This window comes from Stutzerimonas sp. LR2 (genome assembly GCF_055755175.1).
Genome location: NZ_JBVTRR010000004.1, coordinates 57,672 through 114,424, shown reverse-complemented (window position 1 = coordinate 114,424; position 56,753 = coordinate 57,672). Strand labels below are relative to the sequence as shown.

53 protein-coding genes (2 of these 53 cut by a window edge) are annotated in these 56,753 nt (G+C 63.5%); 32 read left to right on the top strand and 21 right to left on the bottom strand.

The genetic code is table 11. From position 1 onward, the window contains the following. Positions 1–273 carry the beginning of an undecaprenyl-diphosphate phosphatase gene (locus ACVRRC_RS15040; protein WP_013982872.1) on the bottom strand. Its footprint begins 558 nt before the window's first position, so 273 of the gene's 831 nt are visible here — the first part of the coding sequence; it begins with the start codon at positions 271–273; its stop codon lies beyond the left edge, outside the window. 259 nt (positions 274–532) lie between these two features. On the opposite strand from ACVRRC_RS15040, the gene ACVRRC_RS15035 reads away from it, so the two are divergent. The 6 genes from ACVRRC_RS15035 to ACVRRC_RS15010 all read left to right on the top strand — a co-directional run bounded on the left by ACVRRC_RS15035 (position 533) and on the right by ACVRRC_RS15010 (position 5,469). Beyond that, on the top strand, positions 533–2,167 hold the full coding sequence (locus tag ACVRRC_RS15035) for a methyl-accepting chemotaxis protein (protein WP_014596765.1): 1,635 nt from the start codon (positions 533–535) through the stop codon (positions 2,165–2,167). 400 nt (positions 2,168–2,567) lie between these two features. Then, entirely contained in the window at positions 2,568–2,837 is a 270-nt protein-coding gene (locus ACVRRC_RS15030; protein WP_011913340.1) for a hypothetical protein, read from the top strand. Positions 2,838–2,979: 142 nt separating this feature from the next. After that, positions 2,980–3,261, top strand: a complete 282-nt coding sequence (locus tag ACVRRC_RS15025; RefSeq protein WP_013982874.1) for a hypothetical protein — start codon at positions 2,980–2,982, stop codon at positions 3,259–3,261. Between the two features lie 93 nt (positions 3,262–3,354). After that, entirely contained in the window at positions 3,355–4,047 is a 693-nt protein-coding gene (locus tag ACVRRC_RS15020) for a DUF421 domain-containing protein (protein WP_011913342.1), read from the top strand. Positions 4,048–4,105: 58 nt separating this feature from the next. Then, complete coding sequence (locus ACVRRC_RS15015) at positions 4,106–4,315, top strand: hypothetical protein (RefSeq protein ID WP_014596767.1); 210 nt, start codon at positions 4,106–4,108, stop codon at positions 4,313–4,315. A 56-nt stretch (positions 4,316–4,371) separates the two neighbouring features. After that, complete coding sequence (locus ACVRRC_RS15010; RefSeq protein WP_014596768.1) at positions 4,372–5,469, top strand: DNA topoisomerase IB; 1,098 nt, start codon at positions 4,372–4,374, stop codon at positions 5,467–5,469. An 18-nt stretch (positions 5,470–5,487) separates the two neighbouring features. Here ACVRRC_RS15010 and ACVRRC_RS15005 read toward each other — a convergent pair whose 3' ends face one another. The 4 genes from ACVRRC_RS15005 to ACVRRC_RS14990 all read right to left on the bottom strand — a co-directional run bounded on the left by ACVRRC_RS15005 (position 5,488) and on the right by ACVRRC_RS14990 (position 10,562). Next, positions 5,488–6,444, bottom strand: a complete 957-nt coding sequence (locus ACVRRC_RS15005) for a sensor domain-containing diguanylate cyclase (RefSeq protein WP_017246111.1) — start codon at positions 6,442–6,444, stop codon at positions 5,488–5,490. A 2-nt stretch (positions 6,445–6,446) separates the two neighbouring features. Next, the gene (locus ACVRRC_RS15000; protein ID WP_013982878.1) at positions 6,447–7,430 is read right to left on the bottom strand and encodes a response regulator; all 984 of its coding nucleotides are present in this window, start codon (positions 7,428–7,430) and stop codon (positions 6,447–6,449) included. Between the two features lie 147 nt (positions 7,431–7,577). Further along, positions 7,578–8,162, bottom strand: a complete 585-nt coding sequence (gene nfuA, locus ACVRRC_RS14995) for a Fe-S biogenesis protein NfuA (RefSeq protein WP_011913347.1) — start codon at positions 8,160–8,162, stop codon at positions 7,578–7,580. A gap of 123 nt (positions 8,163–8,285) precedes the next feature. Further along, on the bottom strand, positions 8,286–10,562 hold the full coding sequence (locus ACVRRC_RS14990; RefSeq protein ID WP_472997171.1) for a fatty acid cis/trans isomerase: 2,277 nt from the start codon (positions 10,560–10,562) through the stop codon (positions 8,286–8,288). Between the two features lie 163 nt (positions 10,563–10,725). Here ACVRRC_RS14990 and metH point away from each other — a divergent pair, with 163 nt between their 5' ends. Together metH and ACVRRC_RS14980 are read left to right on the top strand one after the other, a co-directional pair. After that, the gene (gene metH, locus ACVRRC_RS14985) at positions 10,726–14,418 is read left to right on the top strand and encodes a methionine synthase (RefSeq protein WP_472997170.1); all 3,693 of its coding nucleotides are present in this window, start codon (positions 10,726–10,728) and stop codon (positions 14,416–14,418) included. Positions 14,419–14,472: 54 nt separating this feature from the next. Next, positions 14,473–14,799 (top strand): DUF5629 family protein, encoded by a 327-nt coding sequence (locus ACVRRC_RS14980; RefSeq protein WP_037000814.1) that lies wholly within the window; start codon positions 14,473–14,475, stop codon positions 14,797–14,799. 98 nt (positions 14,800–14,897) lie between these two features. On the opposite strand, the gene ACVRRC_RS14975 is transcribed toward ACVRRC_RS14980, so the two are convergent. Continuing rightward, positions 14,898–15,995, bottom strand: a complete 1,098-nt coding sequence (locus ACVRRC_RS14975) for an acyltransferase family protein (RefSeq protein ID WP_230485781.1) — start codon at positions 15,993–15,995, stop codon at positions 14,898–14,900. Between the two features lie 230 nt (positions 15,996–16,225). Between ACVRRC_RS14975 and pnuC the strand changes: the two genes are divergently transcribed. Together pnuC and ACVRRC_RS14965 are read left to right on the top strand one after the other, a co-directional pair. Further along, entirely contained in the window at positions 16,226–16,786 is a 561-nt protein-coding gene (gene pnuC, locus ACVRRC_RS14970; protein WP_045159134.1) for a nicotinamide riboside transporter PnuC, read from the top strand. Further along, positions 16,783–17,307: an AAA family ATPase gene (locus tag ACVRRC_RS14965; RefSeq protein WP_049339790.1), complete on the top strand. Its 525-nt coding sequence runs from the start codon at positions 16,783–16,785 to the stop codon at positions 17,305–17,307. The genes pnuC and ACVRRC_RS14965 overlap by 4 nt, the downstream gene beginning before the upstream one ends. A 5-nt stretch (positions 17,308–17,312) precedes the next feature. Here ACVRRC_RS14965 and ACVRRC_RS14960 read toward each other — a convergent pair whose 3' ends face one another. Then, positions 17,313–18,302 (bottom strand): DMT family transporter, encoded by a 990-nt coding sequence (locus ACVRRC_RS14960; RefSeq protein ID WP_125912746.1) that lies wholly within the window; start codon positions 18,300–18,302, stop codon positions 17,313–17,315. A 40-nt stretch (positions 18,303–18,342) separates the two neighbouring features. Beyond that, on the bottom strand, positions 18,343–18,642 hold the full coding sequence (locus tag ACVRRC_RS14955; protein ID WP_013982886.1) for a DUF1883 domain-containing protein: 300 nt from the start codon (positions 18,640–18,642) through the stop codon (positions 18,343–18,345). A gap of 439 nt (positions 18,643–19,081) precedes the next feature. Here ACVRRC_RS14955 and ACVRRC_RS14950 point away from each other — a divergent pair, with 439 nt between their 5' ends. From ACVRRC_RS14950 to ACVRRC_RS14915, 8 genes are all read left to right on the top strand, one after another. Continuing rightward, a complete protein-coding gene (locus tag ACVRRC_RS14950) occupies positions 19,082–20,230 on the top strand; it encodes an MFS transporter (protein ID WP_013982888.1) in 1,149 nt (382 codons plus the stop codon). A gap of 22 nt (positions 20,231–20,252) precedes the next feature. Further along, complete coding sequence (locus ACVRRC_RS14945) at positions 20,253–21,281, top strand: RNA methyltransferase (RefSeq protein ID WP_013982889.1); 1,029 nt, start codon at positions 20,253–20,255, stop codon at positions 21,279–21,281. A gap of 91 nt (positions 21,282–21,372) precedes the next feature. After that, positions 21,373–22,683 carry a leucine-rich repeat-containing protein kinase family protein gene (locus ACVRRC_RS14940; RefSeq protein ID WP_472997169.1) on the top strand — a complete coding sequence of 437 codons (1,311 nt, stop codon included), beginning with the start codon at positions 21,373–21,375 and terminating at the stop codon, positions 22,681–22,683. Between the two features lie 28 nt (positions 22,684–22,711). Next, a complete protein-coding gene (locus ACVRRC_RS14935; RefSeq protein WP_011913359.1) occupies positions 22,712–23,161 on the top strand; it encodes a hypothetical protein in 450 nt (149 codons plus the stop codon). Positions 23,162–23,311: 150 nt separating this feature from the next. Then, positions 23,312–23,842, top strand: coding sequence for an Hsp20/alpha crystallin family protein (locus tag ACVRRC_RS14930; protein WP_013982892.1), 531 nt, complete (start codon positions 23,312–23,314; stop codon positions 23,840–23,842). Between the two features lie 128 nt (positions 23,843–23,970). Continuing rightward, positions 23,971–24,186: a DUF2970 domain-containing protein gene (locus tag ACVRRC_RS14925; protein ID WP_011913361.1), complete on the top strand. Its 216-nt coding sequence runs from the start codon at positions 23,971–23,973 to the stop codon at positions 24,184–24,186. Positions 24,187–24,522: 336 nt separating this feature from the next. After that, entirely contained in the window at positions 24,523–26,181 is a 1,659-nt protein-coding gene (locus tag ACVRRC_RS14920; RefSeq protein WP_048329101.1) for a nitrite/sulfite reductase, read from the top strand. Continuing rightward, the gene (locus tag ACVRRC_RS14915) at positions 26,165–26,665 is read left to right on the top strand and encodes a DUF934 domain-containing protein (protein ID WP_011913363.1); all 501 of its coding nucleotides are present in this window, start codon (positions 26,165–26,167) and stop codon (positions 26,663–26,665) included. The genes ACVRRC_RS14920 and ACVRRC_RS14915 overlap by 17 nt, the downstream gene beginning before the upstream one ends. A 267-nt stretch (positions 26,666–26,932) precedes the next feature. On the opposite strand, the gene ACVRRC_RS14910 is transcribed toward ACVRRC_RS14915, so the two are convergent. Next, entirely contained in the window at positions 26,933–27,925 is a 993-nt protein-coding gene (locus ACVRRC_RS14910) for a YhdH/YhfP family quinone oxidoreductase (protein ID WP_061373649.1), read from the bottom strand. Between the two features lie 14 nt (positions 27,926–27,939). Next, positions 27,940–28,962 carry a protease SohB gene (sohB, locus tag ACVRRC_RS14905; protein WP_011913366.1) on the bottom strand — a complete coding sequence of 341 codons (1,023 nt, stop codon included), beginning with the start codon at positions 28,960–28,962 and terminating at the stop codon, positions 27,940–27,942. A 179-nt stretch (positions 28,963–29,141) separates the two neighbouring features. Between sohB and ACVRRC_RS14900 the strand changes: the two genes are divergently transcribed. From ACVRRC_RS14900 to ACVRRC_RS14885, 4 genes are all read left to right on the top strand, one after another. Then, the gene (locus ACVRRC_RS14900; protein ID WP_472997168.1) at positions 29,142–29,840 is read left to right on the top strand and encodes a histidine phosphatase family protein; all 699 of its coding nucleotides are present in this window, start codon (positions 29,142–29,144) and stop codon (positions 29,838–29,840) included. A gap of 59 nt (positions 29,841–29,899) precedes the next feature. Then, entirely contained in the window at positions 29,900–30,214 is a 315-nt protein-coding gene (locus ACVRRC_RS14895; protein ID WP_013982897.1) for an SCP2 sterol-binding domain-containing protein, read from the top strand. A gap of 207 nt (positions 30,215–30,421) precedes the next feature. Then, positions 30,422–31,489, top strand: a complete 1,068-nt coding sequence (locus ACVRRC_RS14890; protein ID WP_014596784.1) for a phosphotransferase family protein — start codon at positions 30,422–30,424, stop codon at positions 31,487–31,489. A gap of 56 nt (positions 31,490–31,545) precedes the next feature. Continuing rightward, entirely contained in the window at positions 31,546–32,313 is a 768-nt protein-coding gene (locus ACVRRC_RS14885) for an SDR family oxidoreductase (protein ID WP_068505981.1), read from the top strand. A gap of 57 nt (positions 32,314–32,370) precedes the next feature. On the opposite strand, the gene ACVRRC_RS14880 is transcribed toward ACVRRC_RS14885, so the two are convergent. After that, positions 32,371–33,021 carry a hypothetical protein gene (locus tag ACVRRC_RS14880; protein ID WP_111481965.1) on the bottom strand — a complete coding sequence of 217 codons (651 nt, stop codon included), beginning with the start codon at positions 33,019–33,021 and terminating at the stop codon, positions 32,371–32,373. A gap of 194 nt (positions 33,022–33,215) precedes the next feature. On the opposite strand from ACVRRC_RS14880, the gene ACVRRC_RS14875 reads away from it, so the two are divergent. Beyond that, complete coding sequence (locus ACVRRC_RS14875; RefSeq protein ID WP_011913372.1) at positions 33,216–34,001, top strand: TSUP family transporter; 786 nt, start codon at positions 33,216–33,218, stop codon at positions 33,999–34,001. On the opposite strand, the gene nudC is transcribed toward ACVRRC_RS14875, so the two are convergent. The 7 genes from nudC to ACVRRC_RS14840 form a co-directional block, all read right to left on the bottom strand. Continuing rightward, positions 33,969–34,799, bottom strand: a complete 831-nt coding sequence (gene nudC, locus ACVRRC_RS14870; RefSeq protein ID WP_013982900.1) for an NAD(+) diphosphatase — start codon at positions 34,797–34,799, stop codon at positions 33,969–33,971. The two genes, ACVRRC_RS14875 and nudC, sit on opposite strands and share 33 nt — an antisense overlap. Continuing rightward, on the bottom strand, positions 34,799–36,481 hold the full coding sequence (locus tag ACVRRC_RS14865; protein WP_061373653.1) for a FimL-related protein: 1,683 nt from the start codon (positions 36,479–36,481) through the stop codon (positions 34,799–34,801). Before ACVRRC_RS14865 ends, nudC begins: the two co-directional genes overlap by 1 nt. 37 nt (positions 36,482–36,518) lie before the next feature. Continuing rightward, positions 36,519–37,331, bottom strand: a complete 813-nt coding sequence (locus tag ACVRRC_RS14860) for a crotonase/enoyl-CoA hydratase family protein (protein WP_472997167.1) — start codon at positions 37,329–37,331, stop codon at positions 36,519–36,521. Between the two features lie 177 nt (positions 37,332–37,508). After that, the gene (locus ACVRRC_RS14855; protein WP_472997166.1) at positions 37,509–39,761 is read right to left on the bottom strand and encodes an Orn/Lys/Arg family decarboxylase; all 2,253 of its coding nucleotides are present in this window, start codon (positions 39,759–39,761) and stop codon (positions 37,509–37,511) included. A 94-nt stretch (positions 39,762–39,855) separates the two neighbouring features. Next, entirely contained in the window at positions 39,856–40,581 is a 726-nt protein-coding gene (gene dnaQ / locus ACVRRC_RS14850; protein ID WP_011913377.1) for a DNA polymerase III subunit epsilon, read from the bottom strand. Positions 40,582–40,595: 14 nt separating this feature from the next. Then, positions 40,596–41,051, bottom strand: a complete 456-nt coding sequence (gene rnhA, locus ACVRRC_RS14845; protein WP_011913378.1) for a ribonuclease HI — start codon at positions 41,049–41,051, stop codon at positions 40,596–40,598. Between the two features lie 34 nt (positions 41,052–41,085). Then, positions 41,086–41,856 carry a class I SAM-dependent methyltransferase gene (locus ACVRRC_RS14840; RefSeq protein WP_013982905.1) on the bottom strand — a complete coding sequence of 257 codons (771 nt, stop codon included), beginning with the start codon at positions 41,854–41,856 and terminating at the stop codon, positions 41,086–41,088. A 161-nt stretch (positions 41,857–42,017) separates the two neighbouring features. Between ACVRRC_RS14840 and gloB the strand changes: the two genes are divergently transcribed. Both gloB and ACVRRC_RS14830 read left to right on the top strand, forming a co-directional pair. Then, the gene (gloB, locus tag ACVRRC_RS14835; RefSeq protein ID WP_135265943.1) at positions 42,018–42,797 is read left to right on the top strand and encodes a hydroxyacylglutathione hydrolase; all 780 of its coding nucleotides are present in this window, start codon (positions 42,018–42,020) and stop codon (positions 42,795–42,797) included. 100 nt (positions 42,798–42,897) lie between these two features. Continuing rightward, entirely contained in the window at positions 42,898–44,451 is a 1,554-nt protein-coding gene (locus tag ACVRRC_RS14830; protein ID WP_196304884.1) for a LysM peptidoglycan-binding domain-containing protein, read from the top strand. Between the two features lie 5 nt (positions 44,452–44,456). On the opposite strand, the gene ACVRRC_RS14825 is transcribed toward ACVRRC_RS14830, so the two are convergent. Continuing rightward, complete coding sequence (locus tag ACVRRC_RS14825; protein ID WP_014596792.1) at positions 44,457–45,908, bottom strand: HDOD domain-containing protein; 1,452 nt, start codon at positions 45,906–45,908, stop codon at positions 44,457–44,459. A 139-nt stretch (positions 45,909–46,047) separates the two neighbouring features. On the opposite strand from ACVRRC_RS14825, the gene ACVRRC_RS14820 reads away from it, so the two are divergent. The 6 genes from ACVRRC_RS14820 to fabI are packed head-to-tail and all read left to right on the top strand — an operon-like array spanning position 46,048 to position 54,334. Continuing rightward, complete coding sequence (locus ACVRRC_RS14820) at positions 46,048–47,877, top strand: extracellular solute-binding protein (protein WP_423566700.1); 1,830 nt, start codon at positions 46,048–46,050, stop codon at positions 47,875–47,877. Beyond that, positions 47,874–49,799 carry an extracellular solute-binding protein gene (locus ACVRRC_RS14815; RefSeq protein WP_011913384.1) on the top strand — a complete coding sequence of 642 codons (1,926 nt, stop codon included), beginning with the start codon at positions 47,874–47,876 and terminating at the stop codon, positions 49,797–49,799. Before ACVRRC_RS14820 ends, ACVRRC_RS14815 begins: the two co-directional genes overlap by 4 nt. A 2-nt stretch (positions 49,800–49,801) precedes the next feature. Then, positions 49,802–50,875: a microcin C ABC transporter permease YejB gene (locus ACVRRC_RS14810; RefSeq protein ID WP_011913385.1), complete on the top strand. Its 1,074-nt coding sequence runs from the start codon at positions 49,802–49,804 to the stop codon at positions 50,873–50,875. A 1-nt stretch (position 50,876) separates the two neighbouring features. Further along, entirely contained in the window at positions 50,877–51,896 is a 1,020-nt protein-coding gene (locus tag ACVRRC_RS14805; RefSeq protein WP_011913386.1) for an ABC transporter permease, read from the top strand. A 1-nt stretch (position 51,897) separates the two neighbouring features. Continuing rightward, on the top strand, positions 51,898–53,559 hold the full coding sequence (locus tag ACVRRC_RS14800) for an ABC transporter ATP-binding protein (protein ID WP_049339103.1): 1,662 nt from the start codon (positions 51,898–51,900) through the stop codon (positions 53,557–53,559). Then, positions 53,540–54,334: an enoyl-ACP reductase FabI gene (gene fabI, locus ACVRRC_RS14795; RefSeq protein WP_011913388.1), complete on the top strand. Its 795-nt coding sequence runs from the start codon at positions 53,540–53,542 to the stop codon at positions 54,332–54,334. Before ACVRRC_RS14800 ends, fabI begins: the two co-directional genes overlap by 20 nt. 67 nt (positions 54,335–54,401) lie before the next feature. Here fabI and ACVRRC_RS14790 read toward each other — a convergent pair whose 3' ends face one another. Next, positions 54,402–55,166: an SDR family NAD(P)-dependent oxidoreductase gene (locus tag ACVRRC_RS14790; protein ID WP_013982912.1), complete on the bottom strand. Its 765-nt coding sequence runs from the start codon at positions 55,164–55,166 to the stop codon at positions 54,402–54,404. Positions 55,167–55,499: 333 nt separating this feature from the next. Between ACVRRC_RS14790 and ACVRRC_RS14785 the strand changes: the two genes are divergently transcribed. Further along, positions 55,500–56,369 carry a helix-turn-helix domain-containing protein gene (locus tag ACVRRC_RS14785; RefSeq protein ID WP_125853418.1) on the top strand — a complete coding sequence of 290 codons (870 nt, stop codon included), beginning with the start codon at positions 55,500–55,502 and terminating at the stop codon, positions 56,367–56,369. A gap of 101 nt (positions 56,370–56,470) precedes the next feature. On the opposite strand, the gene ACVRRC_RS14780 is transcribed toward ACVRRC_RS14785, so the two are convergent. Continuing rightward, positions 56,471–56,753 carry the 3' portion of a PQQ-dependent methanol/ethanol family dehydrogenase gene (locus tag ACVRRC_RS14780; protein ID WP_013982914.1) on the bottom strand. 1,493 nt of this gene lie beyond the right edge of the window, so only the last 283 of its 1,776 coding nucleotides appear in the window; the start codon falls outside the window, past its right edge; it ends in the stop codon at positions 56,471–56,473.

Genomic DNA, 56,753 nt, shown 5'->3' with positions numbered 1-56,753 from the left:
GAAGGCAATCAGCAGGTTGACGGTGAACTTCTGTGCCTGACGCTCCTTGGGCAGGCCGACCACCACGTCGATGATCTTGCGCCGATATTCCCAGATCACCGCGAGGATCGCGCCCAGCTGGATGATGATATTGAAGGCCAGCGCGCGTTCGCCGCCGAAGCCGATCAGATCCGCCACGATGATCTGGTGACCGGTGCTGGAGACCGGAAGAAATTCGGTAATCCCCTCGACGACACCCAAGATCAGCGCCTGAATCGCAACCCAAAGATCCATCTATTCCCCTACAGCGATGCAGTCCATCGCGACTCAATGCAACCAAGGTATATGTCAGAAAGCCATCTGGCCGGCTGTTCTGACTCGTCCGGGAGAATTAAATTCCTCGACGGACGACAAAAGGGGGCTCATTTTTAGCCACGCGCGGCCGAAAAGCTACTCAGAGTGCCGCGGCACGACCGCTATGAGAGGTCGGAGCGATGCGCTAGCACCGACCCGTCAGATACAACGATAAGAAAGAAACCTCAGGAGCCTATTCATGAATCTGCTGCGCAATGTCCCCATCAGCAAGCGCCTCTGGCTGATCCCCGTGGTCGCCGTGGTCATGCTGTTCATTCTCGGCATGCTGATGATTCAGCAAGTCCGCTCCGACCTGTACCGCGGCAAGCAGGAAGCGACCCGCAATGTCGTGGAAGCAGCCGCCGGTGTGTTCGAGCACTACCACAAGCTCGAAACCAGCGGAGCCATGACCACGGCCGACGCTCAGCAGGCCGCCATCGAGCAGATTCGCCTGCTCCGCTACGACGGTCAGGACTACTTCTGGATCAACGATCTCGGCCCGAAGATGATCATGCATCCGATGCAGCCGAAGCTCGACGGTCAGGATCTGTCGAAGATCAAGGACCCGGAAGGCAAGGAGCTGTTCAACGAGATGGTCGCCATTGCCCGGCGTGACGGCGCCGGACTGGTTGACTACATGTGGGCCAAGCCCGGTGAAGAGAACCCGGTTCCGAAGATCTCCTACGTGCAGCTGTTCAAACCCTGGGGCTGGATCATCGGTTCCGGCATCTATGTGGACGACGTCGAGCAGGAGTTCTGGAACTACCTGACGCGCTTCTCGCTGATCGGCCTGCTGATCTCGGCAATCATGGCGGTTCTGGTCGCCATCCTGATTCGCAGCATCGTCCGACCGCTGCGCCATACCATGGCGGCCATGGCCAATATTGCCAGCGGCGAAGCCGACCTGACCCGCACGCTGGACGTCTCCGGCAACGATGAGCTGACCACCCTGGGGCGCGACTTCAATCGCTTCACCCAGAAGCTGCGCACCGTCGTCGGCCAGCTGTTCGAGACTTCCGGCGCGCTGGACCAGTCGTCCCGCGCGCTGAGCGAACTGTCCAGCCAGGCCCATGAGCAAAGTCAGCAGCAGATGCTGCAGATGGAACAGGTCGCCACCGCGGTCAACGAAGTCACTTACGCGGTGCAGGAAGTGGCGAAGAATGCCGAACACGCGTCCACCGAAGTGGGCAGCGCGGAAAACCAGGCTGGCCAGGGACAACGCAACATCGAAACGAGCCTGCAGCAGATCGACGCGCTGTCGGCAACCATCGGCCAGGCGGTGGATGTGATCCAGTCGCTGGCCGACGAAACCACCAAGATCGGTTCGGTGCTCGAGGTGATCGGCTCTATTGCCGAGCAGACCAACCTGCTCGCACTCAACGCCGCGATCGAGGCTGCCCGTGCCGGCGAACAAGGCCGTGGCTTCGCCGTGGTGGCCGACGAGGTCCGCCTGCTGGCACAGCGCACCCAGCAGTCGACTGCCGAGATTCACAGCATGATCGAACGCCTGCAGAAGAACTCCGGCGCCGCGGTGAACGTCATCATGGAAAGCAATCGCGCCTCCCAGCTCACCGTCGAGCAGGCCAGTCAGGCCGGCGAAAGTCTCGGTGAGATCGCCCAGGCGCTGCGCAACCTTTCCGGCCTGAACGCCTCCATTGCCAGCGCAACGCTGCAGCAGTCCCACGTGGTGGAAGACATCAACCAGAACGTGACCCAGGCCGCCGGACTCGCGCAGGAAAGCACCTTGGCCGCCGAGCAGTCCAGCGAAGCCGGCAAGCGACTCGGCGAACTCGCCGGTCAGCTGAATCGCCTGCTGAGCCAGTTCCGCGTCTGACCGCCTCTGCGGCTCGCCCAGCGTGGGCGAGCCGCACGGCACCATCCTCTGGCACACCCCCTCCTCTCGGCACCATGGTGAGGCCGAAACACACAAGCTGAACGACCGCGCCATTCGCGACAGGTTGTCGCAGCCGGATTTTTCCGTGACCTGGCGAGAACAACCGCATTCGTTCTGCCGAAAATGGTTTTTCCCGTATTTCCAGCGACTTAAGTCCGCTTACCGAACGACTGCCGGAGAACCGCCAGCCTTATACCTTTGGCTAATTGCAAAGGCCTTCAAATTTTTTCGAACTCGCATGTGACTCGCCAGTCCTCTGGGTACATCAACTGCAATGTAAGGCCAACGCCAACGAGCTTGGCTGCAGGTATTTTGGGTATCACACAGAGAGACATGCCCCATGCACACCCCGCTGCGTATCAACGAAGCCCTTTTGATCACCGACCGTGCGTTCAAGCCTTTCCAGTGCGTCGCCTGGACGCTGCCCGAAGGTAACGGTGAAGTCAGCATCACCGTCGTCGATCGCGACGAAGCCCGACTGCTCGGCCGCTGCAAGATGTCCAGCAGCGTATTCACCGACCCGGTGAAACTGGGCGAAACCCTGGAAAAGACCCGCGCGCAGCTGAGCCGCGACGGTGCTCATTTCTCGCCCTGGCACATGCCTGAATAACGATGGGCAGCACGAATCAAGGCCTGCAGCCAACGCTCCAGGCCTTTTTTCATGCCCAGCGCTTGGCGGCACGCACCGTTCGCGACTGACCCATTCGCCCGTTTGGCGGTCTCAACACCAACGAGCGAAACAGGAGAAAACCATGAAAGGTGCAGAAGCGTACGTGAACGATCAGTGGCAGAGCTGCGGGCTCGCTGACCTGCCTCAGGGCTCCAGCGCCCAAGCGGTCAAGCTGCACTTCATTGTCCCGCGCGACGTCCAGATGCCCGGGCTGATCGATCACATCAGCGAGATCGCTCAGCGCCATCTGAGCGAGGCCTACGAAGGGCGCAAGGTCACACGCAAGCCCGCCGTCGGTTCGGTGGTCGGAGATGGCACTGGCGATGGCATCGATCTGGAATTCGAGGTAGCGGCGGCGGAGTGACTGCGGCCTGCATTCGTCGACGCTGACGTTTCAGAATAGGTCGAATGCTATGCCTGCCGGCCATGCGCCGGCTTCTCGGAAGGACGATCCCAGATGACCCCCTTTGATCTGCAGCGCATGCTTCTGCATGAGTTTCCGCTGATGTTCGTTGCGGAAGTGGCGCTACGGGCGCTGCTTGCCTTTATCGCGGTATTCGTCTTCCTCAAGGTGAGCGGACGCCGAGGCATACGGCAGCTGTCGGTGTTCGAGCTGGTGATCATCCTGACCCTCGGCTCGGCGGCGGGAGACGTCTCCTTTTACGACGATGTTCCGCTGCTGCCGGTTGCGGCCGTATTCGCCACGCTGCTGGCGCTGTACCGCCTGACCGTGTTTCTGATGAGCCGCAGCCCGCGGTTCGGTGTGTGGCTGGAAGGAAAACCCGTCACCATCATTCGCGACGGAATCTACGAACTACGCAGCCTCGACAGCATGAACATCTCGGCGGACGAGTTCTTCATGGAGCTGCGCCAGCAGGGCGTGGAGCATCTCGGCCAGGTCAGACTCGGCATACTGGAAAACGACGGCAACGTGAGCCTGTTCTTTCATGAGCCGGAAGCGGTACGCCCCGGGCTCTCGGTTTTACCGCCCGAGTACCGGCCGGTCTTCCGGCAGATCCCGGCATCGGGCATGTATGCCTGCAACCGCTGCGGCTTTCCGCAGGCGCTGGAAAGCCAGCAAGCGCTGCGATGCCCGCGGTGCTCCAATCCGACCTGGTCGAAGGCGCTTTCCACCCGCCGCTCGCGCTGATGCACGGTACGAACCGCCAGTGCTCCTGCCGGTCAGTTGATAGAGGCGGTTCGCGTCCATGCGCGACGCCGGCTACCTTCCCGATCAACAGCAGGAGCAGACCATGCTTGGCGACTACTCATCGATCAACGATCACCTCGAAACCGCGCGCAAGCACGCCGACCAGGCGGAGACCGAAGCGAAGCCCGAACTCTATCGCGAGGCCGTCGACGAACTTGTCGCGGCAATTCGCCTGTTGATGCGCAACAGTACAGAAAAGGACAACTGAGCCCATTCCATCGCCTCGCCAGCTCCCTGGCGAGGCCTAGCGGGGACCCGCCATCCATGCGCCACGACACTGCGACGGAACCGCCACCCCTGGCCGAGGGCACCCGCCCTGTCCCGCTGGACGAAACCGCCGACACCGGCACGCTGCTTTGCCCTACCCTGCCACCCGACCTGCATTATGTGGACGATGCGCAGCCAGGCATCCGCCGCCGACAGCTGCGTGGAAAGTTCGCCTATTTCGCTCCGAGCGGCGAGCGCATCCGTGACGAAGAAGAGATTCGCCGGATCAACAAACTGGCGATCCCCCCGGCCTATCGGGACGTCTGGATCTGCCCCGACCCGCAAGGGCATCTCCAGGCCACGGGACGCGATGCCCGCGGACGCAAGCAGTATCGTTACCATCCGCGCTGGCGGGAAATCCGCGACAGCGACAAGTACGAGCGCATGCTGGAGTTCGGCGAAGCCCTGCCCAAGCTGCGCCGCGATCTGGAAAAGCACCTGGCCCTGCCCGGCATGCCGCGCGACAAGGTCATGGCGCTGGTGGTCACGTTGCTCGAATCGACCCTGATTCGCATCGGCAATTCCCGCTACGCCAGGGACAACCGGTCCTACGGGCTGACCACACTGCGCACGCGCCACGTGAACGTTAGCAGCACCGCGGTCCGCTTCCATTTCCGCGGCAAGAGTGGCGTGGAGCACGAGGTGACGCTGCGCGACCGGCGCCTGGCCAGGCTCATGCGCCGCTGCATGGAGCTACCGGGCCAGCAGTTGTTCCAGTATCTGGATGAGGATGGCCAACGCCGTGCAGTCAGCTCCAACGACGTGAATCTCTATTTACGGGAAATGACCGGCCGCGATTTCACCGCCAAGGACTATCGGACCTGGGCCGGCAGCGCGTTGGCGCTGGAACGGTTGCGCAAGCTCGACGCATCCTCGGCAAGCGTCGCGCGGCAGAACCTGGTGGAAACCGTCAAGCAGGTCGCGAGCCAGCTGGGCAATACCCCGGCGGTCTGTCGCCAGTGCTATATCCATCCGGCGATTCTGCAAGCCTTCAGCGATGGGGAGCTGGTCAAGCTACGGGCAGCGCGCAAGCGCAAATGGCTGAGCGCCGAGGAAGTCGCCCTGCTTGCCTTTCTGCGCAAAGCGGCCGATTGAGCGTCAGCTTCGACGCGGTCAGTGCTGATGCAGGGTGACGCGATTGCGCCCTGCCGCCTTGGAGGCATAGAGCGCGGAGTCCGCCCACTCGATCAGCTGTGCATGACTGCTGCTGGGCACGCTGAGGTCGGCCACGCCGAGGCTGATGGTGAAGCGAATGCGATGCTGCTCATGCTGCACCTCATGGCTCTCCACCGCATGCCGCAGTCGCTCTGCAAAGGTCAGCGCACCCTGCTTGTCGGTGTCCGGCAATAGCACGACGAACTCTTCACCGCCATAACGGCCCGCCACATCGGAATCGCGCAGGTTCTCGCGGATCAGCTCCGCGACCTGCTGAATCACCGCGTCGCCGACCTGATGCCCGTAGGTATCGTTGATCGACTTGAAATGGTCGATATCGAACATGACCAGCGCGGCCTGGCTGTCGTAGCGGCGATGACGGGCGTAGTCCAGGCGCAGCATTTCTTCCCAGTGCCCGCGGTTGTACAGACCTGTCAGGCGATCGGTGCTGGACAGACGCTGCAGTTCGGCGTTTGCCGCCTGCAACTGGCGGCGGTTGACCGCGACATCGGTGACGTCATAGATGATCAGGCACACCTGGTCGATGCTGCCATTGATGCCCTTGAGCGGCAGGAGCGTGGTGTTCTGGTACATGAAGTCTTCCAGCCCGGTGATCGGCTGGTAGTTCTTGAAGCGCAACAGGTACGGCCGTTGTTCCCAGATGGTGAACGACGGCGTGCCGAGGGTCATGACGCTTTCCACCTTGCGCCGGAACCAGTCCTCATCCACTTCGGGAAAAAGGTTGAAGAACGTCTGGCCGCGGGCCTTTTCGGGGTGCAGACCGGAGCGATTCTCCATGAAGGTGTTCCAGACCTCGACGCGATAGTCGCGGTCCAGTACCACGACACCCACGTCGATGCTCTGGACGATGGCCAGCAGCCAGTGAAGTTCGTTCAACTCGGCGGAATTGCTCATGCTCATTCCATCAGGTGGGCGAGCTTGCGGGTCAGCAGCTCGACCGAATCTTCGGTGAACAACAACAGCAGGTCAAAGTGGATGTCATGCCCTTCCAGGCTGTAGCTGATCTCCACCGCCAGGGTTTTCTTCCAGCGTGCGCTGTTGAGCCGGATCAGCTCGTCGATGGACGCATGCTGCCCCAGCACCTGCGGGTGCCCCTGGGAGAACACCACCTCGATCTGCTCGGCGATGCCACTCAGACAGGCGCTGATCAGCAGGCTCGACAGATCCAGCAGCATCTCCATCTCCAGGTAGTCCTGCCGGCGCATGAGGCGTGCCATGTCGGCGACTTCCGAGTCATGGAACAGCAGCAGTGCCTCACCGGCGATGCCACCCCCGATGTAGCCTTGGCATACCGCCGTAAGCTTGTCGCCACGGGCCGCATCGGCCAGCGCCATGTGCAGCTCGCCGACCTCGAGAATGTTCACGTTGGGTATCGGCAACTGGATGAATACGCCCAGCACCCTCGCCAGCAGCGCAGCGGCGCGACCCATGGCGACGTTGACCACTTCGCGGAAGGTGTCGCGGAAGCTGATCCGGCCGCCCTCGACGCGACCGATGAATGACGACACATCGTCCAGCAGGCCGAGGCTCGCCAGCGTCTGATGGAGATGCACCGGATCGGCGGGTTTCTTGATGAAGGCCAGCGCGCCGAGTGCCAGCACGCGGCGCACGGCCTCATCCTGGATATCCGCGGAGATGACGATGGTCTTGCACTGGAGCTGTTCTTCGCGCAGCTGCGCAAGCACCTGATAGCCGTCCAGCTCCGGCATCGTGAGGTCGAGCAGCATCACGTCGACGCCACCCTGGCGGATCCGCTCCAGCGCTTCCAAGCCAGTCGCCGCCTGACAGACGGTTACCGGCCAGCCGGCCGGCAGCGCTTGCAGCAGCTGCTTGCGCGCGAGGGCTGAGTCATCGCAGATCAACAGGGAAATGGCAGACATGGTACGAGCTCTCGTTGCCCGGACAACCTAGGCGCAAGAGCTTATCGCAGGACAAGGACGCTGTGTGCCCCATGAAGGCAAAATAGTGGCATTTTGCCTGGAAACCTGCCGAACGGCCCGGCGGACGCCGCCGCCGGGCCGCCGCCATCAGTAATAGGCGTTCTCGCGGTTGGTGTGATCGGTCACGTCGCGCACGCCCTTGAGCTCGGGAATCCGGGCCAGCAGGGTTTTCTCGATACCCTCTTTCAGGGTCACGTCTGCCTGGCCGCAGCCCTGGCAACCGCCGCCGAACTGCAGCACGGCGATGCCTTCCTCGACCACATCGATCAACGTTACCTGGCCGCCGTGGCTGGCCAGCCCCGGATTGATCTCGGTCTGCAGGTAGTAGTTGATGCGCTCGTTCATCGGGCTGTCTTCGTTGACCATCGGCACCTTGGCGTTCGGCGCCTTGATCGTCAGCTGGCCACCCATGCGGTCGGTGGCGTAGTCGACCAGTGCGTCTTCCAGAAAGGGCTCGCTGGTACCGTCGATCCAGGCAGTGAAGCTCTTGAGTGCCAGGGCGATGTCGTCCGGCTTTTCTTCACCGGGCTTGCAGTAGGCGATGCAGGTTTCCGCGTAGGGCGTGCCGGGCTGGGTGATGAAGATGCGAATTCCGATGCCGGTGGTGTTCTGCTTCGCGAGCAGGTCGGCCAGATAATCGTGTGCAGCTTCGGTAATGGTGATCGCGCTCATGGGAACTCCTCGCAGACATGCGCGGCAGTGTACGTCAAACCACTGCCACGGTTAAGTCCTAGTATTTTAGTCGGACTATCGGATTTCAAGTTCCACGTTCCGTGGATCGCCCTGGAACGCCTGCTAGAGGTTTTCATAACGGTTCATGTCCAGAACGCCGGCCTCTACCGGCTCGGTCTCCTCGAGATAGCGCGTCAGATCGTTGAAGTAGTGCCAGAACTGCGGATGGCTGCGGCGGATGCCCCAGCGCTCGACCAGCCGCTCGAGATCGGCGACCGCCTTCACCTGCTCCATCGCCGCAACGAAGATCGGGACGTCCGCCGCCGGCAGGTTGAAGATGAAGTTCGGGTAGCTGCTGAGGATGCCCGGATAGACTGTCAGGGTATCCAGGCGAGGCTGCCAGCGCAGCGACTCGCCAAACATGAACGCCACGTTGCTGTGAGCCCGGTTGCGCAGCAGGCTGTAGATTTCCCGACGGCCCCCGGCGTACTCGACCCGCACCAGGGTCGCCTCGGGCAGATGCAGGATGGCAGGCATACCGGCCGCCATCCGGTTGGTCAGCCGACTGAGCGCCTGTTCGACACGCTGCAGCTCGGCCGGCTGGTGGTCGCGATAGCAGTGCGTGCCCTGGCAGCGGTTGATCGGGTCGGGAGCGGCGTTGATACCCGCGTGCCGCGCCAGCAGCTGCCGGGCGAACACGCGCTTGGGATCGCCACTTTCCAGCGCAAGCTGTGTGGGTGTCGCGCGGTCGACCGATGTGTAGGCCAGCAGCAGCTTGAGCTGACCGCTTTTCTCGTACCAATCATCCAGGATGGCCTGACGCGATGCAGGTGGCAGCAGCCGCAGGAAGTTGAGCTCGGCGCCGTTGCGGATCAGGTCGAAATACAGCCGCGTCTGGCCCTGGTGGGACACATTGCCGAACACGTCGAAGTTGACCACCAACTGGTAATAGGTGCGCTCCAGCAGCGGATAGTCCATCCACCAGAGCGTCTGCGGAATTTCGCCAATCAGCCCTTTGCGCACCGAGGCGCTGTCATGCTGGCGGAACACGCTGAGCAAGGCGTTCTCGTTACCTGCCCAGATCTGCGGCCAATCGGCCGGTGCATTGGCGTAAGCCTTGGTGCGCAGCTGCTCGTACTGGTTGCGCTTCACGCGATAGGTCTTCCAGAACGCCAGCAGGTCGCCCATTTCGTCGAACTGCCCCGGCATGGCCAGCAGCGGTGTGGCCTGCTCACGAAAGCGCCGATCGGTGACATAGAGATCGTGCTGCGGGTCCTGGAAGAACACCCAGAAGTTGTCGCGGATGACATCAGTGGCGATCTGGCCTCGGCAGACCGGGCCGCGAATGAAGGTGCGCACGAAGTACTCAGCGTTATCCAGCATGAACTGGTATCGCGCCTCGGCAGGAATCGCCTGGAAGGTCTTGAACGGATTGGCCCGGTGATTCGCGCCATAACCGGGTAGCGATTCGACGGTCCAGTCGCCTGCGAAGAACAGCGCTCTGACCCGCGCCAGCTTCGTCGCACTCAAGGGATAGGTGATATGCGTCTTGTGCACGATCACGTCGCTGATGGGCCGCAGGCGGTAGCTGAAACGGGTACCCGGATCGTCATTCGGCCGTCGCGTGGCGATCGCATCGACCGGCTCGCCGCTGGGCGTACGCGAACGCACCAACTGATAGAAGTGACCGGGTTCGCCTCCCTCGAAATACAGATGGGCAATAAAGAGGTGCTCATAGAGCCAGCGCGCGACCAGGCTGCCGCGCGGGCCTGGCGTATTGAGCAGGCGTTCCCACTGTTCGATCTGCGTCGCTTCCCGGGCCGAGGGCTGCAGCTGTCGAGGCTCGACCGCGCCGCCCTGCTCCAGCCAGCGTTGCACCGTGGCGTATTCCTGATCGCTCAGGCCCGTCACGGCGAAAGGCATGCCGCCGTGCCGGGTCTTGCGAGCATAGCCATCGAACTCGTCGGGCAACGGGCAGTTGTTCTCCCGGTCGATGCCGATATTCAGCTCCGCAGGCAGCTTGGCATTGGGCGTCAGCGGCTGGCTGCGACCCAGATCCAGCATGCGCGCCATCAGCGCCGCCTGACCGCCCTGGGCGTCGAGCACCGAATGGAAGCCCTTGCGTCGCCAGGCCTGCTCGCCTTCGGCGTCGAAAAACAGACGAGTCGGGGCCTGGGCCTTGGAGCGTACGCCGTTGTACACCGGCAATTTGTTCGCACCACGCTCGGCGCCCTCGCCGCTGCCCAGATTGAGCTGGCACGGCGAGTCATAGCAGGCATGGCAGGCCACGCACTTGGCGGTGAAGATCGGTTGGATATCGCGCTGATAGGAGAGGACTTCGGCCTGTGCAGCGCTGCCGATGAGCAGGAACAGACAGCCGAGCCAGAAACGGTAGGACATGAAACGAACGCCTGAAAGTGACCCTGCATTCTAATGCGTGCACGACAAACGCCGCTTGCCTGCCCAACCTGAATAATCTTCATGCAAATGCGCGACAGCTAAAAAAGCATGCAGCTTTGCTATCATTCGCGCTCTTTTCGTTCCCGCTTTTCAGGTAGTTCCCATGTCCGCTCGCAACGCCCGACTTCAGGCCCTCCAGCACGCGCTCAGCCAGCGCATCCTGATTCTCGACGGTGGTATGGGAACCATGATCCAGAGCTACAAGCTGGAGGAGTCCGACTACCGGGGCGAGCGATTCGCCGATTGGCCGAGCGACGTGAAGGGCAATAACGACCTGTTGCTGCTCTCCCGCCCCGACGTCATCCAGGCCATCGAGAAGGCCTATCTCGATGCCGGCGCCGACATTCTGGAAACCAACACCTTCAATGCCACCCGGGTCTCCCAGGCCGACTACGGCATGGAAGAACTGGTCTACGAGCTGAACGTCGAAGGCGCGCGCCTGGCCCGTGAAGTGGCGGACGCCAAGACTGCCGAAACACCGGACCGTCCGCGCTTCGTCGCCGGCGTACTCGGCCCGACCAGCCGCACCTGCTCGATCTCCCCGGACGTCAACAACCCCGGCTATCGCAACGTCACCTTCGACCTGCTGGTGGAAAACTACGTCGAGGCCACCCGCGGCCTGATCGAGGGCGGCGCCGACCTGATCCTGATCGAAACGATTTTCGACACGCTCAATGCCAAGGCGGCCATCTTCGCCGTACAGCAGGTGTTCGAAGACGAAGGCGTCGAACTGCCGATCATGATCTCCGGCACCATCACCGATGCCTCCGGCCGCACGCTATCCGGCCAGACCACCGAGGCGTTCTGGAACTCGGTGCGCCATGCAAAGCCGATCTCCGTAGGCCTGAACTGCGCTCTGGGCGCCAAGGATCTGCGTCCGTACCTGGAAGAGCTTTCCAGCAAGGCCGACACCTTCGTTTCCGCGCACCCCAACGCCGGCCTGCCGAACGCCTTCGGCGAGTACGACGAGAGCCCGGCGGAAATGGCTGCAGTGGTCGAAGAGTTCGCCGCCTCCGGCTTTCTCAACATTATCGGCGGCTGCTGCGGCACCACGCCGGCGCACATCCAGGCAATTGCCGAGGCTGTCAGCAAATACCCGCCGCGCGTGATCCCGGACATTCCCAAGGCCTGCCGCCTGTCGGGCCTGGAGCCCTTCACCATCGACCGCAGCTCGCTGTTCGTGAACGTCGGCGAGCGCACCAATATCACCGGTTCGGCCAAGTTCGCCCGTCTGATCCGCGAGGAGAACTACACCGAGGCGCTGGAAGTGGCCCTGCAGCAGGTGGAAGCCGGCGCCCAGGTGATCGACATCAACATGGACGAGGGCATGCTGGATTCGAAGGCGGCCATGGTCACCTTCCTCAACCTGATCGCCGGCGAGCCGGACATCTCCCGCGTGCCGATCATGATCGACTCCTCCAAGTGGGAAGTGATCGAGGCGGGCCTCAAGTGCATCCAGGGCAAGGGCATCGTCAACTCCATCTCCATGAAGGAAGGCGTCGAGCAGTTCAAGCACCACGCCCACCTGTGCAAGCGCTACGGCGCTGCGGTGGTGGTGATGGCCTTCGACGAAGCCGGCCAGGCCGATACAGCTGCACGCAAACGCGAAATCTGCCAGCGCAGCTACGACATCCTGGTCAACGAGGTGGGCTTCCCGCCCGAAGACATCATCTTCGACCCGAACATCTTCGCCATCGCCACCGGCATCGAAGAGCACAACAACTACGCCGTCGACTTCATCGAAGCCTGCGCCTTCATTCGCGACAACCTGCCCTATGCCCTGACCTCGGGCGGCGTGTCCAACGTGTCGTTCTCGTTCCGCGGCAACAACCCGGTGCGCGAAGCGATCCACTCGGTGTTCCTGTTCCATGCGATCAAGGCGGGCCTGACCATGGGCATCGTCAACGCCGGCCAATTGGAGATCTACGACGAGATCCCGAAGGAGCTGCGCGACGCGGTCGAGGACGTGGTGCTCAACCGCAGCGCCGGCGGCACCGAGGCGCTGCTGGAGATCGCCGACAAGTACAAGGGCGATGGCTCGGTCAAGGAAGCCGAGACCGAGGAATGGCGCAATCTGCCGGTGGACAAGCGCCTCGAGCACGCGCTGGTCAAGGGCATCACCGCCTTCATCGTGGAGGACACCGAGGAGTGCCGCCAGCAGTGCGCACGCCCCATCGAGGTGATCGAAGGCCCGCTGATGAGCGGCATGAACGTGGTGGGCGATCTGTTCGGCGCGGGCAAGATGTTCCTGCCCCAGGTGGTCAAGTCCGCTCGCGTGATGAAGCAGGCCGTGGCACACCTGATCCCCTTCATCGAGGCGGAAAAGGGCGACAAGCCGGAAGCCAAGGGCAAGATCCTCATGGCGACCGTCAAGGGCGACGTGCACGACATCGGCAAGAACATCGTCGGCGTGGTACTGGGCTGCAACGGCTACGACGTGGTGGACATGGGCGTGATGGTGCCGGCGGAAAAGATCCTGCAGACCGCCATCGCCGAGAAGTGCGACATCATCGGCCTCTCCGGGCTGATCACCCCCTCCTTGGACGAAATGGTTCATGTGGCCAAGGAAATGCAGCGCCAGGGCTTCAGCCTGCCGCTGATGATCGGCGGCGCCACCACCTCCAAGGCGCACACCGCGGTGAAGATCGACCCGCAGTACAGCAACGATGCAGTGGTCTATGTCACCGATGCCTCGCGTGCAGTCGGCGTGGCCACCACTCTGCTGTCCAAGGAACTCAAGCCCGCGTTCGTCGACAAGACCCGCGAAGAGTACGCGATGATCCGCGAGCGCACCGCCAACCGCAGTGCGCGCACCGAACGGCTGAGCTACCTCGATGCCATCGCCAACAAGCCGCCGTTCGACTGGAGCGGCTACGCCCCGGTCAAACCGAGCTTCACCGGCCGCCAGGTGCTGGAAGACATCGATCTGCGCACCCTGGTCGACTACATCGACTGGACGCCTTTCTTCATCGCCTGGGACCTGGCCGGCAAGTACCCGCGCATCCTCGAGGACGAGGTGGTTGGCGAAGCGGCCACCTCGCTGTTCAACGATGCCCAGGCCATGCTGAAAAAGCTGGTCGACGAGAAGCTGATCCGCGCACGTGCGGTGTTCGGCTTCTGGCCGGCCAACCAGGTCCAGGACGATGACCTGGAAGTGTACGGTGACAACGGCGAGAAGCTGGCCACCCTGCATCACCTGCGCCAGCAGACCATCAAGCCGGACGCCAAGCCGAACCTGTCGCTGGCCGACTTCGTGGCACCCAAGAGCACCGGCATCACCGACTACGTGGGCGGTTTCATCTGCACCGCTGGCATCGGTGCCGAGGAACTGGCCAAGGCCTATCAGGACAAGGGCGACGACTACAACTCGATCATGGTCAAGGCATTGGCCGACCGCCTCGCCGAGGCCTGTGCCGAATGGCTGCACGAGCAGGTGCGCAAGCACTACTGGGGCTATGCGCCTGACGAGCGGCTGAGTAACGAGGAACTGATCCGCGAGCAGTACAAGGGCATCCGCCCTGCCCCCGGTTACCCGGCCTGCCCGGACCACACCGAGAAGGGCACGCTGTTCCAGCTGCTGGATGCCGACGGCATCAGCCAGGTCACCCTCACCGAGCACTACGCCATGCTGCCCACCGCGGCGGTCAGCGGCTGGTACTTCGCCCATCCCGAGGCGCAGTATTTCGCCGTCGGCAAGATCGACAAGGATCAGGTGGAAAGCTACAGCCAGCGCAAGGGCCAGGAATTGGCCATCAGTGAGCGCTGGCTGATGCCGAACCTGGGCTACGACAACTGATCTCGACGCGGGCGTCTCCCGACGCCTGCGTTCGATCCACGGAGCAAGTGCACCATGTCATCGGAAACACCCTGGCTGATCGACGAACTCGAAAATGCCGACATGCTGATCATCGACGGCCTGCACGCGTGGCAGTTCGCGCTCGACGAAGCCGTGCTGGATCAGGCCGACGCAGCCGCAGAAGCCAACCAGCCGTTCGCCAGCGAGGCCACCTTGCTGACCATCGACCTGGTGGACGGCCGGACCCGCCGCCAGTGGCAGTTCAGCTACAACCAGATCATGGAGGCGCAGCGCGACGCCGAAGATGAAAGCTGGCTGCTGGAAGGCCCGCACCGCCTGCAATGCCTCAGCGCCATTGGCGGCGAGGACGAGGACGAGTAGTCCACTGCACCTCAGCCGCACCCCGTTGAGGCGCCCCCATCGGGCGCCCTCCATCCAGGCACGCCAGAAAGGCGCCCCCAGCTAGGCGCCCCCATCCGTCAACGGCTGCGGACGGCTGCGCGGGTGCCCACCTCGTCAATCGCCGGTTCACGCGATACCGCCCCTTCGGTCAGCGGGCGCTCGATATACCGGTAGCTGAGCCCGGCGACGATCAGCGAGACCGTCACGCAGAGCGCAACGCGCGGTAGCACCGGCTGATCGTCCAGCCAGTGCATGCACAGCAGCCAGACCGGGATATGGCAGAGGTACAGCGAGAAGGAAACCTGGCCTATGGCTTCCAGCGGGCGCGAGAGGCTGCCGAAGATGGCTTCGCCGGAACAGGCCGCGAGCATGAAAGGAACGGCCAGCACCAGCGTCGTCGCCGCCCAGCGGAACGACGCGAACGGCTCCAGCGCGATGGCCAGCACGCTGGCCGCCAGCACCGACAGGCCCATCACCAGCACCTTGCTCACAGGCGACATCGCCTCGATGTCCCGTTCGACCAGCCGAAACGATTCCAGGGACGACAGCTTCCACAGCAACAGGCCGAGAAACAGCCCGTTGGCTCGGAACAGCCACTCGGGCGCAAACGGATTGGCAAAACTGAACCACAGCACGATGCCGATCACCGCCGGCCAGAACGCCCTGCCCAGCAGGAGCAGCAGCGGGAAAAGCAGGTAGAACTGTACTTCCAGGGCAATCGACCAGAAGTAGCCGAAATCCGTCTCGTGCAGCGCGTTGAACACATTGGCGAGGAAGAACGCCGCGCTCGCGGTCACGCCCAGCAGGGTGTCCAGCGAATAGCTGGGTGCGCCGCGTGGCGGCTCGAGCACGGCGAACAGCAATACCACCGCGGACCAGAACCAGGTCGGCAGCAGCACGCGGCGAATGCGTTTCTTGTAGAACCCGTACACCGCCGCCGCGTCGAATTGCCTGTGCTTGCGCAGGAAGGTTGCCCCCATCAGGAAGCCGGATATCAGGAAGAACAGGTCGACTCCGACACCCGGCAGAAAGCGTTGCAGCGCCCCATCCCACCAGACAGCCTCGGCATCTATCAGCATGACCGAGCCGTGGGCCAGCAGCACCAGCACGATTGCCAGGCCACGAAGAAATTGAATGTTGCGATTCTTGCCGTGCCGCGCACCGGCATCACTCATAAGCCATCCGTTGTTCGCCAGCCGCCGCGACTACCAGCCATTGCCTGGGTCATTCAGGATCGATTCCATCGCCTCGCGGCCTCGTTCGACATCAGGCCAGCCTCCCGCTGCGCCTTTGCATTGTCCAAGACAGGTCGATGTCGGGGTCGTTCAATCTCGCCGGCCGCGATCCGGACGAGGCCCGGCTCCGTTATGATCGCGCCCCTCGTTCTTCGCCACCGGTCACCGCCATGTCGCTTCTCGAACTGATCGCCTCGCTGCTGGGCGTTATCGCCGTCTGGCTGACCGTGCGGCAGAACAGCTGGTGCTGGCCCATCGGGCTGGGCATGGTGTCGCTGTATGCGTGGTTTTTCTTCGATGCCAAGCTGTACTCCCAGGTGCTGTTGCACGGCGTCTTCGCGGCGATGCAGCTGTATGGCTGGTGGGCCTGGACCCGCGGCGCCGATGGACACGGCCGGCGCGTGAGCCTGGCCAGCGGGCCGGAAGTGCTGGTCGGCATCGGCATGGCGGTGCTAGGCAGCCTGCTGCTCGGCAGCGCAATGGCTCGCTTCACCGAGGCGGCGTTTCCCTGGATCGATGCCAGCCTGACCGCCTTCAGCCTGCTCGCGCAGCTGTGGATGGCACTCAAGCGCCTGCAGTGCTGGCCGCTGTGGATCGTGGTCGATGCCTTGTTTGTCGGCTTCTTCAGCTTCCAGGGCTATTGGTTGACGGCCGGGCTCTACGCGCTGTTCACCGCGCTGGCGGTGATGGGGCTGCGTGAATGGCGTGCGACCCTGGTGGCCGCCCGATGAAGGTCGTCGTGCTCACCGGACCGGAATCCACCGGCAAGAGCTGGCTGGCCGATCGCTTGCGACGCCGCTTTGGCGGTCTATTGGTCGACGAGTACGTGCGTCACTACATCGAGCGGACGCAACGCGACACGACGCTGGCCGACATCCCGGCCATTGCCCGCGGCCAACTGGCCCGGGAAGACGCCGCACGGGCCGCCGCACCGCATCTGCTGATCCTCGACACCCATCTGCTGAGCAACGTGCTCTGGAGCCGCACGCTGTTCGGCGACTGCCCCGATTGGCTGGAAGCCGAACTGCAGGCGCGTGAATACCACCAGCACCTGTTGCTCTCGCCCACAGGCGCCGAGTGGCATGCGGACGGACAGCGCTGCCAGCCGGATCTAGACGACAGGCAGCGCTTCTATGAGCAATGCCGTGACTGGCTTCGGCAGCATCGGCAGCCGTTCGTTGAAATCGCTGGTGACTGGGCCGAGCGCGAACGTCAGGCAATTGCCTGGACACGAGCGCTGCTGGATGGCTGACCGCCTCAGCGGCTTGGCTGCCCGTCCCGGCGCAGCAGCAGGCCGATGGCGAGGATGACCAGCAGGCTGCCCGGCAGCCAGTGCCATCCCATGCGCGCGGGCTGATCGAAGAACAGCAACAGCATCGAGACGAAGGGCACCAGGTAGCTGTAGGCCGTTACCGCCCCGGGGGTCAGTGCGCTGGTGGCGCGCTGCTGCAGGAAGAAGGTCATCGCGCTGGAGAACACGCCCAGGTAGGTCACCAGTAGCAGGTCCAGCAGATTCATGTGTAGCAGCGCCGCCGGTCGCTCCCATATCGCCCCCATCAGGCCGATCAGCACAGCGCCCGCCACCAGGCTCCAGAAGGTGCGCAGGCCCGCCTGGGTCGGCAACGATCCGTTGGCCAGCCCCCATTTGCTGAGCACCGGATAGAGCGCCGAGGCGACGCAGCCGAAGAAGAAACCCAGCTCGCCGAAGCCCAGCTGCATCCCGGAGAAGTCGCCGCCATTTTCGGCCCAGGCCAGCCCCAGCGCCCCGCTCGCCCCGAGCGCGAGAATGGCGAGCAGCCTGCCCGCGCGCTGTTCGACGCCCAGCCCCCGGCCGAGGCAGTACGCCAGCAGCGGCACGCTGACGAACAGGGTCGCCATGGACAGTGCACTGACCCTATGCGCCGCCCAGAACATGGTGCCGAAGAAGCCCGCCAGGCAGAGCCCCATGGCCGCGTAGAGCAAGAGGGTTCGCCAGCCCGGGCGCCCATCGCTCTGGCGCCACGCCAGCGGCGCGAGTACCAGCGCGGCGATGCCGAAGCGCATCGCCGTCAGCAGCAACGGGGGCAGCCCGTCACTGAGCAGCCCGACCGCGGGAAAGGAAAGCCCGACGAACAGCGCCCAGAGCAGCATGCCTAGATGGGCCTGGGTGACACGCTTGCGCTCATGGCCGCGCGTCGTCGCGCCTGCGCGCGGATCGTCTCGGCTGATGGTGGGCGTATGGCTGGGCTCTTGATAGCGACGACTCAAATCTTCGCTCCGGCGGGATGGTTTCGGGCTGGCGCGGCGTCTATGAACGCGACGCCGACCGTCGAATGACCTTGATGGAATAGGTGAGGTTCGGTTTGCGCGTCACGCTGATCGGCCGCCGAGTGACGGTGTCCAGAGTGATGTTCCAGAAACCCGAGCTTGGCGCGACGATCTTCGCTGGAAAACGGTCGAACGCACCGCCGTGGTAAGTGTGCCGGCCGCCATTCTTGAAGCTGCGAAAGTTCGCGTCGTTCATCAGACGTATATTGCAGGTCTGCGAACACTGGATAACGACGATGTCACCTTCTTCAAGGTGCTCGCGCTGGTGTATGAACTTCATCGACTGCTCCGACACGGTTTGTGGCAAAGCGCAGAACGATAGCATGCATACCGCTGGAACCGGCCTGCCGACGATCCCGGACCGCACAAGGCATGCAGCCCAAGTGGCTGACCCAGGGCATCCTGCTTGGCCTGGCCATCGACATGTGGACGGGCGACATCGGCGCTCGTATCGGTATCGCCCCGGGCCTGATGCGCCGAGGTTGACCGCGCTCGCCGCGAGCGGGTTGTCCTACGGACCGGGTTGTGTATGCTCTGCCGACCTGTCCGAAAGTCTCCTTCCTGCCATGTACAGCACGTCACGTCCCTGCTCTGTCAGCCTGCCCGCAGGAAGTCGGCTGCTGTTTCTCTTCGATACCGGATTGCTGGCCGTGTGGTGATGGCGCCCAGTCGCGCCTTTTCCTGCACATCCATTTCCTGCTTATCGAGGTCCGCCGCCCATGTTCGCGGTTCGTAACACCGTTCAGATTGATGCCCCCATCGTGCGCAACGCGACCCGTTGCGGTTTCTTCATGGCCGGGTTCGGCCTTTCCGTCTGGGCGCCGCTGGTGCCCTATGTCCGTGAACGCATCGAGATGACCGATGCGGTGTTCGGTCTGTTGCTGCTGTGCATCGGGATCGGCTCGCTGACCTGGATGCCCATTTCCGGCGTCCTGGTGGCCCGCTGGGGCATTCGCCCGGTGCAGCTGTGCAGTGTCGCGCTGCTGGCCCTAGCGCTGGCCGGCATGGCGCTGACCGATTCGATCGGGTGGCTGGGCCTGGCGCTGTTCTGTTTCGGCGGCAGCCTGGGCGTCATCGACGTCATCATGAACATTCAGGCGGTGCTGGTGGAAACCGCTGTCGGCCGCCGGCTGATGTCCAATTTTCACGGCATGTACAGCCTCGGCGCCATCAGTGGTGCGCTGGTGCTGACCGGCCTGCTGAGCCTGGGTCTGGCACCGGAGGTCGGTAGCTTCATGATGATCGGCGTGATCGTGGCGGCGAACCTGGCCCTTGCGCGCGGCTACCTGCCGAATCGCGCGCCCGGTGGCGGCCTCGCCTTCGTCCGCCCGACCGGGCTGGTGATGCTGGTCGGCCTGATGTGTTTCGTCGTGTACCTCGCCGAAGGCGCCGTGCTGGACTGGAGCGCGCTCTATCTGACCGGTGAGAAAGGCCTGGAAGTCGCCAGAGGCGGGCTCGGCTATGCGGCCTTCGCGCTGATGGTCACCATCGCCCGTTTCGCTGGCGCTCCGCTGGTGAACAGCCTAGGCACGGCGCGGGTCATCGCCTTCGGCGGCATGCTGGCGGCATTCGGCATCGGTCTGAGCCTGACTGCCGATCACTGGGCGCTGGCATTGGTCGGCTATGGGTTGTGCGGCCTGGGGTGCGCCAACGTTTCGCCCGTGCTGATCTCCTCGTTGAGCCGGCAGGACGGCATGCCGGTGCAGCTGGCCGTCACCGTCGCCACTACCATTGGCTTTGCCGGCGTGCTCGCCGGCCCGGCGATGATGGGCATGGTCGCCCATTTCAGCTCGCTGGGCATGGCCTTCGCACTGCTCGCCGTCCTGCTGCTCGGTATCGTGCCGTTCTGCCGTCGCTTCGCGGCGTGAGCCCGGCTAGAATGCGCGCCCTATGCGCATCCCCGACTTCCAGCAACGCCTCGCCGATATCGGCGCCAAGCCCCGTCATATCGGGCGGATGACCCGCGCCTGGCTCAAGGGCCTGCCGCTCGATGTCGGGCGGCGCCAGCAGCAGGCCGAGGACTTCCTGCCGCTGAGCGTGCGCGAAGGTCTGCCGGCGCTGAGCCTGGAAATCGACGCACTGGCCCGCCTGCGCTCCGAGCACCCGGCTGCCGATGGTTCGGCAAGACTGCTGGTGGAGCTTGGCGATGGGCAGATGGTGGAAAGCGTGCTGCTGCCGCGCGACGGACTGTGCGTGTCCAGCCAGGTCGGCTGCGCGGTGGGCTGCGTGTTCTGCATGACCGGCAAGAGCGGCCTGCTGCGCCAGCTGGGCAGTGCCGAAATCGTTGCTCAGGTCGCCCTCGCCCGCCGCTTCCGCCCGGTGAAGAAGGTGGTGTTCATGGGCATGGGCGAGCCGGCGCACAACCTCGACAACGTACTCGAGGCGATCGACCTGCTCGGTACCGAGGGCGGCATCGGTCACAAGAACCTGGTGTTTTCCACCGTAGGCGACCTGCGCGTGTTCGAGCGCCTGCCGCAGCAACGGGTCAAGCCGGCCCTGGCGCTGTCGCTGCACAGTACCGACGGTGCCTTGCGCCAGGCGCTGCTGCCGCGCGCACCGCAGATCGCCCCGGAGGAACTGGTCGAGCTTGGCGAGACCTACGCCCGCGCGACAGGCTTCCCGATCCAGTATCAGTGGACGCTGCTCAAGGGCATCAACGACAACCAGGAGGAGATGGACGGTATCCTGCGCCTGCTCAAGGGCAAGTATGCGGTGATGAACCTGATCCCCTACAACAGCCTGGAAGACGACGCGTACCAGCGGCCTGAGGGTGAGCGCATCGTGCAGATCGTGCGCTATCTGCACAGCCGCGGCGTGCTGACCAAGGTGCGCAATTCGGCCGGCCAGGATATCGATGGCGGCTGCGGCCAGCTGCGCGCCCGCGCCGAGCAAGTGCTCGGACGCAGGCGGCCGCGCTGATCGGGCCTGAACCCACCTCGCCAACGGCTGTCGGAGCGCTGTAGCAGACGCCGTTTCGGTGTTCATCTCAGCAAGGAAAGCGCAACACCGCATGCATACCCTGGAACAACTCGAACGTGGCGAACTGGCCGGCATCAGCCGCCTTGATCTTTCCGCCGGCCTTGACGTCTTTCCCGACGCGATCTTCGGCCTCGCCGATACGCTGGAAGTGCTGAACCTCTCGGGCAACCAGCTCGACAGCCTGCCAGCCGACCTATCCCGGCTGCGCAAGCTGCGGATCCTGTTCTGCTCGGACAACCCGTTCACCGAGGTGCCGGAGTGCCTCGGCGATTGCCCGCAGCTGGAAATGGTCGGCTTCAAGGCCAATCGTATTCGTCATCTGCCTGCCGATTCCTTGCCGCCGGCTCTGCGCTGGCTGATCCTTACCGATAACCAGCTGGAAAGCCTGCCCGCCGAGATCGGCAACTGCCGAAGGCTGCAGAAGCTGATGCTCGCCGGCAACCGGCTGACCAGCCTGCCGCTGTCCCTGTCCGAATGCACCCAACTGGAGTTGTTGCGCATCGCCGCCAACCGCCTGCAGCTGCTGCCAGACTGGCTGCTGACACTGCCGCGCCTGAGCTGGCTGGCCTTCGCCGGCAACCCCTTCAGCGACGCCAACGAGGCCGCGAGCCTTGCACGCCACTCGCTGCCGGCAATTGCTCGGGCGCAAGTCATGCTGCATGAACAGCTCGGCCAGGGAGCCTCCGGCGTCATTCACCGAGCGCAATGGCAGGTGCCCGGCCAGGCGCCGCGACCCATGGCGGCGAAGCTGTTCAAGGGACACGTCACCAGCGACGGCCTGCCGCATAGCGAAATGGCCGCGTGCGTGGCGGCTGGCCGTCACGCCAACCTGATCGACGTCGCCGGCCCACTTGCCGACCACGCAGAGCTGACGCCCGGCCTGCTGATGGATCTCGTCGACCCTGGCTTCCAGCCCCTGGCCGGGCCACCCTCGCTGGCCAGCTGCACGCGCGACAGCTACGGTGCAGAGCAGCGTTTCAGCCTCGAACAGGTCCTGAGCATCGCCAGCGGCGTCGCGTCCGCCGTTGCTCACCTGCACCGCCGCGGCATCCTGCATGGCGACCTCTATGCCCACAACCTGCTGGTCGATCCGAGTGGCGCCTGCCTGCTCAGCGATTTCGGCGCGGCCTCCTTCTTCGAGCCCGACAGCGCAGCCGGACAGCGCCTCAAGCGCATCGAAGCCCGCGCTTTCGGTTGCCTGCTGGAAGAATTGCTGCAACGCTGCCCGGACACCGATCCACGTCAGCATGTCCTGCTGGATCTGCAACGACATTGCCTGAACGACAACATCGAGCAGCGACCGGACTTCGACCGTCTGCATAGCCTTCTCGCCGCGCTCTGACGCGCATTACCGGAGCGATTACACAGCCATGACCTCACCCGAAGCGGACGAGCCGCGCTCGCCCTATCCCAAGCCCTACGCCGACACTCCGCTGGACCAGGACCCCTTCGTTCGTGGACTCAAGCAGCGGCTGCCCGAGCACCTGCGTGATTCGTTCAATGAGGAGCAGCTGGCGGCATTGCGCGGTGTCTTCGGCGCACGCTCCTGGGTCAGGCACCGGGTCGACCTGCGCGGCACGGTGCGGTTGTGGCGCAATCACTACTATTTCGCGATCGTCGCGGGGCGCAACAAGCGCAACCTGACCCGCCCGCAGCAGAACCTGTCGCTGATCGCCAAGGCTGCGCTGGCGACCCTCTTCCTGCTGTTTTCCGCCCTGGTCGGGCTGGTAATCCTCTACCTGCTCAAATCCGCGCTGGGCATCAATCTGTTCCCCGATTTTTCCCTCGGACTCTGGGACTGGTTCAAGGAGAGCCTCTGACCGCCTGCGTCTTGTAGCTGGCCAGGAAGACGCTACGCTGAATGACGCGCGGAGAGTGGATCGGGTTGATCGGAATCAAACCTCAATCTGCCCGCCGGTAGAACACTAAATGCGCTCTGACCTTCCCGAGCTTCTACAGGAGTTTGTGAAATGAACGACGCTTCGAACAAACCTGCAGTCAGTACGGATGAAAAGAAGGTGCCGACGGCACCACAAGACCCATGGCGCCCCTTCGACACCCTGCGGCGACAGGTCGACCGGCTTTTCGATGAGTTCGATCGCCCCTGGCATCTGCCCTTCAGTCGCCACGGCCTGGAAACGGCGCCTCTCTGGCAGGGCGGACCCAGCCGGATGCCGGCGGTAGATGTGGTCGAGAAGGAAAATTCCTTCGAGATCACCGCCGAGTTGCCTGGCCTCGATGAAAAGGATGTCGAGGTGAAGCTGGTCGGCAACAGCCTGGTGATCAAGGGAGAAAAGCGCCAGGAGCACAAGGAGGAGAAGGACGGCTATCACCTGTCCGAGCGCTCCTTCGGCAGTTTCCAGCGCAGTTTCGCACTGCCGGACGGGGTGGATCGCGAGCAGATCGAAGCCAAGTTCGGCAAGGGTGTGCTACGTGTTTCGCTGCCCAAACACCCCGGCACTGGTGAAGGAGCGAAGACCATCTCGGTCAAGGCCGAATGACCAGCGAAAGGGCCGGCTGCCAGCATGGCCGGCCCTCCCCCCCCCGTTGATGCGGCCTGCCCGGATCAACGCTCCGCCGACCTCGGATCACTCGACTAGACTTCGGAAAACCCTGATTCGAGGCAGCCATGAACGACGAGCAGGAAAAGAACCTGACATTGCGGCAAATGCTCGGCAGTGTGCTGGCCGCCGCCTTGGGTGTGCAAAGCGGCAAGAACCGGGCAAGAGACTTCAGCCACGGCAAACCCAGCCACTTCATCATTCTCGGCGTGGGGTTCACCGTACTGTTCGTGCTGATCGTCCTGGGTGTGGTCAAGCTCGTGCTTTATCTGGCGGGCCTGTAGCCGCTATTGGTGGCTGACCCAGAAAATTGCCGTTCCCACGGCGAGCATGATCAAGGCAAATATCGCCGCGGCATCCACAACACTGTCGCGCTGGTCATTTCTCACGGGACTTCTCCTCTAGCAGCTACGGTCGCAGCCTGTTCTTCTCGCAGTTAAGACCAGGGAACGAGGTTGCTCAAGGCGTGTTAGCCGTAAGTCCATTTCGCTTGGTTTAGTTCTAAACATATTCCCAAACATCACTTTTGCGCATAACAAGTAGCTGGTATCGTGCCGCCCTCCCTAAATGGGTGCGCGGCCGTGCGCGCGAAGCTGTAGCAGCCTGAGAACAGGACATTTATGTACGTTTACGACCAGTACGACCAACACATCATCGAGGATCGGGTCCGGCAGTTCCGCGACCAGACCCGCCGCTTCCTGGCCGGTGAACTCGCTGATGAGGAATTCCGCCCGCTGCGCCTGCAGAATGGCCTGTACATCCAGCGCTACGCGCCCATGCTGCGCATTGCCGTGCCATATGGCCTGCTTTCCTCGACGCAGGTGCGCAAGCTGGCAGAGATCGCTCGTCGCTACGACAAGGGCTATGCCCATATCAGTACCCGTACCAACGTGCAGTTCAACTGGCCCGAGCTGGAAGACGTACCCGAGATTCTCGCCGAACTGGCCACGGTGCAGATGCATGCCATCCAGACCAGCGGCAACTGCATCCGCAACACCACCACCGATCAGTTCGCCGGCGTGGCTCGTGATGAGCTGATCGACCCGCGGCCCTGGTGCGAAATCATCCGCCAGTGGTCCACCTTCCACCCCGAATTCGCCTTCCTGCCGCGCAAGTTCAAGATCGCCGTCAACGGCGCAGTGAGCGATCGCGCTGCGATCGAAGTGCACGATATCGGCCTGGAAGCGGTGAAGAACGATGCAGGCGAGCTGGGCTTCCGCGTTTCGGTCGGTGGCGGCCTCGGCCGGACGCCGATCGTCGGCAGCTTCATCAACGAATTCCTGCCGTGGCAGCACCTGCTGAGCTACCTCGATGCCATCCTGCGGGTTTACAACCGTTACGGCCGCCGCGACAACAAGTTCAAGGCGCGCATCAAGATTCTGGTCAAGGCGCTGACGCCTGAAGTGTTCGCCGAGCGCGTCAACGCCGAGTGGGCGCACTTGAAAGACGGCCCCACCACCCTGACCGAAGCCGAAGTGCAGCGCGTCAGCAAGTTCTTCGTCGATCCGCAGTACAAGGCTCTGCAGGATCAGGACGCCGCCCTCGCCCAGCTAGACGCCGAACATCCCGGTTTCGGCCGCTGGCGCCAGCGCAACGTGGTGGCGCACAAGAAGCCCGGCTACGCCGCCGTGACGCTGTCGCTGAAGAGTACCGGGGTGGCCCCTGGCGACGTCACTGACAAGCAGCTCGACGCCATCGCCGATCTGGCTGATCGCTACAGCTTTGGCGAAGTGCGCAACTCCCACGAGCAGAACATGATCCTGGCGGACGTAGAGCAGGCCAGGCTGTTCGAGCTGTGGCACGAACTGCGCGAGCTGGGTCTGGCCACGCCGAACATCGGCTTGCTGACCGACATCATCTGCTGCCCGGGCGGCGATTTCTGCTCGCTGGCCAACGCCAAGTCGATCCCGATCGCCGAGGCCATCCAGCGTCGCTTCGACAACCTCGATTACCTGTTCGACCTGGGCAACATCGACCTGAACATCTCCGGTTGCATGAACGCCTGTGGCCATCACCATATCGGCCACATCGGCATCCTCGGCGTGGACAAGAAAGGCGCCGAGTTCTACCAGGTCTCGCTGGGCGGCAGCTCCGGCCGCGACGCCAGCCTCGGCCAGATCCTCGGCCCATCCTTCGCCCAGGATGCGATGCCCGACGTGATCGAGAAGATCATCACCGTCTACGTGGAGCAGCGTACCGAAGATGAGCAGTTCATCGATACTTTCCGCCGCATCGGCATTGATCCCTTCAAGGAGCGCGTCTATGCAGCGAATCATTAAGAACGACCAGTTGGTCGACGAAACCTGGCACCTGCTCCCCAAGGAGCAGACCCTGGACGACCTGTGCAATAGCGACGATCTGATCGTGCCGCTGCACCTGTGGCTCGATCATGCACATGCGCTCAAAGCCCGTGACGGTGGCCTGGGTGTGTGGCTCGATGCCCATGAGCAGGTGGAAGATATCGCTGACGACCTGCAGTACTTCCAGGTCATCGCGCTGAACTTCCCGAGCTTTACCGATGGTCGTCACTACTCCAGCGCGCGCCTGCTGCGTGAGCGCTACGGTTACAAGGGTGAGATCCGCGCCATCGGCGATGTGCTGCGCGACCAGCTGTTCTACATGCGCCGCTGTGGCTTCGACGCCTTCGCCATCCGCGCCGATCGCGATCCCGTCGATGCCCTGGAAGGTCTCAAGGACTTCTCGGTGACCTATCAGGCCGCGGCCGACGACGAGCGCCCGCTGTTCCGTCGCCGTCAGGTCTGACGACAACGCCAGCAAGTGAAAAGCCCGCCAATTGGCGGGCTTTTCATTGGCGTCACTGATACATCCAGAAGTTCGGATGCTCGACCGGCACGGGCACTGCAGCGGTCTTTTTTCCGGAAGCGATCTGTTTGATCTTTTCGGCCAGCTTTTTCATGAGCGATGTCCTCGGTTGCGGTCAGGAGTGGCGATAGATTCGACCAAACACAGCGCCCGAGGAAATTCATTGCCGCTATCGTACCGATTGACCAGGCGAGGCTTCGTCAGCCCTCAATCCAGACGCACCAGCACGCGCCCGACCTGACCGCCCGCCAGGATGCGCTCGATGGCCTCCGGCAGTTGCTCCAGACCGATCTCATGGGCCAGCTCATCGAGGTTGGCCAGCTTCCATTGCAACGACAGCTTGTCCCACATGGATGCCTTGACCACCAGCGGAATCTCCACCGAGTCCACGCCCAGCAGGTTCACGCCGCGAAGGATGAACGGCAGTACGCTGGCCTGGAAATGCGTGCCGGCAGTGAGACCGCAGCAGGCGGCACTGGCGCCGCGCTGCAGCGACTTGACCACGTTGAACAGGATGTCGCCGCCCACGGTATCCACCGCCCCGCCCCACTGCTCCTTCAGCAAGGCCTTGTCCACGCCGGCCTGCAATGCAGCACGTTCGACGATCTGCGTGGCCCCCAGGCGGGTCAGGAAATCGGCCTGGTCGGCCTTGCCGGTCACGGCCGCGACCTTGTAGCCGAGGCTGGCCAGCAACGCCACCGCAATGCTGCCGACACCGCCGGTCGCACCGGTCACCAGCACCGGCGCGTCTCCCGGCTCGAGACCAGCCTGTTCCAGCTTGTCGACACAGAGTGCGGCAGTCAGGCCGGCTGTGCCGAGTATCATCGCGTCACGTAGTGACAGCCCCTGCGGACGCTTGATGATCCAGGCGGCCGGAACCCGGATGTACTGACCGAAGCCGCCGGCGGTATTCATGCCCAGGTCATAGCCGGTGACGATCACTTCATCGCCTTCGGCGAACTCGGCCACGCTGGACGAGGCCACGACACCGGCGGCATCGATCCCCGGAGTATGCGGATAGGCCCGGGTCACGCCACGATTGCCACTGGCCGACAGCGCATCCTTGAAATTCAGCGAGGAATAACGCACCCGGATGAGCACCTCACCGGCGGGCAGGTCTTCGGTGGTTCGCTCGACGACCTTCGACTCGAAACGGCCACCTTCGGTCTCGCTGACTTGTAGTGCCTTGAAGCTGCTCATCGCGGTTCCCCTTGTCATTGCCAAAAACGTTGTTCGTTCAGCCGGCTCCAGCCTTTCAGCAAGCCGTGCTCCATGATCGTGCTGGCCGCCATGCCGAAACGTTCCGGCAAGCTCTTCTTCTGGATGTAATGCAGCTGGAAGAGTTCGGCCTCCTGCGCGCGCTCGGCGAGATACTGATCGCTGGTCTTAAGCTCATCCGCCAGATGCTTGCCGAGTGCGGCGATCCCCAGCCACACCTCGCCCGTCGCAACATCGTCGATCGAGAGGTTCTGGCGGTAGCGCGCCACGAAGTTCTTGAACAGCTCATGGGTCGTTTCCAGGTCTTCCTGGAACTTCTCCCGGCCCTTTTCGGTGTTCTCGCCGAACACCGTGAGCGTGCGCTTGTATTCACCGGCGGTGAGCACCTCGAAGTCCACGTCATGCTTCTTCAGCAAGCGATGAACGTTGGGCAGCTGCGCAACCACGCCGATGGAGCCGAGGATCGCGAACGGCGCCGTGAGGATACGGTTGCCGATGCAGGCCATCATGTAACCACCGCTGGCCGCGACCTTGTCGACGCAAACCGTCAGCGGCACGCCGGCATCGCGGATGCGCACCAGCTGCGAGGCGGCCAGACCGTAACCGTGAACCATGCCGCCACCGCTTTCCAGGCGCAGCACCACTTCGTCCTGAGGCGTCGCCATGGTCAGCAATGCGGTGATCTCATGGCGCAGGTTTTCCACCGCCGACGCACGGATGTCGCCGTCGAAATCGAGCACGAACACACGTGCGGACGTCTCCGATTTCTTCGTCTGCTTGGCCGCCTTCGCCTCCCGCTTGCGCAACGCCTTGAACTCATCCTTTTCCAGCACTGCTTGCTCCAGGCGCTCGCGCATGGACTTGTAGAATTCGTTGAGCTTGTGCACCTCCAGATGTCCACCGCCCTGTTTGCTGCGTCCACGCCGCATGGACGCGAGTGCGATGAGCACGATCACGATAGCCACCACCAGCGTGACGGTCTTGGCCAGGAAGCTGGCGTAGTCGACAAGAAATTCCACGTATCCCCCTCGATGAGTTTCAGGCGCCCGCCGCAGCTCTTGACGCCGAGCCGCCAGCATACCGATGGCCCCTTGGCTGAGCCAGTCGGCGCAATTCAAACAAACGTTCGAATTATCGTTGACACTCCGGAACGATGTCCCTACCCTCGCGAAAAAACAGTGCCGGCCGGAGCAGCAGCATGGGCAGTATCTACCTGATCAGACATGGTCAGGCGTCTTTCGGCGCAGAAAACTATGACGTGCTCTCCCCCCTGGGTTATCGCCAGTCCGAAGCGCTGGGCGATTACCTGGCGCAACTCGGCGTGAGCTTCGACCGCTGCCTCAGTGGCGAACTCGATCGCCAGCAGGACACCGCCAGAGCGACCCTGGCGCGGCTCGGTCGGCAACCCGATCTTGAAATCGATGCGGCCTTCAACGAATTCCATGCCGACGCGGTGATCCGCGCCCACCTGCCCGACCTGCTGAAGGTCGAGCCCAACGCCATGCATATCCTGCGCAATGCCGCCGATCACCGTGCCGACTTCCAGAGACTTTTCACCTATGTGGTCCATCGCTGGATCTCCGGCGAGCACGAGAAAGACGAACTGGAAAGCTGGCAGCATTTCCTCGATCGCGTGCGCGGCGGGCTGGAACGGGTGCTCGAACAAGCCGGCAAGCGCGACCGCATTGCCATCTTCACGTCCGGCGGAACCATTACCGCGCTGCTGCAACTGATCATTGGCGTACCGCCGATCAAGGCCTTCGAGATGAACTGGCAGATCGTCAATACGTCGCTCAGCCAGCTGAAGTTTCGTGATCGCGACGTCGCGCTCGCGTCATTCAACAGTCATGCGCATCTGCAACTTCTGAAGAATCCGGAGCTCATCACCCATAGATGAGCCCAGCCCCACGCGGCCCAAAGCTGCGTGTAACCATAACGAGCAAAAAGGAAACCCTCATGAGCAACGTCGCCGAAACCTTCAAAGGCATGCAGTCGAAGTTCAACCCCAGCGCCGCCGCCGGCCTGGATCTGGTGTTCCAGTTCAACATCACCGATGCCGAGAACTACTACCTGGTCGTCAAGGACGGCACCTGTGACCTGCAGCAGGGCGACTCCAGCGACGCCAATGTCACCCTGATCATGGACAGCGAAACCATGCAGGGCATCGTCAGCGGCGAGACCGACGGCATGCAGGCCTTCATGGGCGGCAAGCTGCGCGCCGAGGGCGACATGATGCTGGCCCTGAAGCTCAGCGAGCTCTTCCCGGCCTGAGCCTCTTTCGGCGGTCGAGAGACACCAAAAACCGAAGTCCCGACTTCGGTTTTTTTATGTCCAACGTAGCCGTGAATGGCGGATCAGGCAGCTTGATTGACAGGCAACACGCCGGCCAATAACGGCCAGCCGCACTTGGTATCAGGCACCGCGAGCATTAGATTGTTGAATCATCTTGGGCACCAAACATAAGCAGAAGGGATAACAATGGCGCTTACAGATCAAAGCACCCCTGTCCGCACGGGTGAGGAATTGCCCGCCGATGTCATCGACCAGTACCTCAAGGCACATATCCCGGGACTGGACGGAACACCGCAGATTTCCCAGTTCCCCGGCGGCGCGTCGAACCTGACCTACCTGCTGCAATACCCCGGCCTGGACCTGGTGCTGCGTCGCCCGCCATTCGGCCACAAAGCCAAGTCTGCCCATGACATGGGCCGCGAGTTCCGCATTCTCAATCAGCTCAACGCTGGGTTCCCCTACTGCCCCAAGGCATATGTCTACTGCACCGATGAATCGGTGATCAATGCCGAGTTCTACGTAATGGAGCGCGTCAATGGCATCATCCTGCGTTCGGAACTGCCTCCGGAGCTGAATTTCGACGAGGCCCAGACCCGCGCCCTGTGCGAGAGCTTCATCGACAAGTTCGTCGAACTGCACAACGTCGACTACCAGGCCTGCGGGCTTGGCGATCTGGGCAAACCGGAAGGCTATGTGAAACGTCAGATCGAAGGCTGGAGCGAGCGTTACGAGCGCGCCATGACCCCCGATGCGCCGGCTTGGGACGCGGTCAAGGCCTGGCTGAAGGACAAGATGCCGGCCGATCACCCAAAACCCGGGATCATTCACAACGATTACCGCTTCGACAACGTCATTCTCAATCCGGACAACCCGATGGAAATCATCGGTGTGCTGGACTGGGAAATGACCACCATCGGTGATCCGCTGATGGATCTGGGCAACACCCTGGCCTACTGGATCGAAGCCAACGATCCCCAGCCGATGCAGGCGATGCGCCGACAGCCGAGTCACCTGCCCGGCATGCATACCCGTCAGGGCTTCGTCGATTACTACGCTCAGCGCGCCGGCATCGAAATCCCCTGCATCGACTTCTACTACACCTACGGCCTGTTCCGCCTGGCTGGAATCGTTCAACAGATCTATTACCGCTTCCATCATGGCCAGACTCAGGACAAGCGCTTTGCCCAGTTCATTCACATGAACAAGCTGCTGGAGCAAAAGGCGCTGCAAGTGATCGGGCAATCGAAGCTCTGACCCCACCCAATCCGTCTGTGGCCTGCCACAGAAACGAACAAGAAAGAGGAACGACCATGTCCAAGACCACCCTGTTCGACCTAGACGGCAAGATCGCCTTCGTTTCCGGCGCCAGCCGCGGTATCGGCGAGGCGATCGCAAAACTGCTCGCCCAGCAAGGCGCCCACGTAATCGTGTCCAGCCGCAAGATCGAAGGTTGCCAGGCGGTAGCCGACGCGATCGTCGCGGCTGGCGGAAAGGCCACCCCGGTGGCCTGCCACATCGGCGAGCTGGAGCAGATTCAGGCCGTGTTCGCGCAGATCCGCGAGCAGTTCGGCCGCCTCGACATCCTGGTCAACAACGCCGCCACCAACCCGCAGTTCTGCCATGTGCTGGACACTGACATATCGGCCTTCCAGAAAACCGTCGACGTGAACATTCGCGGCTATTTCTACATGTCCATCGAGGCCGGCAAGCTGATGCGCGAGCACGGCGGCGGCAGCATCATCAACGTCGCGTCGATCAATGGTGTTTCGCCAGGCAACTTCCAGGGGATCTACTCGATCACCAAGGGTGCCGTGATCAACATGACCAAGGCGTTCGCGAAGGAGTGCGCGCAGTTCGGCATTCGCTGCAACGCCTTGCTGCCCGGCCTGACCGACACCAAGTTCGCTTCGGCACTGGTCAAGAACGACTCGATCCTGCAGATGGCCCTGCAGCACATTCCGCTGAGCCGCGTTGCCCAGCCGAGCGAGATGGCCGGCGCTGTGCTCTACCTGGCCAGCGAGGCATCAAGCTACACCACCGGCGTGTCGCTCAATGTCGATGGCGGCTATCTGGCCTGACCCGACCAGCCAAATGAAAAAGGGAGCCGGAATGGCTCCCTTTTGTCATCTGCACGCTTACCAGTTCTTCAGCGCTTCGGTCGCCGCTGCGTTCAACGGCCTGGCCAGCAGGCCGGTCGGTGCAAGCTCCACCGCATAGCTGGCGCCATCGGCAATCGGCATGTAATCGACACGCAATACCTGCGCCTCGACCAGGTACATGTCGCGCTGCCCCAGCTGCAGCGACTGCCAGATATCCATGCCCAAGGGCTTCTCGCTCAACACGACGCGGCCATGCCGGGCCAGGTTCTGCTGCTCGACGGCAAGGTAGCGCCCAGAGAGCCGCTCCAGGCGATAGCCCGACTCCAGCCCGATCAGCTCGGCGAGGCTCTTCCAGCGCAACAGGTTCAGGTCGAGCTGCCAGAGATCGCCTTCCAGCATCACCGTTCGGGTTTCCTTCCCCTGCTCCAGCGTCACCTCGTAACGCTGTGCGCCCTGCGCCTGGAACGTCAGCGTGACCAGGGGCTTCTGCTCAGGGGGAAGCGCTGTGTAGGTGCTGATGTCATAGCCGATCAAGGCGATCAGAGCGGCCAGCGCCAGCACGACAAAACCACAGGTGCCGCGCAACCAGCCCATGAACCAGTGCCCCCCCAGCAGCAAGCGCAGCGCGACCAGCAGCACGATCAACGCCAGCAGAGCGACGACGATCGCAAGCCCGAGATATTGCATAACCAAGCGTCCTTTTCATTGGGTGCGACATTATCCGCAGGGGCCGTCAGCGCAGCCAGCACCGAGCTGGGATGCCGATCACGAGCCGGCGTTCTTGTTCGAGCGGAGGGCGACGTCGATCATATGGGCGCAGCCCTTTCACCCGGTCGGTGGCCGCATTATCCTCCGCAATCCCTCAACCCACCGAGATTCGCATGCCCTTCGCCCTCGAGCTGGCGCTGGACCCGTCCACGCTGGCGATCCTGTTTGCCGTCGCCTTTACTGCCGGCTTTATCGATGCCATTGCCGGTGGCGGCGGGCTGTTGACCATCCCGGCCCTGCTGACCGCCGGCCTACCGCCTCATCTCGTGCTGGGCACGAACAAGCTGTCCGCCACCTTCGGCTCGGCGACCGCCAGCTACACCTTCTACCGGCGACGCCTGTTCGAACCAGTCGTATGGAGGCGTGCGCTGATCGGTACGGCCATTGGTGCAGCGGTGGGCGCACTGCTGGCGCAATTCATGCCGGCAAGCTGGCTCAATCAGCTGCTGCCGCTGGTAGTGTCCGCCTGCGGCATCTACCTGCTGTTCAGCAAAGTGCCGGCGAAGGCTGCCGGTGAAGCAGCGGAAATCGGTCGTCGACGGCAGTGGCCGCAGAGCCTGTCGCTCGGCTTCTACGATGGCGTCGCTGGGCCCGGGACGGGCGCTTTCTGGACCGTCAGCAGCATGCTGCTCTATCCCCTCGACCTGTTGCGGGCCAGCGGGGTGGCGCGAACGATGAACTTCGTCAGCAACGCCGTGGCGCTGGCGGTGTTCATCGTGGGTGGGCATGTCGCCTGGGTACTGGGGATCGGCATGGGACTGGCGCTGATGACAGGCGCCTACTTCGGCGCACGCACGGCCATCGGCGGCGGCTCGCGCTTCATCCGTCCAGTGTTCATCCTCGTGGTACTGGCGATGAGCCTTCGCCTAGCCTGGCAGCACTGGTTCGGGGCGGCCTAGCCGACGCGCCAGGTACAGCTCGATCAGATAGCGAGCGATTGACTGGCGCGCGGGCAACGCCGGCAGGTTGTCGATGTGAAACCAGCGTGCATCCTCGATCTCCTCGGGCTGCGGGACGATCTCGCCGCCGGCATATTCGGCGTGGAACCCGAGCATGAGGGAGTGGGGAAACGGCCAGCCCTGGCTGGCGATGTATTGCGGTGGATGGATATCCACCCCGACCTCTTCACGCACTTCGCGCGCCACGCATTGCTCCACCGACTCACCCGGCTCCACGTAGCCGGCCAGCGTGCTGTAGACGCCAGGTGCAAAGCGCGGTGAACGCGCCAGCAGCAACTCGTCACCGCGGGTGACCAGGACGATCATGCTGGGCGAAAGCCGCGGATAGTGCTGAACGCCACAGGCTGGACAGTACATGGCGCGCTCACCGGCTCGCGCCTGCATCGGCGAACCGCAGCTACCGCAGAAGCGGTGCTGGCTGACCCAGGTGCCGATCTGCGTGGCGTAGCCGAGCAGGCGAAACAGGTCCGGATCAACCTGCTGCATGAACTGACGCAGCCCCTGCCAGCGCGCACCAGGCACATCGGCGGGGACATCCAGTTCGAAGAGAAAGACCGGCTCGCCATCGAAATGCCCCAGCCCCTGCTCGCTGAGCAGCGGCAGCTCCAGACGCTTGAGCCAGTCCCGCGGAAACAGAACACCGCTGTCGTCGACCAGGAACTGTTGCCGGCAATGCACCACTGCCCAGCCCCCCGCCAGCGAGGGGTCGAGCAGCGCCGCTTGCCAGCGCAGGCTCATCAGGCGGCGACCGGCATGCCCAGCGCGCGCACGCTCTCGCTGGCGAGATCGAGCACGCTGACCCGCGAATCGTCGCGCCGCAGGATCGCGCCGCCCTCGAGGTAGTACTCGAGGCTGGTCAGGGCGTCGGCAAGCGTCTCGAGCAGCTGCTCGGGGGGCATCTGATTCGACTCGAGCATGTGCTTCTGGATGAAATCGGCACAGGCTCCGATCAGCTCGGCAGCACGCTCCTGCTCGAGGAAGCGCAAACCGCCGCGAACAGCCTGCAGGCTGAACGGCACGTTGGCCAGATGCAGCTTCTCGCCGTTGGACTCGAGATAGGCGGTGATGGCGCGCTTGGCCAGCGCAAGCCCGGCGGTCGCCTCGTCGATCACCACGATGCAGGCTTCGGTCAGCTGGTGGTTGGCGAAGGCTTCGGCCTCCATGCCCGGACGGGCGACCTGAGGTTTGCTATCGCGCCGATCGCCACGTTCCAGGCTGGCGACCATGCTCTCGACATAGAGCACCGCATCGGCCAGGCGCAGGATGGCCTGCGGCTCTGGAGCCTGTTCCAAACTCCAGCCGGACACATCGCCCAACTGCGCCTGCAGCGTGCTCGCAGCCGAGGACAGCCCTACCATCCCCAGGGTCTTGGCCATCTTGCCGAGAAGGTTATGCAGGTTCGAATAGGCTTCCGCCTGGGCGGTACCACGCTCGATCAGGTCGAGCAGGTCCTTCAGGCTGGCCAGCTCTTCGCGAATCGCCGAGGACAGCGAACGCATGACGGCCTGTCCGGGACCGGCCAGGCGCTGGGATTCATCTTCCAGCAGGTGATCGGTAAAGGGCAGCGGGCTCAGCGAGAACACCTGCCTGACCTGGCTGGCAATCGGACCTTTGCTGTCCGCCAGTGCGACGACGTACAGCAATTCCTTGAGCAGGCTACGCGGCGCTTCGTATGTCGGGTTGCCGAGCACCTGCTTGAGCTCCCTGTCGAGCCGCGAGAACAGTTGCTTGCGCGATCTACGTGGCAACAGCTGGCCATCGAGCTGCGACTCGATGGCCGCACTGCCGATCCAGCACAGGCGGCCAGCCGGCGAGTCGATGAACAGATGATCGAGTCGCGTCAGCGCCCGCCCCATCAGTTTCAGGCTGGCCGGCAGGTTTTCTTCCCGGATGAAGCCGAGCAAGCCCACCTGGTACATCTGCCGCAGGCGGCGCGCTTCAGCTGCCGGAGCAGCGCCCTGTCGAACCGGCGTGTCGAGCGCAGGCCGGGCATGATCGAGACGAACACTGAAGAAGAAGCTTTCCGGCAGCGGCGGCTGCGCGCAGGCCTGACGCAGTGCATTGATCGCCGGCAGCAGCAGCTCCGGGATTTCCTGGCGGCTGGCATCGACGCTTTCCAGGTAGCGGCGCAGCACATAGAGCGCGTTGCTCAGCGCAGCCAGCTGCCCGTCGCGATCCTCGCCCGCACCGACGGGAATGTCGGTGGCCAGTTGGAGGATTTCCTGGGCGAGCAGTTCGGCACCGGTCAGTTCGATCAGATTGAGCGTGCCGCGGACCTGTTTGAGGTTCTCGACGGCCTGCTGCAGAAGACCGCCGTTGTTGCGATCGATGATGAAATGCTCAAGGCTCTGCTCGGCCTCTTCCATAGTGGCGAACAGCTCATCCCGGACCAGACCGAGTGATGTAGCTCCAGTAACCATGCCTAGTGCGCCTCCCGCGCAAACGTGTGATGGCGCATCAGTCGGCAAAGTCCGGCTTCTGTTTGCTCATGTGAGCGGCGATGGCAACCTTGATATCGGCCGACTGCAGCATGGCCGCATTCCAGGTGGCGATGTATTCGAGACCATCGTCGACGCGGTGGTCGCGCATGTAGCGGATCATTTCCTTGGTGCCACGGATGGCGATCGGTGACTTGCTGGCGATGTCGCGGGCCAGCTCCAGCACACCCTCCATCAGCGCCTGCTGATCGGCGTAGGTGCGATTGACCAGGCCGATGCTGCGCGCTTCATCACCGCGGATGGCGCGGCCGGTGAAGGCCAGCTCGCGCATCATGCCGTCGCCGATGATACGTGGCAGGCGCTGCAGTGTACCGACATCGGCGGCCATGCCCATGTCGATCTCCTTGATCGAGAATTTCGCATCCACCGTGCTGTAACGCATGTCGCACGCCGAGATGAGATCGATGGCGCCCCCCAGGCAATAGCCCTGGATCGCAGCGAGTACAGGCTTGCGGCAGTTGTCGACCGCGTTGAACGAAGCCTGCAACGACAGGATCTTGCGCCGCAGCCGCTCGGCATTGCGCCCGACATCGCTGCCCAGCTGGCTACCCACAGAGGCCAGCAGCTGAAGGTCGATGCCTGACGAGAAATGCTCCCCGGCTCCGCTGAGGACCACTACACGCACGTCATCCGTGGCATCGACCCAATTGAAGATATCGATGATTTCCGTCCAGAACGCGGCATCCATCGCATTGATCTTCTCGGGTCGGTTGATCACGACTCGGGCAATCTTGTCTGCCAACTCTACGCGGAAGGCTTTGTATTCGGTCACGCTATCATCCTCGACAGCAAGCGCATGGGAACGTCGTGACGGGAGCAGCCCGGGACGACGGTGGGCAACTATAACAACTGGTACCAGCCCGAGTGTATGCCGATGCAGACGATGTGATACAGACCACGCCGCCGGACGGCCCGTTCGTGCCGATGTAGAGCCTCGAAGCCACGACCATCACCCCTGGCGGATGCAATCGACGGTGTATGCGCTGCCGTTGGTGGTGACCTCGTGTTGCAAGCCATGGACGTCCGCATCGAAGCCCGGGAAGCGCTCGGCGAAGTCCCGGGCGAAACGAAGGTAATCGAGAATCGAGCGAGTCTCGCCGGTGAAACGCTCGCCCGGCATGATCAGCGGGATGCCCGGCGGATACGGCACCAGCATCACCGCTGCTACGCGCCCTTCCAGCTCATCGATCGGAACTGCCTCGACCTCGCCGCGAACCAGCGCATCATAGGCCTGCGCCGGGGTCATGGCCGGCTCCGGCAGCGCCGTGTACATCCGCCGCATCGCCCGCGCCGTTGCGTTTTCGCAATAACAGGCATGCAGTGCATCGCACAGGTCGCGCAGCCCCATGCCGGCATAGGTGGCAGCGCCGCTGCGGGCAACCGACGGCAGCGCTTCGATCAGCGGGATGTCGGCGTCGTAATGGCGTTTGAATTCCAGCAACTCGGTCAGCAGCGTGCTCCACTTGCCCTTGGTGATGCCCATGGAGAACAGCACGAGCATCGAGTACAGGCCGGTCTTCTCTACCACCAGGCCACGTTCCCAGAGGAACTTGCTGACCACCGCCGCCGGGATGCCACTTTCGCCCAGCGCGCCGGACGCGGTGAGGCCCGGCGTCACCAGCGTGACCTTGATCGGATCGAGCAGCACATAGTCGTCGGCAACATCGCCGAAACCATGCCAGTCGGCGGTGGGCTCGAGCAGCCAGTCCCGCGTCACCAGCTCATCGGCGCCGTCAACCCGCGGCGGCTGCCAGATACTGAACCACCAGTCGTCCGGATCGATGTGCTGACGCAGGTTGGCCAGCGCCCGCCGGAAGCTCAGGGCCTCGTCGAAGGTCTCTTGGATCAGCGAGCGACCCGCCGGCCCTTCCATCATTGCCGAGGCCACATCGAGCGACGCCAGGATGCCGTACTGCGGCGAGGTGGAGATGTGCATCATGAAGGCTTCGTTGAAGCGGTCACGGTCCAGCTGCCGGGTCTGGCTGTCGAGTACGTGGATCATCGAGGCCTGGCTGAAGGCGGCCAGCAGCTTGTGCGTGGAATGGGTGGTAAATACCAGCGGCCCCTGTTCACGGGTATCCATGCCGTAACGGCCATCGTAGAACTCATGAAAGGCCGCGTAGGCGTACCAGGCCTCGTCGAAATGCAGCACCTCGACGTTGTCGGCCAGGGTGCGCTTGATCAGGTTGGCGTTGTAGCACAGGCCGTCGTAGGTGGAATTCGTGACCACCGCCAGCTTGACCTTCGGCGGGCGCCCACGCGCCAGCGGGTTGGCGGCGATCTTCGCCTGGATCGACTCGCGGGTGAACTCCTCCAGCGGAATGGGTCCGATGATGCCCAGTTCGTTGCGTGCGGGGCTCATGTACAGCGGTATCGCACCGGTCATGATGATCGCGTGGAGGATCGACTTGTGACAGTTGCGATCGACCAGTACCAGGTCGCCACGCGCCACCATCGAATGCCAGACGATCTTGTTTGCCGTCGAGGTGCCGTTGATCACGAAGAAGGTATGATCCGCGCCGAAATTGCGCGCGGCACGGGCTTCCGCGGCGGCCACCGGCCCGGTGTGATCAAGCAGCGAACCGAGCTCCGGCACCGACACGGAGAGATCCGAGCGCAGCGTGTTTTCGCCGAAAAACTGATGGAACGCCTGGCCGACCGGACTCTTGCGATAGGCGACCCCCCCGCCGTGGCCCGGCGTGTGCCAGGAGTAATTGGACTCGCCGGTGTGCTGCACCAGGGCTCGGAAGAACGGCGGCAGCAGGTCCTCGAGGTAGTTGCGCGCCGCCCGAGCGACCTGCCGAGCCAGAAACGGCACGGTGTCCTCGTAGAGGTAAAGCAGCCCGCGCAGCTCGTTGAGATCGGCCATGGCCTCGGCGGGCGCATTTTCGATCGTCACCTGCTCGCCAAGGGCGAAGATCGGCAGACGCGGTGCGCGGCGTCGGGCGACACGAATCAGTTCGACGACATCATGCAGCAGCCGCTGATTGTCACCGGCGCCTTCGGCGGCCACCAGGATACAGGCCAGTCCGTGGTGGGTCGACGCCACGATGCGCCCCTCGCTGGAGCTCGCTGTGGGCAGGATATTGAAACCGTCGCGTTCCAGCTCCGAGGCGATGCCTCGCACGCGTTCGCCGGCAACGGTGTCGGCCTTGATGTCGCGATGGACGATGAGGATCGGGAATTTCAGGTCTTTGTACATGCGCGCTCTCTGCGGACAGTCTTCCTACAGGGTAGAAGTGTCCGCAGCAAAGGAACAGCGCATTAGGAACCGGACGGATGCCGCGTGAAGACGATCAGCCTTCCAGCTGCATCCACAGCGGCGCGGCACCGGCGGCCTTCTCGATTGCCGCCATGCGCGCCATGTGCGCAGCCAGTTCCTCATCGCTGGCGCGCAGCACGGCGGTGCGCGGCCGATCAGCCGGCAGGCGGCGGATCGGGCTGGGCTGCGGTCGCCCGCCATCGGAGCTTTCGCCATCGCCGGCCAGGGACAGATTCGTCTGCCCACCGGTCATGGTCAGCCAGACATCGGCGAGAATCTCGGCGTCGAGCAATGCGCCGTGCAGGTCGCGCCCGGAGTTGTCCACACCGTAGCGCTTGCAAAGGGCGTCGAGGCTGTTGCGCTGCCCCGGGTGACGCTCACGCGCCATCAGCAGCGTATCGAGCACCGTGCAGTGGTCGGTGATTTCGGCACGATCCTGCTGGCCCAGCAGGGCGAACTCGTTGTTGATGAAGCCAAGGTCGAACGCCGCATTGTGGATGACCAGCTGCGCGTCCTTGATGAACTCGAAAAACTCGTCGGCAATATCACGAAAACGCGGCTTGTCGACGAGGAATTCATTGGTGATGCCGTGAACCGCGATCGCCCCTTCATCAACCTCACGATCGGGCTGCAGATAGACATGGTAGTGACGCCCGGTCAGGCGGCGACCGATGACCTCGACACAACCGATCTCGATGATCCGGTGGCCATCGGTGACTGGCATACCCGTGGTTTCGGTATCGAGTACTACGCTGCGCATGTCGTTTCGCTCACTTACACAATGGGTTGTCGTTTGGCCTGAACCACGCCACGGTTGGCCAGCAGGTCGGCCTGCTCGTTGCCTGGGTGCCCGGTATGTCCGCGGACCCACTGCCAGCTCACTTCGTGACGATTGACCTGCTCGTCGAGCTGCTGCCAGAGGTCGGCATTCTTCACCGGCTGCTTGCTCGCCGTCTTCCAGCCGCGCTTCTTCCAGTTCGGCATCCAGTCGTTGATACCCTGCATGACGTATTGCGAATCCGTCACCAGCCGCACCTTGCATGGACGTTTCAGCTCGGCGAGCGCGCGAATGGCGGCCATGAGCTCCATGCGATTGTTGGTGGTGTCCGGCTCGCCGCCCCAGAGCTCGCGCTTTACGCCCTTATATATAAGCAGCGCTCCCCAGCCACCGGGACCAGGATTGCCCTTGCAGGCGCCATCGGTATAAATCTCGACCCAATCGTCGCTCATGTGGATTGCTTACTCGTTTTGACGGCGACGGCCTTCACGGCAACCGGTGGTGCTCGGCATCGCGGCGGCTGATCTTGGCTACCGGCATCGGCAGCAGCTTGCCCATCCGCTCGCGACGCTCCTGGCGCAACGGCCGCAGACCGATCATCAGCTTGCGCGCCACCAACAGGTAGAAGCCTCCGGTCGGCGCCTGCAGCTGCTGCCCAATGGACTCCAGACGCGACAATCGCGCCTGCCAGTCGCTCGAAGAAAGCGGCGGACAATAGCATCCGAAGCGGCGTTTCTCCAGCGCGAATCCCAGCAGATTCAGCCAGTCGCCGACCCGCGACGGACGGATGCAACGGGCCTGTCGAAAGCCCTCCCGCGACACCAGATGGCGCAGCCCCCAGGCGCTCCAGGGATTGATGCCGACGATCAACAGATGCCCGCCGGGGCGCACACCGCGTGCCGCTTCGCGCAGCAGGCCGTGTGGCGAGAGGCTGAAATCCAGCGCGTGCTGCAGCACGACCACGTCGGCGGCATGCTCGCCAAGCGGCCAGGCCTGTTCCTCGCAGTGGATTTCCACGCCCGGCAGAGGCGCACCAAGGCGAACGCTCCGCTTGATGTTCTGCGGCTGCACCGGCTCCCCGGCGAACGGCCCGTTGTGCACCAGATAGCTGCCGAAGCATCGGGCCAGCTCATCGGTCAGGATCTGCTTCTCCTGCGCAAGCAGCTGCTGGCCCAAGGGGCCGGCGAACCAGTCGGACGCCTGGCTGATCATGGACAGCCAATGGTCGCTGGCGTGGTTGGACGGTCGCTCGTTCATCGCTCGGCTCCGTTCGCCCGCGGATTCGCAGGGCGCTGGGTTCGATCAGGCTCAACGCTTCCATGGGACTGCCAGAGCCCGCTCCCGTTTCCGGCGCGGGTTGCAGCCTGGCGGGAACAGCCCCTAGGATGCGCCTTTGTGATCCGCTTGGCGACCCATCCATGTTCAAGATCGAAGCCCTGCCCGCCTTCACCGACAACTATATCTGGCTGCTCCAGGACGACGCTGCCCGGCGTTGCGTGGCGGTCGATCCCGGTGACGCAGCGCCCGTGCTGGACTGGCTGTCGGCACATCCCGGCTGGCAGCTGAGCGACATTCTGGTGACGCACCACCATCACGACCATGTCGGTGGCGTCGAGCGGCTCAAGGCACAGACCGGCGCCCGCGTCTACGGGCCAGCCGCCGAGAAGATCCCCGCGCGTGACGAGGCGCTGAGCGACGGCCAACGGATCGAGGTGCTCGGCAAGCGCCTGCAGATCATCGCCGTCCCAGGGCACACGCTCGGACACATCGCCTACTTTCACGCTGACCCAGACCAGCCATGGCTGCTCAGTGGCGACACGCTGTTCGCAGCCGGTTGTGGACGCCTTTTCGAAGGCGCGCCCGAGCAGATGTTCGAGTCGCTCACCCGCCTGGCCAGCGTCCCCGACCACACACTGGTCTATTGCACGCATGAGTACACGCTGAGCAATCTGCGTTTCGCCCAGGCGGTTGAGCCACACAACGCGGACATCGCCGCGCGCATCGGCGAAGTAACCCAGCTGCGCGAGGCGGGTCGATTCAGCCTGCCCAGCCGACTGGACATCGAGCGCAAGACCAACCCGTTCCTGCGCAGCGAGGTCGAAGCGGTACGGCAGGCGGCGAGCCAGCATTGCAGCAGTCCGCTGGCGACCAACGTCGCGGTTTTCGCGGCTTTGCGTGCCTGGAAGGATCGTTTCTGACAAGGTCGACAGGTTCCCGAAACGGGGCCTGCAAACTTGACCCCACCTGGGTGCATTCCTAGAATCCCCCGAATTTTGTTTCCGGGGAAGATTCCAGCCAATGCCGCCAGCTCCCAAGAAACGCCACGAAACGGACGCCTTGGCAGCCTCTGGTCGTGCGTTGGCCCTCGCCATTTGCGTAGCCCTAGCGGGCTGTCAGAGCAACGCCGTGCGTGACGATGCTCTCGAACAGACAAGGCGCGCAGTGGTGCCTGCGGCACAGGAGCCGATCTGGCTGAGCGACACCACCACCGAGGTCGAGCACCAGGATATCTGGGAGCGAATCCGCGACGGCTACAAGCTGCAGGAGCATCTGGACAGCAACCCCCGCATCGAACAGCAGCGTCTCTTCTTCTCCAGCCGCCCCCGATCCATAGAGATCGCCAGCGAGCGCGGCAGCCCCTTCATCCATTACATCGTCGAGCGGCTCGAAGAGCGCGACATGCCGCTGGAGCTCGCGTTGCTTCCGATCATCGAAAGCTCCTATGACCCCTTCGCCTACTCGCCGGCGCACGCGGTCGGGCTCTGGCAGTTCATTCCATCCACCGGCCGGCACTTCAACCTGCGCCAGACCAGCTGGTACGACGGCCGCCGCGACATCACCGCCTCGACCAATGCGGCCTTGCGCTATCTGAGCTATCTGCACGGGCTGTTCAACGGTGACTGGCTGCTGGCACTGGCGGCCTACAACGCAGGCGAAGGCACCGTCAGCCGCGCCATCGAGCGCAACCAGAAGCTGGGCCTGCCCACCGATTACTGGAACCTGCCGCTGCCGCAGGAAACCCGCGACTATGTGCCCAAGCTGCTGGCGCTGTCGCAACTGATCCAGGCACCGGAAGCCTATGGCATCAATCTCAGCCCGATCGCCAACGAACCCTATTTCGAAGTCATCGCACTCAAGCAGCGCATGGACCTGGCACGCGTCGCCAAACTCGCCGACCTAGACGAGGACGAGCTCTACCAGCTGAACCCGGCGTTCACCCGGCGGATCACCCTGGACGGCCCGCAGCAGCTGCTCGTACCCATGGAGAAAGCCGAGATGCTGGCGGCCAACCTCGCCCTGATGAAGCCCCAGGAGCTGGTCGACTGGCAGCAGTATCAGGTTCGCGCCGGCGATACGCTGGGGACGATCGCCAACCGTCACCACCTCACCGTCAATATCATTCGCGACGTCAATCGGCTCAAGAGCGACTCGCTGCGCGTCGGTCAGGTACTCAGCATTCCCACCAGTGGCGATGCCCAGGCGTCGCGCGAGCTGTTGCATGCTGTTGCACGTCAGCCGGCCGCGACTCCGCGTAGCTATAGGGTGAAGCCCGGCGACAACCTGTGGGACATCGCAAAGGCCCAGCGCGTATCGGTTCGGGACCTGCAGCGCTGGAACAAGCTGTCCGGCAGCCAGCTCAAGGTCGGCCAGGCGCTGTTCCTGCAGGGTCCGGCAGCAAGCGTTGCGCAAAAGAAAGGCAATGCCCCTACCTATTACAAGGTGCAGAAAGGCGATTCGCTGTACCAGATCGCCAAGCGTTTCAACGTCCAGTTGACCAACCTCAAGACCTGGAACAAGGGCGCCGACGTGCTGCGCCCTGGCCAACTGCTGACGCTGTATCTCCCCAACTGAAGGATTCAGCCGCCAGGGCGCTTGCCCAGTGACTCCAGGCAGCGTCCGGTCAGCTGGGTGAAGCGCTGGAACGCAACGAACTGCTCGTGCTTGAGCGCCCGACCGGACAGCCTGCAATCACCATACAGCACACCGATCTCACGCGTGCCGGCCATCAACGGCGCAATGAAGAACATTCCGCTGCCCAGCCGCTGTCGTAGCGGCTGCGTCACCAGGTCCGCCAGGTTGTAGCTTGCCGGAACCCCCATCCACAGCGACTGCCGATGGCGCAACGCGTAGCTGAACACGTGTGGCTGCTCGGGCTGATCGGCCGGCAGAACGAAGCCCTGGAGCCAGTCCGCGGTTCCCTCGCCGATCGCACAGCGAACCTTGAAACGGCTCTGCTGGTCGGCCAGCACCGCCACCATCACTCGCTCCAGCCCAACGCCGCGATGCAGGCCCTGCAGCAGGGTGTCCAGGATCAAGCTGGCGTCGCCGCTGCCGTTCACCATCAGCCCCAGGTCCTGCAATGACTGCTGCATCAGCAGCAGGTCCGGCTGCAGCAGGGCTGCCTGACGCTGGGCCTGCTGCAGGCGAATCTGCTCGGGATCGGTGCTCGGGATCAATTTGCCCAGACGACTGGCGCCAAAGGTGGCAGCCACCCGCACCGTCTCATCGGCGCTGGCGAGGATCTGCTGCAACGCGTCGTTTTCGTCCACGCCGGTAAAGTCGGCGACCGCCTTGGTCAAGGCGGTCATCCGCTCGCACTCCCATCCACCCAGCGCGGCTTCGCTGATCTGCACGCCCAGCGCGACCGCGCGGGCGGCGGGATCGCTCCCCGCTGCCTGGCTGTGCGCGAGGCTGGTCAGCTCTCCGAGGTTCCAGCTCCTGACCAACCCCAGGCTGAGCTGGCGGAAGCTGGTGCCCAGCACCTGCTGCACCGCCTCGTCAGCCTTGATACCGGGTTGCGTTAGCAGCTGCGCGAGCTCCTCGACCTGCTCGCCGCCGCAGCCCCAGAACGCCAGTTCACCGACGTTATAGAGCAGCGCCGCGATGAAGACCTCTTCCTCATGCCGCGACAGCACGTAGCCGGCGATATTGCGTGCCTGCACCGCGGCATGGAACGAGCGCGCAAGCAGTTCCAGCAGCTGCTCGCGCGGCGCACGCGCAAGTAGGCTGTCGATCAGCGTTACCGACAGGCTGATCAGACGCACGTTCTCGAAGCCGATCATCACGATGGCTCGGGATATGGTCTTGATGGTTTCCTGGGAGGGGTTGTAATAGCTGCTGTTGCCGACCCGCAGCACCTTGGAGGTCAGCGAAGCATCGCGCAGCAGCACATCGGCAAGCTGCTGGACCGATGCATGCTCGTGCTCGGCCAGGCGTTGCAGATCCTTCACCACGGATGCCAGCGCGGGCAGCTCCGATTGATTGAGGCGCTCGATCCACGCCTGCACACCCTGGGCACGTACATCCAAGAGGTCACCTCTCCACAATGCCATTACGGGAAATGGACGGCAGTTTGCCCGAGGTGACCGGCCTTTTTCCAGCGCATACAAGCTGTTACTGTACCGGCCCGAGAAGCCCGTAAGCGCCAAGGATCGGATCCCCCGTCTGATGCGAGCCCTGCTACTGTTACTGACCTGTCTGGCCTTGAGCTTTCCCGCCCTCGCCACCATCAGCGAAAGCCATGGTTATGCGCAGTTCGGCACTCTTAAGTACCCAGCCTCCTTTACCCATTTCGACTGGGTGAACCCGCGCGCGCCCAAGGGCGGCCGGATCAAGCTGATGGCGTCAGGCACCTTCGACACGCTCAACCCCTACACCTTCAAAGGCACCAGCCCGAGCGGCTCGCCCGGTTTCCTGCAGTACGGCATCAGCGAGCTGAACGAACCGCTGATGGTCGGCACCGGACTGTACGACCCATCCGGCGACGAACCCGCGTCCAGTTATGGACTGATTGCCGAATCGGTGGAGTACAGCGACAACAACAGCTGGGTGGTATTCAACCTGCGCAAGGAAGCCCGCTTCCATGACGGCAAGCCCATCACCGCATACGACGTCGCCTTCTCCTACCGCCTCCTGATCAAGGACGGCCACCCGCAGTACCGCACCAACCTGCAGGGCGTGAAGCGCGTCGACATCCTCAACCGCCACCGCATCCGCTTCGTCTTCGAGCAGCCGAACAATCCGCTGCTCATCATGCGCCTCGGCGAACTCCCGGTGCTGCCGCAGCACTACTGGAAGAATCGCGACTTCAAGGCCACCACCTTCGAGCCGCCGCTGGGCAGCGGTCCCTACCGCATCACGCAGGTGCAACCCGGGCGCCAGGTGGTGTTCGAACGCGTGCGCGACTGGTGGGGGGCGAAGCTGCCAGTCAACCAGGGCAAGTACAACTTCAACCGCGTCGAGGTCGAGTTCTACCGCGACAACGTGGTGGCGTTCGAAGCGTTCAAGGTCGGTGAATTCGACTTCTACATCGAGCACCAGGCCAAGAACTGGGCCAACGGCTATCAATTCCCGGCCATGCTGCGGGGCGACATCATCCGCGCGGAGATTCCGCATCAGATTCCGACCCAAACCCAGGCGCTGTTCATGAACGGGCGCCGCGCGACGTTCGCCGACCAGCGCGTGCGCGAGGCCCTCGGCCTGATGTTCGATTTCGAGTGGACCAACCGCGCACTGTTCTATGGCGCCTATCGCCGCAGCGAAAGCTACTACCCCAACAGCGAGTTCAGCGCCACCGGCAAGCCCGAAGGCGGTGAGTGGCTGCTGCTTTCACCCTATCGCAAGCAGCTTCCGGCCAAGCTGTTCAGCGAGCCGTTCCAACTGCCGCAAACCGATGGCCGCGGCATCCCGCGGGATACCTTGCGCCGTGCCCTGGGCCTGCTCGCCGAAGCGGGCTGGAAACCCTCCGATGCCGGCCTGTTGAACAGCGCCGGGCAACCGCTGCGGTTCGAGATACTGCTGGTCAATCCGCGGCTGGAGCGCATTCTCCAGCCTTATGTGGAGAATCTCGCGCGCATCGGCATCCAGGCCAACCTGCGCACCGTTGACGGCGCGCAGTACAAGCAGCGGCTGGACCACTACGATTACGACATGATCCTGATGACGCTGGTGCAGAGCCTGAGCCCCGGGATCGAGCAGCACCTGTACTTCCATTCCAGCCAGGTGGACGTCAAGGGTGGACGCAACTATGCCGGCGTCGCCAACCCCATCGTCGACGACCTGATCGGCAAGCTGCTCGCCGCGCAGACCCGCGACGAGCAGGTCGCAGCCGCCCGCGCCATCGACCGGGTGCTGCTGTGGAACCACTACACCATTCCGAACTGGTTCATCAGTAACCATCGCCTGGCGTACCGAAATCGGTTCGCCCACGTCACCACGCCGCCCTACACGCTGGGTCTGCGCGCCTGGTGGCTGAAGAGCCTGGAGAAGAGCAAATGAACAATCGCGTGCGCCATTCGCTGTTTCGCGCCGGCCTGCTGAGTCTGCTCTGCATGGCAACCCTGGCCGAGGCCGCCCCCCGCCATGCCCTGACGCTGTATGACGAGAAGCCCAAGTACCCGGCCAATTTCCAGCACTTCGAGTACGTCAATCCCGAGGCCCCCAAGGGCGGCACGCTGCGCCAGGCCGGTTTCGGCAGCTTCGACTCGCTCAACCCCTTCATCAACAAGGGCGTCGCCGCCGATGACATCGGCCTGATCTACGACACACTGACCACCAACAGCCTGGACGAGCCGTTCACTGTCTACGGCCTGCTGGCGGAAAAGATCGAGAAAGGCCCGAACAACAGCTGGGTGCGCTTCCACCTGCGCCCGCAGGCTCGCTTCCACGATGGCGAGCCGGTAACCGCCGATGACGTGGTGTTCACCTTCGAGACGCTGATGAGCAAGGGCGCCCCGCACTACCGCGGCTATTACGCCGATGTGGAGAAGGTGGTGGCCGAGAGCCCGCGACGGGTTCGCTTCGACTTCAAGCACGCCGGCAACCGCGAGCTGCCGATGATCCTGGGCCAGCTGCCGGTGCTGCCGAAGCACTGGTGGGAGGGGCGCGAATTCACCTCGGGCAGCCTGGAAATCCCGCTGGGCAGCGGCCCGTACCGCGTCGAGAAGGTCCAGGCCGGGCGCTCGATCCGCTATGCCCGAGTCGAGGATTACTGGGGCAAGGACCTGCCGGTGAATCGCGGGTTCTACAACTTCGATCACGTCAACTTCGACTACTACCGGGACAACACCGTCGCGCTGCAGGCCTTCAAGGCCGGGCATTTCGACTACTGGTTCGAAACCAGTGCGAAGAACTGGGCCACCGCCTACGACATCGCCGCGGTCCGCGACGGCCGCATCGTCAAGGACGAAATCCGCAACTACAACCCGACCGGCATGCAGGGCTTCATCTTCAACATCCGCCGCCCGCACCTGCAGGATCGTCGCGTCCGTGAAGCCCTGGGCCTGCTGTTCGACTACGAATGGACCAATCGCCAGCTGTTCAACGGTGCCTACACCCGCACTCGCAGCTACTTCGACAATTCCGAGCTGGCCTCCTCCGGGTTGCCGAGCGAGGACGAGCTCAAGATCCTCGAACCGCTGCGCGGCAAGGTGCCGGACGAGGTATTCGACAAGGCTTTCGAACTGCCACAAACCCCGGGCAACGGCGTGATCCGCGAGCAGCAGCGCCAGGCCTATCGGCTGTTGACCGAGGCTGGCTGGAAAGTCGAGAACGACCAGATGTTGGACGCCCAGGGCAAGCCGGTGAAACTGGAGTTCCTGCTGGTGCAGGCCGAATTCGAGCGCGTGTTGCTCCCCTACAAGCGCAACCTGGCGGACCTGGGCATCGAACTGGAGATCCGTCGGGTCGACGTCTCGCAATACATCAACCGGCTGCGCTCACGCGATTACGACATGATCGTCAGCGGCTTCGGCCAGTCCAACTCCCCTGGCAACGAACAGCGTGAGTACTGGCACTCGGCGAGCGCGGACAATCCCGGTAGCCGCAACTTCATCGGCCTGAAGGACCCGGCCATCGACGTGCTGGTCGAAGGGCTGATCGGCGCCGACTCGCGCAAGGAACTGGTCGCCCACACCCGGGCGCTCGACCGGGTGCTGCTCTGGGGTCACTACGTGGTCCCGAACTGGCACATCAAGACCTGGCGCGTGGCCTACTGGAACCACCTGGCGCATCCGCAGGTCACGCCGCAGCAGGACATCGGTCTGATGACCTGGTGGCGCAAGCCCGACGCCCAGGCGCCAGTAGCCGACCCGGCGGAAGCGAAGAAGGCCGAGCAGGCCGGCGCCCCGGCACCTTCGGCGGAACCGGCAGCTGACGATGCCGCTGACGACTCTGCTACCGACGCCGAGGCGGAGCGCTAAGCATGCTGGCCTATATCATTCGCCGACTGCTGCTGATCATTCCGACGCTGTTCGGCATCCTGTTGATCAACTTCATCATCATCCAGGCAGCGCCCGGCGGTCCGGTGGAGCAGGCGATCGCCAAGCTGGAGGGCTTCGAGGGCGCCACCAGCCGTATCGCCGGTGGCGGCTCGGAAGTCGCGGTGGGCGGCACCAGCTATCGCGGCGCGCAGGGCCTGGACCCCGAGCTGATCGCCGAGATCGAGCGACTCTACGGCTTCGACAAACCGCCGGCCGAGCGCTTCTGGATCATGCTCAGCAACTACCTGCGGCTGGACTTCGGCGAGAGCTTCTTCCGCGACGCCAAGGTCACAGACCTGATCATCGAGAAGATGCCCGTCTCCATCTCGCTGGGGCTGTGGAGCACGCTGATCATGTACCTGGCCTCGATTCCGCTGGGGATCGCCAAGGCCACGCGCCACGGCAGCAAGTTCGACGTCTGGACCAGCTCGGCGATCATCGTCGGTTACGCCATTCCGGCGTTTCTGTTCGCCATTCTGCTGATCGTGCTGTTCGCCGGCGGCAGCTACTGGAACTGGTTCCCCCTGCGCGGCCTGACCTCGGCCAACTTCGACGACCTGACGCTGGGCGGCAAGATCATCGACTATTTCTGGCACCTGGCCCTGCCCGTCACCGCCCTGGTGATCGGCAACTTCGCCACCCTGACGCTGCTGACCAAGAACAGCTTCCTCGACGAGATCAACAAGCAGTACGTGATCACGGCACGGGCGAAGGGCTTGAGCAAGAATCGCGTGCTCTACGGTCACGTGTTCCGCAACGCCATGCTGATCATCATCGCCGGCTTCCCGGCCGCCTTCATCGGCATGTTCTTCACCGGTTCACTGCTGATCGAGGTGATCTTCTCCCTCGACGGGCTCGGCCTGCTCAGTTTCGAGGCGGCGATCAACCGCGACTATCCAGTGGTGTTCGGCACCCTCTTCCTCTTCACCCTGCTCGGCCTGGTGGTGAAACTGATCGGCGACCTGACCTATACGCTGGTCGACCCACGCATCGACTTCGAAAGCAGGGAGGCCTGAAATGCAGTTGTCCCCCCTCAATCAGCGCAGGCTGGCACTGTTCAAGGCACACAAGCGTGGCTGGTGGTCGCTGTGGATTTTCCTCGCGCTGTTCGTGCTCAGCCTCGGCGCGGAGATCATCGCCAACGACAAGCCGATCGTGGTGCGCTACGACGGTGAATGGTTTTTCCCGGTGTTCAAGCGCTACCCGGAAACGGCGTTCGGTGGCGAGTTCCCGCTGCAGGCCAATTACAAGAGCCCATACATCCAGGAGCTGATCGCCGAGAAGGATGGGTGGATGATCTGGCCGGTCATCCCCTTCAATTATTCGAGCATCAATTACGAGCTGCAGGTGCCGGCGCCGGCCCCGCCTTCGCTGGAAAACTGGCTGGGCACCGACGACCAGGGCCGCGACGTGCTGGCACGGGTCATCTACGGCTTTCGCATCTCGGTGCTGTTCGCCATCACACTGACCCTGATCAGCTCCGTGATCGGCGTGATCGCCGGCGCGCTGCAGGGCTTCTATGGTGGTTGGGTGGACCTGGTCGGGCAGCGCCTGCTGGAGATCTGGTCGGGCCTGCCGGTGCTCTACCTGCTGATCATTCTGGCCAGCTTCGTGCAGCCCAACTTCTGGTGGCTGCTGGGCATCATGCTGCTGTTCTCCTGGATGAGCCTGGTGGATGTGGTGCGTGCCGAATTCCTGCGCGGACGCAACCTGGAGTACGTGCGCGCCGCTCGCGCGCTGGGCATGCAGAACGGCGCGATCATGTTCCGCCACATCCTGCCCAACGCCATGGTCTCCACCATGACCTTCATGCCATTCATTCTCACCGGGGCCATCGGCACCCTCACCGCCCTGGACTTCCTCGGTTTCGGCCTGCCGGCAGGCTCGCCGTCGCTGGGCGAGCTGGTCGCCCAGGGCAAGGCCAACCTGCAGGCGCCCTGGCTCGGCATCAGCGCCTTCATGGTGCTGGCGATAATGCTGACCCTGCTGGTTTTCATCGGGGAGGCGGCGCGCGATGCCTTCGACCCAAGGAAATAAGATGTCCGAAGTTTCGATTGGCGAGAACCTGGTCGAGGTCCGCGACCTTGCCGTCGAGTTCGTCACCGGCGATCAGGTCCAGCGCGTGGTAGAGGGCGTGTCCTTCGACATCCGCAAGGGCGAAACCCTGGCGCTGGTGGGCGAAAGCGGCTCGGGCAAGTCGGTCACCGCACATTCCATCCTGCGCCTGCTGCCCTACCCGCTGGCCCGCCACCCCCAGGGAGAGATTCATTTCCACGGGCAGGACCTGATCAAGGCGGACGAAAAAGCCATGCGCAAGATCCGTGGCAACCGTATCGCCATGGTCTTCCAGGAGCCCATGACCTCGCTCAACCCGCTGCACACGGTGGGCAAGCAGATCAACGAGGTACTGGAAATCCACAAGGGCCTGCGCGGCAAGGCCGCCAGTGCCCGCACGCTGGAATTGCTCGAGCTGGTGGGCATACCGGAGCCGCGCAAGCGCATCCGCGCCTACCCGCACGAACTGTCCGGCGGCCAGCGCCAGCGCGTGATGATCGCCATGGCCCTGGCCAACGAGCCGGAGCTGCTGATCGCCGATGAACCGACCACGGCGCTGGACGTTACCGTGCAGCTGAAGATCCTCGAACTGCTCAAGGAACTGCAGGCGCGGCTGGGCATGGCGTTGCTGCTGATCAGCCACGATCTCAACCTGGTTCGGCGGGTCGCCCATCGCGTATGTGTCATGCAGCGCGGTCGTGTCGTCGAACAGGCGTTGTGTGAAGAACTGTTCCGTTCGCCCAAGCATCCGTACACCCAGGAACTGCTCGCGGCCGAGCCCAGCGGTGGGCCGGTGGAGGTCGAGCAGGCGGCACCGCTGCTGGAGGTCGAGGATCTGCGCGTCTGGTTCCCGATCAAGAAGGGCCTGCTGCGGCGTACCGTCGATCACATCAAGGCGGTCGACGGCGTGAACTTCAGCCTGCCCCGGGGGCAGACGCTGGGGATCGTCGGCGAAAGCGGCTCGGGCAAGTCGACCCTGGGGTTGGCTATCCTTCGTCTGTTGGCCAGTCGCGGCGAGATCCGCTTCCAGGGTCAGCCGCTGCAGGGCATGTCGCAGCGCGCCGTGCGGCCGTTGCGCCGGCAGATGCAGGTGGTCTTCCAGGACCCCTACGGCAGCCTGAGTCCGCGGATGTCGGTCGGGCAGATCATCGGCGAAGGGCTGCGCATTCACCACATGGGTAATGCGCAGGAGCAGGAACAGGCAATCATTGACGCGCTCGTGGAGGTTGGTCTCGATCCGGAAACCCGGCATCGCTACCCCCACGAGTTTTCCGGCGGGCAACGGCAACGCATTGCCATTGCCCGGGCTCTGGTGTTGAAGCCGGCGCTGATACTGCTCGACGAGCCGACCTCGGCGCTCGATCGCACGGTACAGCGTCAGGTGGTGGAGCTCCTGCGCTCGTTGCAGGCCAAGTACAACCTGACCTACCTGTTCATCAGCCATGACCTGGCGGTGGTCAGGGCGCTGAGCCACCAGATGATGGTGGTCAAGCAGGGCCAGGTGGTGGAACAGGGGGCGGCTGCCGAGATATTCGCGGCACCGCAACATCCGTATACACAGCAGCTGCTGGAATCCGCCTTCATGGCGCCCGGCGCTGCCGAACAACCAGAAGAGGGACAAGCACATGGGTTTTCTCACCGGTAAGCGCGTACTGATCGTCGGCGTTGCCAGCAAACTGTCGATTGCCTCGGGCATCGCCGCCGCCATGCATCGCGAAGGTGCAGAACTGGCTTTCACCTACCAGAACGACAAGCTCAAGGGCCGCGTCGAGGAATTCGCCGCCGGCTGGGGCTCGAGCCCGGAGCTGTGCTTCCCCTGCGACGTCGCCAATGACGAAGACATCGCCCGCGTGTTCGAGGAGCTGGGCAAGAAGTGGGACGGCCTGGACTGCATCGTTCACTCGGTCGGCTTCGCCCCGGGCGACCAGCTGAACGGCGACTTCACCGAAGTCACCACCCGCGAAGGCTTCAAGATCGCCCACGACATCAGCGCCTACAGCTTCGTCGCCCTGGCCAAGGCCGGTCGCGAGATGATGAAGGGCCGCAACGGCAGCCTGCTCACGCTCTCGTACCTGGGCGCCGAGCGCACCATGCCGAACTACAATGTGATGGGCATGGCCAAGGCCAGCCTGGAAGCCGGTGTACGCTACCTGGCTGGCAGCCTTGGCCCGGAAGGCACCCGCGTCAACTGCATCTCCGCCGGCCCGATCCGCACCCTGGCAGCTTCCGGCATCGCCAGCTTCCGCAAGATGCTCGCCGCCAACGAGAAGCAGACCCCGCTGCGCCGCAACGTCACCATCGAGGAAGTCGGCAACGCCGGTGCCTTCCTCTGCTCGGACCTGGCGTCCGGCATCAGCGGTGAGATCCTTTACGTCGACGGCGGCTTCAACACCACCGCCATGGGCTCGCTGGAAGACTGATCCTGCGCCCGCCTACGTAAAGCACCGAACCCCGCCTACTGGCGGGGTTCGTGTTTCTAGGGCGGCATCAGCCGGCCGTGACCGTCATGCCGCCATCGGCCATGACCACTGAGCCGACCATGAAACTGGCTCGCTCCGAGGCCAGGAACGCAACGACCTCGGCAATCTCCTCCGGCTGCGCCGCGCGGCCGATGGGCGCGGCTTCGCCATGCTGGGCGAGAAAGCCCGGCCCGTCCTCGACCACATCGTTGAGAATGTTGGTCACCACATCGCCGACGCCGATGGCGTTTACCCGAATGCCATGCTCGATCGCCTCCAGTGCCAGCGTGCGGGTCAGCTGTGCCAGCGCCCCCTTCGAAGCCGTATAGGCGGCGATGGTCGGAAAGGCGAAGTACGACGCATAGGAGGCGATATTGACGATCGCCCCCGAGCGGTTGGGCATCATTGCCTTGACCGCTTCGCGGCAATGCAGGAAAGCCGCAGTGGCATTGACCGCCTGGATGCGCTCCCAGTCCTCGCGGGTCATGTCCACCACCAGCTTGTTGATGATGATGCCGGCATTGTTGACCAGGATGTCGAGTCGGCCGAAGCGCTCGACCACCAGGCCCACCGCCCGCTCCGCGGCCCCGTCTTCGGTGATGTCGGCCTGAAGCGGCACCAGCCCCGGTCGAGCGAGTTCCTCGACCGCCGGGTCGATGTCTTCGGCAATGACCTTGGCACCTCGCTCGTGCAGCAGCAAGGCGATCGCCTTGCCGATACCACTGGCAGCGCCAGTGACCAGCGCGACCTTGCCTGCAACCTCCGCGATGACGCTATGCTTCGAATCGCTCATGCTGATTCCTCCGGTATATATGGCGCCATGGGCGCCCTGGTTATCGACAGGTTCAGTCTTGCTCATCGTTGCGCCCCGAACTTTCGCTGGCTTGCTCTGGCTGTCGGACTCTTGCGCGCAAAAGCCGGATCTAGACATCTGCGGACCGCAGGACCGCACAATGGTGGGCTGAAGTCCGCCCCGCGGTTCGCTCCGTGTTCGATCCGCGGCACCGGGCGGCCGCTGCGCTACGCTAACGACCCAGCCGCTTGCGGTCTTGTCCTGGAGTTTCACGTGCCTCGGCCAACCGACGCCCCGCCCTTGCCTGCTTCCGGCCGTGCCCCGGCCCAGGCCATGGGCCGTTACCTGCCCGCCGAAACGCAGCTGACCGAGCTGCCAATGCCGACGCAGGACGTCGTGCTGCAGCTGTTCAGCCACCGTTCGGTCGAAGTACCGATCGGCGTGCCGGCGGTGGTGGAGCCGTTGCTGGTCCTGGTGCTGGCCGGTGCTGCGCAGGTCGAGGAGCGCACACCGGGCGGCCAGTGGAGCACGGTGAACGTCCGTGCGGGCGACTTCTTCCTGACCGACACGGACGAGCCCTATGAGATGCGCTGGCAAGCGCTGGAGGGCGAGCGCTTCGAGGTGATGCACCTGTATCTCGGCCTGCCGCTCATCGACCAGGCGGCGCGTGAACTGCTGGGGCCGCAGAGCACCGGCGTTGCCTTGCTGGACGTTTCCGGTGCACGGGACGAGACGGTGCGTTGGTTGATGGATCAGCTGCGTCGCGAACTGCTCGACCGGCCCCAAGCCAGCCCGCTGTACGTCCGTGGCCTGGCCCAGGCACTGGCAGTGCATCTGCTGCGCCACTATCGCAACCCGCACGGCGGCATCCGCCGCAGCAATGCCCTGCCCGCCTACAAGCTGCGCAAGGTCATCGGGGTAATGAACGAACGGCTGGCCGAGGAGTTCAGCCTGGCAGCGCTGGCGCAGGTCGTCGAACTGAGCGAGTACCACTTCAGCCGGATGTTCAAGCGGGCCACCGGCCTTTCACCGTCGCAGTACTTCATCGGGCTGCGCATGGCGCGGGCGCGGCAGCTGCTGCTTGAAACACCGCGCAGCATCATCGACATCGGGCTGGAGGTGGGCTACTCGAGCCCCAGCCATTTCTCCCAGGTGTTTCGTCGTGAGGTGGGCGTCACGCCCAGCATCTATCGCCAGGGCTGAAAGAAATTCCGCAGGCGCAGCAACACGAAACCCCGGCCGTGATGACCGGGGTTTCGTACACGGAGCCCGGCGTTCGCCGGACTCGTCCTACAGATCGTCGATCAGCGCTTGGCGACCAGATCCTTCGGCAGCTTGAAGGTCCAGACCATGCCGCCCTGGTTGAACTCCTTGATGCGCTTGGCGACTTCACCGCCCCACAGAGGGACCGCACCACCCCAGCCGGACAGGACGGAAACGTACTGCTCGCCATCCATCTCCCAGGTAACCGGAGAACCGACGATGCCCGAACCGGTGTTGAACTCGTAGACTTTCTTGCCGGTCTTGGCGTCGAACGCCATCAGGTAGCCTTCCGGGTTGCCGGTGAACACCAGGTTGCCCTTGGTG

Bases quoted from the DNA above. Each gene is read 5' to 3' on its own strand.
- ACVRRC_RS15005 (WP_017246111.1), bottom strand. From the start codon at position 6,444: ATGAGCAATTCCGCCGAGTTGAACGAACTTCACTGGCTGCTGGCCATC.
- ACVRRC_RS14915 (WP_011913363.1), top strand. From the start codon at position 26,165: ATGCAGCGAATCATTAAGAACGACCAGTTGGTCGACGAAACCTGGCAC.
- ACVRRC_RS14990 (WP_472997171.1), bottom strand. From the start codon at position 10,562: ATGTCCTACCGTTTCTGGCTCGGCTGTCTGTTCCTGCTCATCGGCAGC.
- ACVRRC_RS14785 (WP_125853418.1), top strand. From the start codon at position 55,500: ATGGGCCGTTACCTGCCCGCCGAAACGCAGCTGACCGAGCTGCCAATG.
- fabI (WP_011913388.1), top strand. From the start codon at position 53,540: ATGGGTTTTCTCACCGGTAAGCGCGTACTGATCGTCGGCGTTGCCAGC.
- metH (WP_472997170.1), top strand. From the start codon at position 10,726: ATGTCCGCTCGCAACGCCCGACTTCAGGCCCTCCAGCACGCGCTCAGC.
- ACVRRC_RS14800 (WP_049339103.1), top strand. From the start codon at position 51,898: ATGTCCGAAGTTTCGATTGGCGAGAACCTGGTCGAGGTCCGCGACCTT.
- ACVRRC_RS14925 (WP_011913361.1), top strand. From the start codon at position 23,971: ATGAACGACGAGCAGGAAAAGAACCTGACATTGCGGCAAATGCTCGGC.
- ACVRRC_RS14815 (WP_011913384.1), top strand. From the start codon at position 47,874: ATGAACAATCGCGTGCGCCATTCGCTGTTTCGCGCCGGCCTGCTGAGT.
- ACVRRC_RS14975 (WP_230485781.1), bottom strand. From the start codon at position 15,995: ATGAGTGATGCCGGTGCGCGGCACGGCAAGAATCGCAACATTCAATTT.
- ACVRRC_RS15030 (WP_011913340.1), top strand. From the start codon at position 2,568: ATGCACACCCCGCTGCGTATCAACGAAGCCCTTTTGATCACCGACCGT.
- ACVRRC_RS14880 (WP_111481965.1), bottom strand. From the start codon at position 33,021: ATGCAATATCTCGGGCTTGCGATCGTCGTCGCTCTGCTGGCGTTGATC.
- ACVRRC_RS15000 (WP_013982878.1), bottom strand. From the start codon at position 7,430: ATGTCTGCCATTTCCCTGTTGATCTGCGATGACTCAGCCCTCGCGCGC.
- ACVRRC_RS14940 (WP_472997169.1), top strand. From the start codon at position 21,373: ATGCATACCCTGGAACAACTCGAACGTGGCGAACTGGCCGGCATCAGC.
- ACVRRC_RS14930 (WP_013982892.1), top strand. From the start codon at position 23,312: ATGAACGACGCTTCGAACAAACCTGCAGTCAGTACGGATGAAAAGAAG.
- ACVRRC_RS14895 (WP_013982897.1), top strand. From the start codon at position 29,900: ATGAGCAACGTCGCCGAAACCTTCAAAGGCATGCAGTCGAAGTTCAAC.
- ACVRRC_RS14955 (WP_013982886.1), bottom strand. From the start codon at position 18,642: ATGAAGTTCATACACCAGCGCGAGCACCTTGAAGAAGGTGACATCGTC.
- ACVRRC_RS14855 (WP_472997166.1), bottom strand. From the start codon at position 39,761: ATGTACAAAGACCTGAAATTCCCGATCCTCATCGTCCATCGCGACATC.
- ACVRRC_RS14810 (WP_011913385.1), top strand. From the start codon at position 49,802: ATGCTGGCCTATATCATTCGCCGACTGCTGCTGATCATTCCGACGCTG.
- nudC (WP_013982900.1), bottom strand. From the start codon at position 34,799: ATGAGCCTGCGCTGGCAAGCGGCGCTGCTCGACCCCTCGCTGGCGGGG.
- ACVRRC_RS14910 (WP_061373649.1), bottom strand. From the start codon at position 27,925: ATGAGCAGCTTCAAGGCACTACAAGTCAGCGAGACCGAAGGTGGCCGT.
- ACVRRC_RS14890 (WP_014596784.1), top strand. From the start codon at position 30,422: ATGGCGCTTACAGATCAAAGCACCCCTGTCCGCACGGGTGAGGAATTG.
- nfuA (WP_011913347.1), bottom strand. From the start codon at position 8,162: ATGAGCGCGATCACCATTACCGAAGCTGCACACGATTATCTGGCCGAC.
- ACVRRC_RS14950 (WP_013982888.1), top strand. From the start codon at position 19,082: ATGTTCGCGGTTCGTAACACCGTTCAGATTGATGCCCCCATCGTGCGC.
- ACVRRC_RS14805 (WP_011913386.1), top strand. From the start codon at position 50,877: ATGCAGTTGTCCCCCCTCAATCAGCGCAGGCTGGCACTGTTCAAGGCA.
- rnhA (WP_011913378.1), bottom strand. From the start codon at position 41,051: ATGAGCGACGATTGGGTCGAGATTTATACCGATGGCGCCTGCAAGGGC.
- ACVRRC_RS14935 (WP_011913359.1), top strand. From the start codon at position 22,712: ATGACCTCACCCGAAGCGGACGAGCCGCGCTCGCCCTATCCCAAGCCC.
- ACVRRC_RS14920 (WP_048329101.1), top strand. From the start codon at position 24,523: ATGTACGTTTACGACCAGTACGACCAACACATCATCGAGGATCGGGTC.
- ACVRRC_RS14885 (WP_068505981.1), top strand. From the start codon at position 31,546: ATGTCCAAGACCACCCTGTTCGACCTAGACGGCAAGATCGCCTTCGTT.
- ACVRRC_RS14945 (WP_013982889.1), top strand. From the start codon at position 20,253: ATGCGCATCCCCGACTTCCAGCAACGCCTCGCCGATATCGGCGCCAAG.
- ACVRRC_RS15015 (WP_014596767.1), top strand. From the start codon at position 4,106: ATGCGCGACGCCGGCTACCTTCCCGATCAACAGCAGGAGCAGACCATG.
- ACVRRC_RS14790 (WP_013982912.1), bottom strand. From the start codon at position 55,166: ATGAGCGATTCGAAGCATAGCGTCATCGCGGAGGTTGCAGGCAAGGTC.
- gloB (WP_135265943.1), top strand. From the start codon at position 42,018: ATGTTCAAGATCGAAGCCCTGCCCGCCTTCACCGACAACTATATCTGG.
- ACVRRC_RS14980 (WP_037000814.1), top strand. From the start codon at position 14,473: ATGTCATCGGAAACACCCTGGCTGATCGACGAACTCGAAAATGCCGAC.
- dnaQ (WP_011913377.1), bottom strand. From the start codon at position 40,581: ATGCGCAGCGTAGTACTCGATACCGAAACCACGGGTATGCCAGTCACC.
- ACVRRC_RS14900 (WP_472997168.1), top strand. From the start codon at position 29,142: ATGGGCAGTATCTACCTGATCAGACATGGTCAGGCGTCTTTCGGCGCA.
- ACVRRC_RS14865 (WP_061373653.1), bottom strand. From the start codon at position 36,481: ATGGTTACTGGAGCTACATCACTCGGTCTGGTCCGGGATGAGCTGTTC.
- ACVRRC_RS15035 (WP_014596765.1), top strand. From the start codon at position 533: ATGAATCTGCTGCGCAATGTCCCCATCAGCAAGCGCCTCTGGCTGATC.
- ACVRRC_RS15010 (WP_014596768.1), top strand. From the start codon at position 4,372: ATGCGCCACGACACTGCGACGGAACCGCCACCCCTGGCCGAGGGCACC.
- ACVRRC_RS14820 (WP_423566700.1), top strand. From the start codon at position 46,048: ATGCGAGCCCTGCTACTGTTACTGACCTGTCTGGCCTTGAGCTTTCCC.
- ACVRRC_RS14840 (WP_013982905.1), bottom strand. From the start codon at position 41,856: ATGAACGAGCGACCGTCCAACCACGCCAGCGACCATTGGCTGTCCATG.
- ACVRRC_RS15025 (WP_013982874.1), top strand. From the start codon at position 2,980: ATGAAAGGTGCAGAAGCGTACGTGAACGATCAGTGGCAGAGCTGCGGG.
- ACVRRC_RS14830 (WP_196304884.1), top strand. From the start codon at position 42,898: ATGCCGCCAGCTCCCAAGAAACGCCACGAAACGGACGCCTTGGCAGCC.
- ACVRRC_RS14875 (WP_011913372.1), top strand. From the start codon at position 33,216: ATGCCCTTCGCCCTCGAGCTGGCGCTGGACCCGTCCACGCTGGCGATC.
- ACVRRC_RS14965 (WP_049339790.1), top strand. From the start codon at position 16,783: ATGAAGGTCGTCGTGCTCACCGGACCGGAATCCACCGGCAAGAGCTGG.
- ACVRRC_RS15020 (WP_011913342.1), top strand. From the start codon at position 3,355: ATGACCCCCTTTGATCTGCAGCGCATGCTTCTGCATGAGTTTCCGCTG.
- pnuC (WP_045159134.1), top strand. From the start codon at position 16,226: ATGTCGCTTCTCGAACTGATCGCCTCGCTGCTGGGCGTTATCGCCGTC.